50 protein-coding genes and 2 pseudogenes are annotated in these 49,884 nt (G+C 71.9%); 25 read left to right on the plus strand and 27 right to left on the minus strand.

The window, feature by feature from the left end:
- Positions 1–213 precede the first annotated feature (213 nt).
- A complete protein-coding gene (locus MKK70_RS30230) occupies positions 214–456 on the plus strand; it encodes a hypothetical protein (RefSeq protein ID WP_147729926.1) in 243 nt (80 codons plus the stop codon).
- A 10-nt stretch (positions 457–466) separates the two neighbouring features.
- Here MKK70_RS30230 and MKK70_RS30235 read toward each other — a convergent pair whose 3' ends face one another.
- Together MKK70_RS30235 and MKK70_RS30240 are read right to left on the minus strand one after the other, a co-directional pair.
- Positions 467–1,957 carry an amidase gene (locus tag MKK70_RS30235; RefSeq protein ID WP_243951659.1) on the minus strand — a complete coding sequence of 497 codons (1,491 nt, stop codon included), beginning with the start codon at positions 1,955–1,957 and terminating at the stop codon, positions 467–469.
- A gap of 75 nt (positions 1,958–2,032) precedes the next feature.
- Positions 2,033–2,554 (minus strand): DUF2244 domain-containing protein, encoded by a 522-nt coding sequence (locus tag MKK70_RS30240; RefSeq protein ID WP_147728907.1) that lies wholly within the window; start codon positions 2,552–2,554, stop codon positions 2,033–2,035.
- Positions 2,555–2,574: 20 nt separating this feature from the next.
- Here MKK70_RS30240 and nth point away from each other — a divergent pair, with 20 nt between their 5' ends.
- Together nth and purC are read left to right on the plus strand one after the other, a co-directional pair.
- A complete protein-coding gene (nth, locus tag MKK70_RS30245) occupies positions 2,575–3,303 on the plus strand; it encodes an endonuclease III (RefSeq protein WP_243951660.1) in 729 nt (242 codons plus the stop codon).
- 317 nt (positions 3,304–3,620) lie between these two features.
- Positions 3,621–4,415, plus strand: coding sequence for a phosphoribosylaminoimidazolesuccinocarboxamide synthase (gene purC, locus MKK70_RS30250; RefSeq protein ID WP_147728905.1), 795 nt, complete (start codon positions 3,621–3,623; stop codon positions 4,413–4,415).
- Here purC and MKK70_RS30255 read toward each other — a convergent pair.
- The 4 genes from MKK70_RS30255 to MKK70_RS30270 form a co-directional block, all read right to left on the minus strand.
- Positions 4,363–6,111, minus strand: a complete 1,749-nt coding sequence (locus MKK70_RS30255; protein WP_243951661.1) for a glycosyltransferase family 2 protein — start codon at positions 6,109–6,111, stop codon at positions 4,363–4,365. The genes purC and MKK70_RS30255 overlap by 53 nt on opposite strands.
- A gap of 2 nt (positions 6,112–6,113) precedes the next feature.
- Positions 6,114–7,943: a glycosyltransferase family 2 protein gene (locus MKK70_RS30260; protein WP_243951675.1), complete on the minus strand. Its 1,830-nt coding sequence runs from the start codon at positions 7,941–7,943 to the stop codon at positions 6,114–6,116.
- Between the two features lie 190 nt (positions 7,944–8,133).
- Positions 8,134–8,787, minus strand: coding sequence for a hypothetical protein (locus MKK70_RS30265; protein ID WP_147859469.1), 654 nt, complete (start codon positions 8,785–8,787; stop codon positions 8,134–8,136).
- 17 nt (positions 8,788–8,804) lie between these two features.
- Positions 8,805–9,341 carry an invasion associated locus B family protein gene (locus tag MKK70_RS30270; protein ID WP_243938115.1) on the minus strand — a complete coding sequence of 179 codons (537 nt, stop codon included), beginning with the start codon at positions 9,339–9,341 and terminating at the stop codon, positions 8,805–8,807.
- Between the two features lie 276 nt (positions 9,342–9,617).
- Between MKK70_RS30270 and MKK70_RS30275 the strand changes: the two genes are divergently transcribed.
- On the plus strand, positions 9,618–9,992 hold the full coding sequence (locus tag MKK70_RS30275; protein WP_147727962.1) for a hypothetical protein: 375 nt from the start codon (positions 9,618–9,620) through the stop codon (positions 9,990–9,992).
- A gap of 207 nt (positions 9,993–10,199) precedes the next feature.
- Here the strand turns inward: MKK70_RS30275 and MKK70_RS30280 are convergent, their stop codons facing one another.
- The 4 genes from MKK70_RS30280 to MKK70_RS30295 all read right to left on the minus strand — a co-directional run bounded on the left by MKK70_RS30280 (position 10,200) and on the right by MKK70_RS30295 (position 14,924).
- Positions 10,200–10,934, minus strand: a complete 735-nt coding sequence (locus tag MKK70_RS30280) for a M48 family metallopeptidase (RefSeq protein WP_243951662.1) — start codon at positions 10,932–10,934, stop codon at positions 10,200–10,202.
- 85 nt (positions 10,935–11,019) lie between these two features.
- Entirely contained in the window at positions 11,020–12,297 is a 1,278-nt protein-coding gene (locus tag MKK70_RS30285; RefSeq protein WP_243951676.1) for a polyhydroxyalkanoate depolymerase, read from the minus strand.
- A 209-nt stretch (positions 12,298–12,506) separates the two neighbouring features.
- Positions 12,507–13,583 (minus strand): tartrate dehydrogenase, encoded by a 1,077-nt coding sequence (locus tag MKK70_RS30290; RefSeq protein WP_147727964.1) that lies wholly within the window; start codon positions 13,581–13,583, stop codon positions 12,507–12,509.
- Positions 13,584–13,625: 42 nt separating this feature from the next.
- Complete coding sequence (locus tag MKK70_RS30295) at positions 13,626–14,924, minus strand: MFS transporter (RefSeq protein WP_243951663.1); 1,299 nt, start codon at positions 14,922–14,924, stop codon at positions 13,626–13,628.
- Between the two features lie 156 nt (positions 14,925–15,080).
- Here MKK70_RS30295 and MKK70_RS30300 point away from each other — a divergent pair, with 156 nt between their 5' ends.
- From MKK70_RS30300 to MKK70_RS30315, 4 genes are all read left to right on the plus strand, one after another.
- Complete coding sequence (locus MKK70_RS30300) at positions 15,081–15,785, plus strand: GntR family transcriptional regulator (RefSeq protein ID WP_147859472.1); 705 nt, start codon at positions 15,081–15,083, stop codon at positions 15,783–15,785.
- Between the two features lie 308 nt (positions 15,786–16,093).
- Entirely contained in the window at positions 16,094–17,185 is a 1,092-nt protein-coding gene (locus MKK70_RS30305; protein WP_147729039.1) for a pilus assembly protein TadG-related protein, read from the plus strand.
- Positions 17,186–17,241: 56 nt separating this feature from the next.
- Positions 17,242–17,865, plus strand: coding sequence for a TadE/TadG family type IV pilus assembly protein (locus MKK70_RS30310; protein WP_147843510.1), 624 nt, complete (start codon positions 17,242–17,244; stop codon positions 17,863–17,865).
- A 16-nt stretch (positions 17,866–17,881) separates the two neighbouring features.
- Positions 17,882–18,514, plus strand: coding sequence for a TadE/TadG family type IV pilus assembly protein (locus tag MKK70_RS30315; protein ID WP_147843509.1), 633 nt, complete (start codon positions 17,882–17,884; stop codon positions 18,512–18,514).
- Between the two features lie 79 nt (positions 18,515–18,593).
- Here the strand turns inward: MKK70_RS30315 and MKK70_RS30320 are convergent, their stop codons facing one another.
- Entirely contained in the window at positions 18,594–19,211 is a 618-nt protein-coding gene (locus MKK70_RS30320) for a YqgE/AlgH family protein (RefSeq protein WP_187274848.1), read from the minus strand.
- A 64-nt stretch (positions 19,212–19,275) separates the two neighbouring features.
- Positions 19,276–19,560 carry a hypothetical protein gene (locus MKK70_RS30325; RefSeq protein ID WP_243951664.1) on the minus strand — a complete coding sequence of 95 codons (285 nt, stop codon included), beginning with the start codon at positions 19,558–19,560 and terminating at the stop codon, positions 19,276–19,278.
- 479 nt (positions 19,561–20,039) lie between these two features.
- On the opposite strand from MKK70_RS30325, the gene MKK70_RS30330 reads away from it, so the two are divergent.
- Positions 20,040–20,522, plus strand: a complete 483-nt coding sequence (locus tag MKK70_RS30330; RefSeq protein WP_147728447.1) for a peroxiredoxin — start codon at positions 20,040–20,042, stop codon at positions 20,520–20,522.
- Positions 20,523–20,630: 108 nt separating this feature from the next.
- A complete protein-coding gene (locus MKK70_RS30335; RefSeq protein WP_147728441.1) occupies positions 20,631–21,272 on the plus strand; it encodes a DedA family protein in 642 nt (213 codons plus the stop codon).
- 21 nt (positions 21,273–21,293) lie between these two features.
- Here the strand turns inward: MKK70_RS30335 and rnhA are convergent, their stop codons facing one another.
- From rnhA to MKK70_RS30365, 6 genes are all read right to left on the minus strand, one after another.
- On the minus strand, positions 21,294–21,764 hold the full coding sequence (gene rnhA, locus MKK70_RS30340; RefSeq protein ID WP_147728442.1) for a ribonuclease HI: 471 nt from the start codon (positions 21,762–21,764) through the stop codon (positions 21,294–21,296).
- Positions 21,761–22,726, minus strand: a complete 966-nt coding sequence (locus MKK70_RS30345; RefSeq protein WP_147728443.1) for a homoserine kinase — start codon at positions 22,724–22,726, stop codon at positions 21,761–21,763. Before MKK70_RS30345 ends, rnhA begins: the two co-directional genes overlap by 4 nt.
- 114 nt (positions 22,727–22,840) lie before the next feature.
- A complete protein-coding gene (gene ispH / locus MKK70_RS30350; RefSeq protein ID WP_243951665.1) occupies positions 22,841–23,851 on the minus strand; it encodes a 4-hydroxy-3-methylbut-2-enyl diphosphate reductase in 1,011 nt (336 codons plus the stop codon).
- A gap of 165 nt (positions 23,852–24,016) precedes the next feature.
- Complete coding sequence (locus MKK70_RS30355) at positions 24,017–24,424, minus strand: type II toxin-antitoxin system HicB family antitoxin (RefSeq protein WP_243951666.1); 408 nt, start codon at positions 24,422–24,424, stop codon at positions 24,017–24,019.
- Positions 24,425–24,479: 55 nt separating this feature from the next.
- Positions 24,480–24,689, minus strand: a complete 210-nt coding sequence (locus MKK70_RS30360) for a type II toxin-antitoxin system HicA family toxin (RefSeq protein ID WP_243951667.1) — start codon at positions 24,687–24,689, stop codon at positions 24,480–24,482.
- Positions 24,690–24,900: 211 nt separating this feature from the next.
- Positions 24,901–26,589 (minus strand): methyl-accepting chemotaxis protein, encoded by a 1,689-nt coding sequence (locus MKK70_RS30365; protein WP_243951668.1) that lies wholly within the window; start codon positions 26,587–26,589, stop codon positions 24,901–24,903.
- Between the two features lie 257 nt (positions 26,590–26,846).
- On the opposite strand from MKK70_RS30365, the gene MKK70_RS30370 reads away from it, so the two are divergent.
- The 3 genes from MKK70_RS30370 (at position 26,847) to MKK70_RS30380 (ending at position 31,416) form a co-directional block, all read left to right on the plus strand.
- A complete protein-coding gene (locus MKK70_RS30370) occupies positions 26,847–28,859 on the plus strand; it encodes a monovalent cation:proton antiporter-2 (CPA2) family protein (RefSeq protein WP_147859476.1) in 2,013 nt (670 codons plus the stop codon).
- Between the two features lie 214 nt (positions 28,860–29,073).
- Positions 29,074–30,420 carry an MATE family efflux transporter gene (locus tag MKK70_RS30375; protein ID WP_243951677.1) on the plus strand — a complete coding sequence of 449 codons (1,347 nt, stop codon included), beginning with the start codon at positions 29,074–29,076 and terminating at the stop codon, positions 30,418–30,420.
- 201 nt (positions 30,421–30,621) lie between these two features.
- On the plus strand, positions 30,622–31,416 hold the full coding sequence (locus MKK70_RS30380) for a DUF937 domain-containing protein (RefSeq protein WP_243951678.1): 795 nt from the start codon (positions 30,622–30,624) through the stop codon (positions 31,414–31,416).
- Positions 31,417–31,422: 6 nt separating this feature from the next.
- Here MKK70_RS30380 and MKK70_RS30385 read toward each other — a convergent pair whose 3' ends face one another.
- The 3 genes from MKK70_RS30385 to MKK70_RS30395 form a co-directional block, all read right to left on the minus strand.
- Positions 31,423–31,632, minus strand: coding sequence for a Flp family type IVb pilin (locus MKK70_RS30385; protein ID WP_243938141.1), 210 nt, complete (start codon positions 31,630–31,632; stop codon positions 31,423–31,425).
- A 222-nt stretch (positions 31,633–31,854) separates the two neighbouring features.
- On the minus strand, positions 31,855–32,151 hold the full coding sequence (locus tag MKK70_RS30390) for a DUF3072 domain-containing protein (protein WP_147728601.1): 297 nt from the start codon (positions 32,149–32,151) through the stop codon (positions 31,855–31,857).
- A gap of 110 nt (positions 32,152–32,261) precedes the next feature.
- Positions 32,262–33,149, minus strand: a complete 888-nt coding sequence (locus tag MKK70_RS30395) for a branched-chain amino acid aminotransferase (RefSeq protein WP_147728600.1) — start codon at positions 33,147–33,149, stop codon at positions 32,262–32,264.
- Between the two features lie 250 nt (positions 33,150–33,399).
- Here MKK70_RS30395 and MKK70_RS30400 point away from each other — a divergent pair, with 250 nt between their 5' ends.
- Both MKK70_RS30400 and MKK70_RS30405 read left to right on the plus strand, forming a co-directional pair.
- Positions 33,400–33,912 carry a MarR family winged helix-turn-helix transcriptional regulator gene (locus MKK70_RS30400; protein WP_243951669.1) on the plus strand — a complete coding sequence of 171 codons (513 nt, stop codon included), beginning with the start codon at positions 33,400–33,402 and terminating at the stop codon, positions 33,910–33,912.
- On the plus strand, positions 33,912–34,625 hold the full coding sequence (locus MKK70_RS30405) for a response regulator (RefSeq protein WP_147729183.1): 714 nt from the start codon (positions 33,912–33,914) through the stop codon (positions 34,623–34,625). Before MKK70_RS30400 ends, MKK70_RS30405 begins: the two co-directional genes overlap by 1 nt.
- Before the next feature lie 16 nt (positions 34,626–34,641).
- On the opposite strand, the gene MKK70_RS30410 is transcribed toward MKK70_RS30405, so the two are convergent.
- The 3 genes from MKK70_RS30410 to MKK70_RS30420 form a co-directional block, all read right to left on the minus strand.
- Complete coding sequence (locus MKK70_RS30410) at positions 34,642–36,573, minus strand: potassium transporter Kup (protein ID WP_147843773.1); 1,932 nt, start codon at positions 36,571–36,573, stop codon at positions 34,642–34,644.
- A 310-nt stretch (positions 36,574–36,883) separates the two neighbouring features.
- The gene (locus MKK70_RS30415; protein WP_243951670.1) at positions 36,884–38,122 is read right to left on the minus strand and encodes a type II toxin-antitoxin system HipA family toxin; all 1,239 of its coding nucleotides are present in this window, start codon (positions 38,120–38,122) and stop codon (positions 36,884–36,886) included.
- Complete coding sequence (locus MKK70_RS30420) at positions 38,106–38,426, minus strand: helix-turn-helix transcriptional regulator (RefSeq protein WP_147729654.1); 321 nt, start codon at positions 38,424–38,426, stop codon at positions 38,106–38,108. Before MKK70_RS30420 ends, MKK70_RS30415 begins: the two co-directional genes overlap by 17 nt.
- A gap of 292 nt (positions 38,427–38,718) precedes the next feature.
- On the opposite strand from MKK70_RS30420, the gene msrA reads away from it, so the two are divergent.
- The 5 genes from msrA to MKK70_RS30445 all read left to right on the plus strand — a co-directional run bounded on the left by msrA (position 38,719) and on the right by MKK70_RS30445 (position 42,689).
- The gene (msrA, locus tag MKK70_RS30425; RefSeq protein WP_243951679.1) at positions 38,719–39,459 is read left to right on the plus strand and encodes a peptide-methionine (S)-S-oxide reductase MsrA; all 741 of its coding nucleotides are present in this window, start codon (positions 38,719–38,721) and stop codon (positions 39,457–39,459) included.
- An 89-nt stretch (positions 39,460–39,548) separates the two neighbouring features.
- Complete coding sequence (locus tag MKK70_RS30430; RefSeq protein WP_243951671.1) at positions 39,549–39,830, plus strand: DUF6516 family protein; 282 nt, start codon at positions 39,549–39,551, stop codon at positions 39,828–39,830.
- Complete coding sequence (locus MKK70_RS30435; RefSeq protein WP_243951672.1) at positions 39,827–40,186, plus strand: helix-turn-helix domain-containing protein; 360 nt, start codon at positions 39,827–39,829, stop codon at positions 40,184–40,186. The genes MKK70_RS30430 and MKK70_RS30435 overlap by 4 nt, the downstream gene beginning before the upstream one ends.
- 145 nt (positions 40,187–40,331) lie before the next feature.
- The gene (locus MKK70_RS30440) at positions 40,332–41,639 is read left to right on the plus strand and encodes an MFS transporter (protein WP_147843768.1); all 1,308 of its coding nucleotides are present in this window, start codon (positions 40,332–40,334) and stop codon (positions 41,637–41,639) included.
- A 180-nt stretch (positions 41,640–41,819) separates the two neighbouring features.
- Complete coding sequence (locus tag MKK70_RS30445; protein WP_243951673.1) at positions 41,820–42,689, plus strand: amidohydrolase family protein; 870 nt, start codon at positions 41,820–41,822, stop codon at positions 42,687–42,689.
- Between the two features lie 13 nt (positions 42,690–42,702).
- Here the strand turns inward: MKK70_RS30445 and MKK70_RS30450 are convergent, their stop codons facing one another.
- Positions 42,703–43,011 carry a YciI family protein gene (locus MKK70_RS30450; protein WP_243951674.1) on the minus strand — a complete coding sequence of 103 codons (309 nt, stop codon included), beginning with the start codon at positions 43,009–43,011 and terminating at the stop codon, positions 42,703–42,705.
- A gap of 298 nt (positions 43,012–43,309) precedes the next feature.
- Between MKK70_RS30450 and MKK70_RS30455 the strand changes: the two genes are divergently transcribed.
- Positions 43,310–44,539 carry an ABC transporter substrate-binding protein gene (locus tag MKK70_RS30455; RefSeq protein ID WP_409568343.1) on the plus strand — a complete coding sequence of 410 codons (1,230 nt, stop codon included), beginning with the start codon at positions 43,310–43,312 and terminating at the stop codon, positions 44,537–44,539.
- A gap of 47 nt (positions 44,540–44,586) precedes the next feature.
- Here MKK70_RS30455 and catC read toward each other — a convergent pair whose 3' ends face one another.
- Entirely contained in the window at positions 44,587–44,862 is a 276-nt protein-coding gene (catC, locus tag MKK70_RS30460; protein ID WP_147728655.1) for a muconolactone Delta-isomerase, read from the minus strand.
- 307 nt (positions 44,863–45,169) lie between these two features.
- Between catC and MKK70_RS30465 the strand changes: the two genes are divergently transcribed.
- From MKK70_RS30465 to MKK70_RS30480, 4 genes and pseudogenes are all read left to right on the plus strand, one after another.
- Positions 45,170–45,682: a hypothetical protein gene (locus MKK70_RS30465; protein ID WP_243938155.1), complete on the plus strand. Its 513-nt coding sequence runs from the start codon at positions 45,170–45,172 to the stop codon at positions 45,680–45,682.
- A gap of 181 nt (positions 45,683–45,863) precedes the next feature.
- The gene (locus tag MKK70_RS30470; protein WP_409568344.1) at positions 45,864–47,201 is read left to right on the plus strand and encodes an aspartate aminotransferase family protein; all 1,338 of its coding nucleotides are present in this window, start codon (positions 45,864–45,866) and stop codon (positions 47,199–47,201) included.
- 154 nt (positions 47,202–47,355) lie between these two features.
- On the plus strand, positions 47,356–48,417 hold the full coding sequence (locus tag MKK70_RS30475) for an SDR family oxidoreductase (RefSeq protein ID WP_243938157.1): 1,062 nt from the start codon (positions 47,356–47,358) through the stop codon (positions 48,415–48,417).
- Positions 48,418–48,600: 183 nt separating this feature from the next.
- Positions 48,601–49,311, plus strand: a pseudogene (locus MKK70_RS30480) (MCP four helix bundle domain-containing protein); the annotation flags it as partial.
- A 439-nt stretch (positions 49,312–49,750) separates the two neighbouring features.
- On the opposite strand, the pseudogene MKK70_RS30485 reads toward MKK70_RS30480, so the two are convergent.
- Positions 49,751–49,884, minus strand: a pseudogene (locus MKK70_RS30485) (chemotaxis sensory transducer); the annotation flags it as partial.

A 49,884-nucleotide genomic window follows, 5' to 3' on the forward strand; every position in this document is an offset into this window, starting at 1 on the left:
CCGCCGCCCCGTCTCGATGAACAGGGGTATACGGACCACCCAGCAGCCCGTCAACAGCCAAAACGGAACTTTCTTCGATTTCGACGACAGAACCACGACAGGCCGCCCGGACGGCCCTCCAGCGATCCTGAGACGGGTGCGCCCTCTCCGGGAACGATCGGCCCCTCCATCCGTAGAACCGCGTCGCCGCGGGGGCGGCACGGAGCATGCGCGATGGCGATCCAGGCCCTGAACGACCGCAAGAAGCTGTCGAGCGATTTCAACGAGGCCAACGACGCCTTCATCGATGCGGTGCTCAACGCGCTGAAGGCCGGCGAGATGCCGCTGGAGCTGGCCCGCGCCTACCTCGCCCACCCGGTGGCGATGATGCATGCGGACGGGGCGCAGGCGGTGGCCAACTACTTCGACCGCATCCTGGCGCAGCGCCCGACGATCGACTGGGCGCCGGGCGCGTAGGGACGACCGGTCAGATCGCGGGCGGGGCGAAGCCTCCGAAGCTCGCCTCGAGATGACGGCCGAGGGCGAGGGCCACGTCCTCGCGCCACGGGTGGGCCGCCACCTGCACCCCGATCGGCATCCCCTCGGGCGAGGTGCCGACGCGGACCGCCACCGCCGGCCAGCCGGTGAGGTTGTGGTTCTGGGCGTAGCCGACCCCGCGCTGCAGCGCCGGATCGAAGCTGGTGCCGTGCGCCGGCGCGACGTAGGGCGCCACCGGCGACAGCACCGCGTCGTAGCCCTGCAGGAAGGCGAGCTGCGCGTTGCGGAACGCGTCCCAGCGGGCGAACGCCGCCAGCGCCTCGGTGATGCCAGCCATGGCCGGCGCCGCGCGCGTGCCGAGCGACTGCTCGAACAGCGGCGAGATCCGCTCGGTCCCGATCGAGCGCAGGAAGGCGCGGGTGCCGGCGCCCCCGTCGCCGCGGGTCATGTCGTAGTAGACCGCCGCCGCCGTCTCGGCCTCCGGCAGACGGCGCTCCTCGACCGTCAGGCCGGCCTCCGCGAACGCCCTCGCCGCCGCGCGCACGGCCGCCGCGATCTCCGGCGTCGGGGCCGAGGCGCCGTCGTCGTCGAAGAAGGCGAGCTTCAGCCCGCGCAGGCCGACGGCGTCCGGATCGCGCAACGGCATGTCGACGATGGTGTAGTCGCGAAAATCCGGCCCGGCGACGATGGGCAGCGCGAGGGCGAGGTCGTCGACGCGGCGGGCGATCAGGCTGACATGGAACACGCTGTTGCGGGCACCCATCGGCCGGGGAAACTGCCCGGTGCGCGGGATGCGGCCCGAGGTCGGCTTCAGCGCGGCCAGCCCGCAATAATGCGCCGGGACGCGGATGCTGCCGCCGGCATCGGTGCCGAGGCCGAGGGGCGAGCCGCCGGCCGCGACGATCGCCGCCTCGCCGCCGCTGCTGCCGCCCGGCGTGCGGGCGAGGTCGTAGGGGTTGTTGGTGCGGCCGTAGACGAGGTTGTCGGTCTCCAGCGCGCCGGCGAGCTCCGGCACGTTGGTCTTGCCGAGCACGATCGCGCCGGCCGCGCGAAGGCGGGCCACCGCAGTCGCGTCGGCCTTCGGCACGTAGGCGGCCCGGCCCAGCGTGCCGCCGGTGCAGACCACGCCCGCGGTCTCCAGCGTGTCCTTGATCGTCACCGGGACGCCGTGCAGCGGTTTCGGCGCCTCGCCCCGCGCCAGGGCGGCGTCGGCGGCCGCCGCCTCGCGCCGCGCGGAGTCGGCGGTGAGCTGCACGACGGCGTTGAGCTGCGGGTTGACCGCGGCGATGCGGGCCAGATGCGCCTCGACCACCTCCGCGGCGGTGACGCGCCGGGTGCGGATCGCCTCGGCCAGCGCGCTCGCGGAGGCGGCGGTGAGCGCGTTCGTGCCGCCCGCCCGGGCGGGCGATGCCGCGAGGGCCGCAGCCGTCGCGATCCCGCCGAGCAGGGCGCGTCGGTCGATGGTGGTGGTGTCGTGCACGGGCGTCATCCGCTGGGGTGTGGGGGACGAGGCATCTTCCGTGCCGGCGCGGCCGGGAGACACGCGGCGCCCCGGTCAGTACCCCTTCTTCACCTGCGCCAGCGCGCCGGTGAGGCCGCGGGCGATGCGGGCGCGCTCGTCGGGCGAGGCGTCGCGGGCGACGACGACGTATTCCCGGCGCGAGACCAGGGTCAGGCGCTGCAACCCGAACTCCTCGTCCTCGACCTGGGTGAGCTTGGTCCAGAGCGGGTTGAAGCGCCATTGGTGGCGCTCGCCGCGGTGGCTGACGCGGGTGAGCAGGATCTCGAGCTGGGAGATCATCACCTCCTCGAAGGAGCGGCCGCGGCGGAAGCTGACCTTGAGCGCGGCGTAGATCGCCAGCATGTCGAGGCCGAAGAAGCCGGCGACCGGCCAGAAGCCCATGCGCCAGCACCACACCGAGATCACCAGCGAGACCAGGCAGCAGCCCGTCATCACCACCTTGAAGCCGGCGCGGCTCAGGGACTGGGCCGGCCGGATGGTGGCCGAGAACACCGGCCGGTCGATGGTATCGGGATCGAGGCCGTCCGGGTGGACGTGGAGGTTGCCGCTCGCCATAGGGCCAATATAACCCGACGATGCCAGCCAAGAAGCCGCCCGCCGTGAAGAAAGCCGCGATCGGGGGCACGCTCGCCCGACCGATCGTCGCACGCGCCACCCGCGCGCCCGATCCGGTCGGCCCCGAGGCCGTCGTCGCGATCTTCTCGCGCCTGCGGGCGGCCAATCCCGAGCCGCGGGCCGAGCTCACGTTCCTCAACCCCTACACGCTGCTCGTCGCGGTGGTGCTGTCGGCCCAGGCGACCGACGTCGGCGTGAACCGGGCGACCGGGCCGCTCTTCGCGATCGCCGACACCCCGGAGGCGATGCTGGCGCTCGGCGAGGACCGGGTGCGCGACTTCATCCGCACGATCGGGCTGTTCAACACCAAGGCGAAGAACGTGATCGCGCTCTCGCGCATCCTGGTCGAGCAGCACGGCGGGGTGGTTCCGCGCAGCCAGGCGGAGCTGCAGGTGCTGCCCGGCGTCGGCGCCAAGACCGCGAGCGTGGTGCTCAACGTCGCCTTCGGCGAGGCCCGCATCGCGGTCGACACCCACATCTTCCGCGTCGCCAACCGCATCCCGCTGGTGGTCGCCGCCACCACCGACAAGGTCCAGGCCGGGCTGGAGGCGCTGGTGCCCGAGCCCTTCCGCCTCAATGCCCACCACTGGCTGATCCTGTTCGGCCGCTACGTCTGCAAGGCGCGCAAGCCCGACTGCCCGAACTGCCCGATCGCCGACCTGTGCCGCTACCCGGACAAGACGGCGTGAGGGGGCGCCCCGGTGCGAGGCCTGCAAGGGGGAAGGCATCCCGCCATCCCGGGGCGCCGAAGGCGAGCCCGGGATGACGGGGCGGGGGCGGGAAGCGTGCGCGCGACGGACGAACGCCGGCGTCGACCAAGGCCGAGGAAGGCGCGCCGCGCGTATCCCCCACCCGGCTAACGCGTTGTGCTGCCAGCGCGCTTCGGGTAGTTTGCGGCACGGTCGCCGGGGTTCCCAGCCATGACATGTGCCCGCGGCCCGACCTCTCCCGAGGTCTGAACGCCGCGGAATCCGCGCACGTCTCGTCGCCAAGGAGCCACGGCCCGATGGACTTCCTCAAACCACGGTACACGCCTATGAACCGCCGCCGTCGCATCTACGAGGGCAAGGCGAAGGTCCTCTACGAGGGTCCGGAGCCGGGAACGCTCATCCAGCACTTCAAGGACGACGCGACCGCCTTCAACGCGAAGAAGCACGAGATCATCGACGGCAAGGGCGTGCTGAACAACCGGATCTCGGAGTTCGTCTTCCAGCACCTCAACGACATCGGCGTGCCGACCCATTTCATTCGCCGGCTCAACATGCGCGAGCAGCTGATCCGCGAAGTCGAGATCATCCCGCTCGAGGTGGTGGTGCGCAACGTCGCCGCCGGCTCGCTGGCGACGCGGCTCGGGCTCGAGGAGGGCACCCAGCTGCCGCGCTCGATCATCGAGTTCTACTACAAGAACGACGCGCTCAACGACCCGATGGTGTCGGAGGAGCACATCACCGCGTTCGGCTGGGCGACGCCCCAGGAGATCGACGACATCATGGCGCTGGCGATCCGCGTCAACGACTTCCTGTCGGGCCTGTTCCTCGGCGTCGGCATCCGCCTGGTGGACTTCAAGATCGAGACCGGCCGCCTGTGGGAAGGCGACATGATGCGCATCGTCGTCGCCGACGAGATCTCCCCGGATTCGTGCCGGCTGTGGGACATCAAGTCCGCCGACAAGCTCGACAAGGACCGCTTCCGCAAGGATCTCGGCGGCCTGATCGAGGCCTATACCGAGGTCGCCAAGCGGCTCGGGATCATGTCGGAGAACGAGAAGGTCCAGACCGGCGGACCGCGCCTGGTCCAGTAGGGCCGTCGACGGCGCCCGCGCGCAGCCGCGCGTGGGTCGAGAGATCGGGATCGAAGCCCGGATGATAATGGGGGTCCTGCACCAGCAGCGGCCCCCATCGCATTTTAAATGCCGCGACCTCGCGGGCGTGGCGGCTTTCGGCCTCCGGCGAGCGCCTTCGGCTCGCGCCCTCGCGGTGATGCAGCACCGCGCTTGGCACCATCAGCGTGCGGTGGCCGGCCGCGTTCAGGCGCAGGCACAGGTCGACGTCGTTGAAGTCGACCGCGAAATGCGCGGCGTCGAAGCCGCCGACCGCGCGGAACTTGGCCGCCTCGACCACGAGGCAGGCGGCGGTGACGGCCGAGACCGCATGCGTCGCCCGCAGGCGCATGCCGTCGCCGGGGGCGTCCCCGGGGAAGTGCCGATGCGCATGGGTGGCGAGGCCTCCGGTGCCGAGCACGATGCCGCCGTGCTGGATCCGGCCCTCCCCGTCGAGCAGCTTGGCGCCGACCGCGCCGATCTCGGGCCGCAGCGCCTCGCGCACCATCCGCCCGAGCCAGTCCGGCCTGAAGGCCTCGACGTCGTTGTTGACGAAGGCGAGCAGCGCGCCTCGCGCCAGCGCGGCGGCGGTGTTGTTCATGCCGGCGAAGTCGAACGGCCCCGGGCAGGCGACGACGCGCACCCCCTCGCCTTCGAGGGCGCGGAAGTAGGCCAGGGTCTCGGGCGCGCGGCTGTCGTTGTCGGCGATCAGGATCTCGAGGGTCGGCCAGTCGGTGCGGGTGCGCAGGCCGTCGAGGCACGCGCGCAGCAGATCGACCCGGTCGCGGGTCGGGACGATGACGCTGACCAGGGGAAGCGGATCGGGCAGCGGATGCAGGGCCGAGACGACGCCGTCGGGTTCGCACGCGAGCCGGGTCGCGGCCCGACCGGTGCGGTCGAGGTGGCGGCGTAGGCTGGCGAGCCGGGTTTCGAGATGTGCGTCTCGCGGCCCCCGCCTTCCCTCGCCCTGAAGCGGGAGAGGGTGGGCCTCGCGCGCGCGAGGGTCGGGAGCGGGGAGCGCCGTGACCGGATCGGTCGCTCCCTTCTCCCGCCCGCCTTCGGAGGGTCCCCTCCCCCGCAGAGGGGGGAGGGAAGGCGCGCGGTCGGAAGCGAGGTCCGGCCCGATCCGAACCGACACGATCCCCGGCAGGTGCCCGATCGCGTCCGGGCCGAAGCGCTCGACGATGCGCAAGGCGGCGTCGAGCGCCGAGATCTCCGCGTCCCCGCCGGCGATCGCGCAAAGGCTCGCCCGGCGCACGGCGAGCACCGGGCCGAGCCAGTCGACGGCCATCAGGTAGTCTGGATCGAAGGCCGGGCGCAGCAGCGGGAACACCGGGCCGCCGGGCGAAGCCTGGACCAGCGCGTCGCCGTAGAGCGCGTGCAGGCTCGGATCGGCGGCGAAGGCGGCAGCGAAGGCTCGGCGGGCACCCGCGACGAGCACGTGACCCGGTGCCGTGAGCAGGCGGAGGTCGGGATCGTCCGACGGGACGGGCTCGGTCGGAAACCGGTCCAGGATCCCGGGCGGCAGCGCCAGGCGGTGATCGATGCCGACGAGGGCCGCGCATTGCTGGCGCGCGCGCAGGCGCCGGCCGGTGAGGCGGGCCCAGAGGATCGCGAAGGTCCGCCGCGGATGACGCGCCAGGGTGGCGGCGACGGCGCGCGTGCCCGAGCCAGCCATGGCTATTCCAGGTCCTCGCCGAAGGTCGTGAGCGACAGGGCGGGATGATAGAACGGATCGTGCCGGATCACGTCGCGCCAGCGCTCGGTGAAGCGGGCGGCCTCCGCCTCGAACCGGATGCGCTTGGCGCCCACCGACGGGCCGCGGCTCACCGATTCGAGGTGAGCCAGGGTGGCGGCCGGCGTCCACACCGTCTTGCAACCGGCCGCCCCGAGGCGGAGGCAGAAATCCACGTCGTTGAAATCGACCGGGAACGCCTCCGCGTCGAAGCCGCCGAACGCCCGATAGTTTTCCCGTGAAACAGCGAGGCACGCGGCGGTGACGGCCGAGACCTCGTGCGCGACCCGCATCTGCCCGAGACGGCCGGGGCTGCCCGCGGGGCGCTTGCGCAGGATGTGCCCGGCCCGCCCGCCGAGCCCGACGACGACGCCGGCATGCTGCAACGTGCCGTTCGCGTAGAGCAGCTTGGCGCCGACCGCGCCGACCTCCGGCCGCAGCGCCTGCCGGACCATCGCGTCGAGCCAATCCGGGTGCAGCACCGCCACGTCGTTGTTGAGCAGCACGACGACGGCGCCGGTCGCGGCCGCCACCCCGGCATTGACCATCGCCGAGAAGTTGAAGGGCGCATCGAACGCGACGATCCGCACCCGCCGATCGCGCCGGAGCGCGTCGTAGTGAGCGAGCACCGCCGGATCGGTCGAGCCGTTGTCGACGATCACGCACTCGATGGCAGGGTAGGCGGTCTCGTGCAGGACGCCGCGGCAGACCCGCTCGATCAAGTCGAGCCGGTCGCGCGACGGGATCACGATGCTGACGCGCGGCGCCGGCTCGGGCAGCGGCCAGAGCAGGTCGACGACGCCGTCGCGGATCACCGGCTCGGCGGCGTCGGTGCGATGCCGGGCGAGCGCGGCGGCGCGCGGCGCGGCATCCGGCGCGGCCCCGGTGGTCTCGGCGAGGATGCGCGGGAGGTGCGCCACACGGGTCGCGCGCGCGCCGAGCCACAGGTCGAGGACGAGCGGAAACGCCGCGATCGCCCCGGCCGGGTCTTCGGGAAGGCGCGCGAGCAGGGCCGGCGCGGCGAGCCACGGCCGGCCCTGGTAGCCGGTGGTGCGGGCGAGATCCGGGCTCCAATCCGGTTTCAGCCGGGGCGCGCCGTCGCGCAGCTCGTCGGCGTAGATCAGGTCGGCCGTGCCGATCTCTGCGGCGAGCCGAGCGAGCGCGTCGGGCCTCAGCCGGTCGCCGGCGCGGAGCAGGCAGAGGGGCGCGATTCCGAGGACATCCCCGAGGCCGCGATCGTCGCGCCAGGCCTCGTGCGCGATGCGAGGGTCGTCGGGCGTGGCCTGCAAGGTGGCGTGCAGGACGATCGCGCGCCAGTCGGGATGGGTCTGCGCGCGCAGGCTCGCGAGCGTCGCGGCGAGGCTTTCGGCATCCGCGTCGGCCAGGACGAGCACGCGGATCATGCCGAACGCCCCCTTCCCTCCCCCGCCTTCGGGGGAGGGCGGAAGGAGGGCGCGGTCCGCCGCCCAATCCGAGAACCGCGCGCGCGGCGTCACCGCGCAGGTCCCGCGGAGGGTGTCGCGATAGCGGCGCTCGTCGCCGCGCAGGCGTTCGTAGAGGGCGGAGACGGCGCGGAGCGGCCGGGTCGCGAGCGCTTGCAGGAACAGGCTCGCCTCGGTGCGGCGGCCGACGCGCTCCAGCACGAAGCCGGGTCCGGCGGCGAGGCGGATCTCGCGAAGGTCGTCCGGGAGCAGGCCGAGCCAGTGGGCGCAGGGCTGCGCGACGCCGGGCAGCACCACGTCCTGCGCGCCCTCGGCGCGGATCAGGCGCAGCATCGGCCGGCGCGGCCGGGCGGTCGGCGGCTCGCGATAGGTCAGGACGACCCAGCCGCCGCGGCCGATCTCCGGCAGCACGAGGCGGCGGTCGAAGACCGGGTCGGCCGCCGGCACGCAGTGGAACGCGGTCGCGCGCCCGAGGTCGAGCCGGGCGGTCAGGCGCGGAACGGGCCGTCTCCCGGCTTGGGCTTCACTGCGCGGCGCCCGCCTCGGCCGGAGCTTCGGAGGGCGCCTCGGACGGGGCCTGGGCCACCGGCGCGCGGCGGCGGGGTTTCGGCTTCGCCGCCGCCGCCTTCGGGGCGCCGCCCAGGCCGACGACGATCTCGTAGTCGGCGCTCACGGCGGCCGGCACGGGGATGTCGTCCTCCACCACCGTGGCGAAGCCCTGGGCCTCGCCCGACCCGACCGAGACCGCGACGCGGCGGGTGCGGGTGCTGACGGTCTTGTCGTCGTGCTTGATCGCGATGGTGAAGGGCACGTCGAACCGGCCGGGCGCGCCGGAGGGGCCGAGCAGGACGCGGGCCTCGATGCCGACCTTGACCGTGATCGACCCGTCCGCGCGCCGGGTGCACTCGCGGGCGATGCGCCCGAGGGAGACCTGGCTGCGGATGCCGGCGCCGGTGGCGCCGGCCGGGTTGGTGAGCGCGGCGCCGCCGTCCGGCACGTCGACGGTCGGGCAGTTGGGCGCCTCGAGCTCCTTGGGCTGCGACGGCGGCACGGTGGTGCCGCCGTACTTGAGCAGGTTGGAGAAGATGTTGCCCTCCTCGGCACCCGCGGGCGCCGCGCCGAGCGCGAGGGCGAGCCCGCAGAGGGCCGTTCGCCCGATCCCCAAAGCCCCGATCATGCCGCGCCTCCCGATGCTCACTTCAGGCTGTCGAACCCGGCCGCGAAGCCCTTCATCGACAGCGGGATGCCGACGCCCTCTTCCGGCGTCTGGAACACGATGAAGGTCGCCTGCGTGCCAGCCTTGAACTGGCGCACGAGGCCCTCGTCCATCACCACCTCGGCGACGCAGCCGGTGGTGAGGCAGCGCACGAAGCCGGCGCGGCCGACGTCGGTCTGGTCGATCTTCAGACCGAGGCCCGACGGCAGCAGCACGCCGAGCGGCGCGACCACGCGCAGGAGGTAGCCGCGGTTGTCGGCGGTCTTCAGGACGATGACCACCAGGGTGAGGTTCGGGCGGTCCTCGGCGGCGAGATACTGCACCATGGCGCATTGCTCGGCCTTGGCGCCGGCCGGGGTCTCGCAGCGCAGCTGCCAGTCCTCGAAGGTCTTGCGCACCATGCCCTGCGCCTGCGCCGCGCCGCCGAGGCCGCCCAGCAGGCCGCCGGCGAGGGCCACGGTTGCCAGCGCCGACGACAGGCGCCTGACACGGTCGAAACTCCTGTGCAGCCGCACCGACGATCCCTTCACGAGCGCGCCCCCGAGCCCGTTGCGGGCGGGAGGCCTTGCCGAAAACCCGGGTGTTCCGACCATGCGGGGCCCGGCGCTGTCAAGCGAGCCGCGCCGGCGCGCGCGGCAAACGCGCGGGCCTCAGCGCCGCCTCGTCCCGCCCGGGCCCGAAACGCGGCGGCCGGACACCGTGCGGACCGAATGTTGCCACAATGCGCTATCGCTGGGACGCGCCGCGACCTAGATATCGCAGCGATGCATCATCACACGAGAGCCGGCGCCATGCGTGTCCTCGCCCTGACGGTCCTGCTGCTCGGCGCCACCGGCGTCGCGGCGACGGCCGAGCCGCTTCCGATCGGCGAGACGACCTACGTCGAGCGCTCGCTCAACCGCAGCGGCCTGCTCACGGTCGAGCATCCGCCGGTGGAGGTGAACCCCTACGGCCGCCGCAACGGCAACGCCGCCATCGCCGGCTTCTGCCGCGAGGGTGGGCTGATCCGTCGCCGCGACGAATTCGGCAACCCGATCGTCGTGCGCCAGCGCGAGCTCTGCGACAGCGTCGCCCCGCGCACCCTCGATCCCGGCGAGGTCGACCCCCGCCCGGCCTGGCCGGCGGAACGGGTCTCGCGCGAGCGGGTGCTGCGCGCGAAGGGGTGAGATTCGCGAAGCCGCACCGTTCGCCCACGCGGTTTCACGCTCCTTCCCGTCATTCCGGGGCGCCGAAGGCGAGCCCGGGATCCAGAACCGCAGGTCGTGTTCCCGTATGCGCCGTCGCGGCTCTGGATTCCGGGCTCCGCTGCGCGGCCCCGGGATGACGGGGAGGGACCGGTGGAATGGCGCGTCCTCGGTCCGCGATCCGCACCCTCACCCGTAGCGATGCAGCGCCGTGCCGTTGCGCTTGAGCCAGGCCTCGGCCGCGTCGACCTCGGGGCAGAGCTGGCCGAGCAGCGTCCAGAACCGGGCCGAATGGTTCATCTCGCGCAGGTGCGCCATCTCGTGGGCGACGAGGTAGTCGAGCACGACGGGCGGCGCGAGGATCAGGCGCCAGGAGAAGTTCAAGGCGCCGCCGGCGGTGCACGAGCCCCAGCGGCTGCGCGTGTCGCGCACCGTGATCCGCACCGGGCCCTGGCCGAGCTTGGCCGTGTAGTGCGCCACCGCACGCGCGAGGTCGCGGCGCACCTCCCCGTCGAGGAAGGCCTGCACCCGGCGGGCGACGTGCTCGGGCCCGCAGGAGACCGACAGCACCGGCTCGGCCGCGTCGGCCTCGATCCGGGTGATGCCGCTGCGCGAGCCCCGCCGCACGATCCGGTGCGGCACCCCGCGCAGGGGCACCATCGCGCCCTCCGCGAACGGCACCCGCTCGGGCACGCGGGCGAGGCGCGCGGCGATCCAGTCGCCGTGGCTCACGGCGAAGCGCTGGGCGGTGCTGATCGCGCTGCGGGCCGGCAGGGTGATCACCACCTCGCCGGTGGCGGCCGAGACCCGCAGCGTCAGGCGCCGCGCGGTCGGGCGCCGACGCACCGCGACGCGGTAGGTCTCGCCGTCGTGCACGATATCGAGATGGTCGGGATCGGGGCGTCGCAGCAGCGCGAAGGGCATGGTGCCAGTCTAGCTGCGTGGCCGCCGCCCCTCCAGGGCGGCGACGCCAGATTCCGGCGCGTTTTCGCCCCGTCGGAAGCGCCGCTCAGCTCGCGAGCTGAATCGGCGCCGCGGCGTCGGCCGGAAGCCCCTGCATCGCGCGCACGAAGGCGGCGATCCGCGGGGCGATGATCGTTCGGTAGCGCGAGCCGTTGAACACGCCGTAATGCCCGACGCCCGGCTGCAGGTGGTAGGCCTTGCGCTCCTGGGGCAGGTTCGGCGTCAGGTCGAGGGCGGCGAGCGTCTGGCCGACGCCGGAGATGTCGTCGTTCTCGCCCTCGACCGCGAGGATCGCGCAGCGGCGGATCGCCGTCAGGTCGACCGGCACGCCGCGGTGGCGCATCGTGCCCTTGGGCAGGTCGTGGTTCACGAACACCGTCTCGACGGTCTGGAGGTAGAACTCGGCCGTCAGGTCCATCACCGCCAGGTACTCGTCGTAGAACTCGCGGTGCTTCTCCGCCGAATCGCCGTCGCCCTTCACGAGATGGTCGAACATGTCGGAATGGGCCGTCACGTGCCGGTCGAGGTTCATCGCCATGAATCCCGAGAGCTGCAGGAAGCCCGGATAGACCGCCCGCCACGCGCCCGGATGGATCGGCGGCACGTAGGAGATCGTGTTGGTCTCGAACCAGGCCTGCCCGCGCTCCTGCGCCATGCAGTTCACGGCGGTGGGCGAGCGGCGGGTGTCGATCGGCCCGCCCATCAGGGTCATCGAGACCGGCACGCCGGGATCGCCCGCGGCCTCCATCACCGCGATCGCCGCCAGCACCGGCACCGCCGGCTGGCACACGGCCATCACGTGCAGGTCCGGCCCGAGCGCGGCGAAGATCGCCTTGCAATAGTCGATGTAGCTGTCGAGATCGAACCGGCCGGCGAGCAGCGGCACCATGCGCGCATCCGACCAGTCGGTGACGAAGACGTCGTGGTTCGGCAGCATCGCCTCGACGGTGCCGCGCAGCAGCGTCGCGTAGTGGCCCGACATCGGCGCGACCACGAGGAGCTTCGGCTGCGGGCTGGCCGGCGGGGTCGCGAAGGCGCGCTCGAACGCGATCACCCGGCAGAACGGCCGCTCCCACACGATCCGCTCGGTCACCCGCACGGCGACGCCGTCGACGACGGTCTCGGACAGCCCGAAGGCCGGCTTGCCGTAGCGGCGGGTGGCCCGCTCGAACATCTCGCAGCCGGCGGCCATCGAGCGGGCGTAGGGCGAGTAGGCGAGCGGGTTGGCCGGGTTCTGCAGGCCGAACCGCGCCATGTCGGCGGCCATGCGCGCCGGCGCCATCAGGAACCGCATGCCCTCGAAGGCGGTGTAGGCGAGATCCATCCGGGCCATCGAACGCTCCTTCGCCCGGACGCGGCCGTCGGGCGTTGCAGGCAACCACCTTACCCGGGCGATGGTTCCGGTGAAGGCCCGTCGCGCGGACGTGATGCGATGGTCCTCGGCTCGTTACGCGACACGGCGTGGTCGAGGCGCGGGTCCCCTCTCCCGGACGGGAGAGGGGCGGGGCGGTGCTTCCCGGCCCCCCGAACGACCTACGCGTTGTCGCCGCGGATCGCGGCGATGACCGCGTCGGTGACCTGGCGCGTGGTGGCGGTGCCGCCGAGGTCCGGCGTGTGCAGGCTCGGGTCGGCGGTGACGCGCTCGACCGCGCGCATCAGCCGGTCGGCCGCCGGCGCCTCGCCGAGATGCTCCAGCATCTGGCACGCGGTCCAGAAGGTGGCGATCGGGTTGGCGATGCCCTTGCCCGTGATGTCGAAGGCCGAGCCGTGGATCGGCTCGAACATCGACGGGTAGGTGCGCTCCGGGTTGATGTTGGCGGTCGGCGCGATGCCGAGCGAGCCGGCGAGCGCCGCGGCGAGGTCCGAGAGGATGTCGGCGTGGAGGTTGGTCGCGACGATGGTGTCGAGGGTCTGCGGCTTCATCGTCATGCGCATGGTCATGGCGTCGACCAGCATCTTGTCCCAGGTCACGTCGGGAAAGTCCCGGGCGACCTCCGCCGCGATCTCGTCCCACATCACCATGGCGTGGCGCTGGGCGTTCGACTTCGTCACCACGGTCAGGAGCTTGCGCGGGCGCGACTGCGCGAGCTTGAAGGCGTAGCGGATGATCCGGTCGACCCCGGAGCGGGTCATCATCGAGACGTCGGTGGCGACCTCGTTCGGATGGCCCTGGTGCACGCGCCCGCCGACGCCCGCATACTCGCCTTCCGAGTTCTCGCGCACGATCACCCAGTCGAGCTCCGGCCCCGACACGTGGCGCAGCGGCGAGGTGATGCCGGGCAGGATCCGGGTCGGGCGGACGTTGGCGTACTGGTCGAAGGGCTGGCAGATCGCGAGCCTGAGGCCCCAGAGCGTGATGTGGTCGGGCACGTCGGGCGCGCCGACGGCGCCGAAGAAGATCGCGTCGTGGTGGCGGATCTGGTCGCGCCCGTCGGCGGGCATCATCACGCCGTGGCGCTTGTAGTAGTCCGAGCCCCAGTCGAAGTGGTCGAACCGGAAATCGAAGCTGCCGGCCTTCTCGGCGAGCGCGTCGAGCACCTCGATGCCGGCGGCGATGACTTCGATGCCGATGCCGTCGGCGGGAATGGCGGCGATTCTGTAGGTGGTCATGATGGGTCTCCGTGGGATGCGGTGCGCGGATCGAGCGGGGTTCTAGCGCGCGGTGGCGCCGGCCGGCTCGGCCCGCCGCCCGGAGCGGGCGACGACGAGCGTGAGGACGGCCGAGAGGACGAGGAGCGCCGCCACGAAGACCAGGCCGCCGGTGAAGCTGCCGGTGCGGTCCTTGATCCAGCCGATCGCCCAGGGGCCGACGAAGCCGCCGAGGTTGCCGATCGCGTTGATCGTGGCGATGCCCACCGCCGCGGCCGAGCCGGACAGGAACATCGTCGGCATCGCCCAGAGCGGGGGCTTGGCCGAGCTGATGCCGACGTTGACGAGGCTCAGGGCCGCGACGACCGCCAGCGTCGAGGCTGCGCCGCCGGCCAGCATCAGGCCGGCCGCCGCGACGAGGCAGGCGACGACCACGTGCCAGGTGCGCTCGCCGGTCCGGTCGGAATGGCGCGCCCACAGGATCATCGCGACCACCGCGATCGTCGGCGGCACGGCGTTGAGGAAGCCGACCGCCAGCGTCGACAGGCCGAAGCTCCTGATGATCTGCGGCGCCCAGATGCCGAGCGTGTAGAGGCCGGCGGAGGTGCCGAAGTAGATCAGCGCGAGCGCCAGCACGCGGATGTCGGTGATCCCGGCCATGAGGCCGTGCTTGGCGTGCACCCGCTTGCCGGCGCGCTCGGCGTCCATCTCCGCGACGAGCCAGGCGCGCTGGTCGTCGGCGAGCCACGTCGCCTTCTCGGGCCGGTCGGTGAGGTAGAACAGCACGACGACCCCGAGGATCACGGCCGGCACCGCCTCGACGATGAACATCCACTGCCAGCCGTGCAGGCCGAGGAGGCCCTCCATCTCCAGGAGCGCACTGGAGAGCGGCGAGCCGAGCAGCACCGAGATCGGCGCCGCCGCCATGAACAGCGAGACCACCGCCGCGCGGTAGCGGGCCGGGAACCAGTAGGTCAGGTAGAGGATGATGCCGGGAAAGAACCCGGCTTCCGCCGCGCCGAGCAGGAAGCGCAGCACGTAGAAGCTGGTCTCGCCTTGGATGAAGGCGAAGGCGCCCGACAGCATCCCCCAGGTGATCATCACCCGGGCGATCCACAGGCGCGCGCCGACCTTGTCGAGGATGTAGTTCGAGGGCACCTCGAACAGGAAGTACCCGAAGAAGAACACCCCGGCGCCGAAGCCGAACACCGCCGAGGTGAAGCTGAGGTCCTTGTTCATCGTCAGGGCGGCGAAGCCGATGTTCACCCGGTCGATGAAGGCGACGAAGTACAGCAAGCAGATAAACGGCACCAGGCGCCACGCGACCCGGCGCATGGTCGCCTGCTCGAGCGAGCGGTCCATCGTGTCCTCCTCGGATGGGCTCCAGCGATCGAGTCGGTCTTCAGTGCCAACTTCCATGCAAGATGGCATGTGGTAAGATATTGCAGGCGGCCGCGTCAAGCCTGCATTGCAGCCTCCATGGAAGCTGATAGGCCTGCGCCGTGGTGGGAGGTCGTGATGGTTCGGGTGCGTGCGGAGAAGGCCGAGGAGGGCGACAGGCGTCCCTCCCTCGTCGACGACGCCTATGCGGCGATGAAGGAGGAGATCCGCGAATCGCGGTTTCCGCCCGGGTACCAGGCCTCCGAGCAGGAGATCGCGCTGCGCCTCGGCATGAGCCGGACGCCGGTCCACGAGGCCGCCATCCGCCTGCAGGAGGACGGCCTCGTCCGGATCCTGTCGCGCAAGGGCATCGTCATCTGCGCGCTGGCGCCGGCCGACATGCGCGAGATCTACGACGTGGTGATCGCGGTCGAGGGGCGGGCGGCGGCGCTGATCGCGGGCCTGCCGGAAGCGGAGCGCGAAGCGGCGGCGGCGCGGCTCGCCGCCGCCACCACCGCGATGGCCGAGGCCCGGGCGGCGGGCGACCACGCGGCCTGGGGCCATGCCGACGAGGATTTCCACCGCACCCTGGTCGAGCGCGCCGGCAACGGCCGCATGATCCGGATCAACCAGACGATCAACGACCAGTCGCACCGCGCCCGCATGCTGACGCTCAAGCTGCGCCGGGAGCTCGGAGCCTCGGTCGCCGAGCACGAGCGGATCGTCGCGGCGATCCGGCTCGGCGACGCCGCCGCGGCCCAGGAGCGTGCGCAGAGCCACCGCCTGCGCGCCCGCGACGAGCTGCTTCCGCTGCTCGAGAGCTTCGGGCTGAAGCACCTCTGACCCGAATGCGGCTGTGTCCCGGCGCCGTTCGGTCCCGCCGGGGACGGAGGCGGCGGTGGACGCCCGGTCTCACGCCGTCCTTCGCGCCACCGCCGGCCCCTCGTTTCGGCGCGGAAACGATGAGATCGGGACGCGTTGCTGTGCGTTAAGCGCTTTTTTACGGTCTTCGGAAAATCGAACCGAGCAATGACGCCTCATGGACGGTCGCTCGCGCGGAACAACTTCACGTTAAATATTGCGGTTCTATACATGCACCGTGGATTGCAGGCTCGGTGATCTCGGGCCTGGGTTGCGTGTGGAGATGTCGGATGCGTCGGGCCGTGTCGCGCGCGAGACCAGCGCTGGCTCGAAACCAGAGCGGCAACGTCGTCGTGATCTTCGCCCTGAGCCTGCCGTTGCTGCTCGGCGCCGGCGGGCTCGCGATCGACTACGGCAATGCCGTCCGCATCCGCGCCGTCGCGGCCAGCGTCGCGGACGCGACCGCGCTCCTCGTCGCCAACGCCGATACGGTCGCGGCGGCGGCCGAGGGTTTCCGCCTCGCCAACGCCCAGCTCACATCCCGCCTCGGCACGGCCAATGCGGCGAACGGCTATCAGATCAACGGCACCTGGATCGACGGCGCGAACTATCGCGTGACCATCTCGACGACGCTTCGGACGAGCCTGCTGCACCTGCTGCCCGGCATGCCGCGCCAGATCACCGTCGCGACCGCGACCACGGTCAACCGCGTCGCCCCCGTCTACGAGACGGCTCCGCCGACGGTGAGCCAGCTGTCTCCCGATGCCGCCGACTACAATCGGATCTACATCTACTGCTATTCGTCCGACCCGGCCCGGCAGGCCTCCGCCGACAAGGGCCGCACGATCCCGGTGCCGATCGCCGACAACGCGACGCCGCCGTCGGACTATTCCAAGTACAAGGCCCCGACCTGCGGCGCCAACGAGGCGCCGTCCTACATGCTGCGGAACGTCCGGAACGGGCGCAGCAACAAGTCCGCCTGGGACGACCCCAATCAAGAGGTGTATCAATACTACACCGATACGATGATCGACACCGGACTGCGCGTTCAGACGATGGGCATGAAGGGCTATCGCGTCAATTCCAACGGCAGCATGACCACGGTCAACATGGTCTCGAACCCGATCCTCGAGACGATCGTCTGCGACAACCTGAGCCAATGCCGGAACAAGTCCAACGGCGGCATCCTGCCGAACAACAACACCACCCATACGCCGGCGACCTCCACCGCGAGCTGCAGCGAAGGGAAGTACATGTATTACGGGTGGGAGGATCGGCCGCCGAGCGCGGGAAGCGATCGCGACTACGACGACATCCGCATCGTCGTCTCCTGCCCGACCACGACGAAAGTCTCCGACAAGAAGCTCCGGATCGTGGAATAGGCGTTGTTTTCATGAACGCCCGCCCGACCCGTGAACCCCCTCCCCTGAGCCCGGGAATGGTCGTCGATGCGATCCGCCATCCTCGTCATCGGCAGCGGAAGGCCGGCCCGGCCCTGCGTCGCTTCCCGGCGGCGCGCGACGGAGCCAGCGCCGTCGAGTTCGCGCTGGTCGCGATGCCGTTCATCGCCCTGCTGGCCATGGTCCTGCAAACGGCCCTGCTGATCTGGGCCTCGCGCGATCTCGACGATGCGCTGCAACGCGCCGGGCGGACGATCTACACGGGAGAATTCCAGACCTCGAACGCGGGCCAGAGCGACGCCGGCACCCTGCTCGCCGCCATGAAGACCGCGATCTGCGGCACCACCGCATCGCGCGTCGTCACCGTGTTCGATTGCGACACCCTGAAGCTCGACGTGGCCCTGGGCAGCTCGTTCGCCGGCAGCACGATCCCGACCCCGTTGGACACAAAGACGCGCGACTGGTCCAAGGGCTTCGGCTCGAACTATGCATGCGCGCAGCCCGGATCGATCGTCGTCGTCACCGCGGCCGTCAAGCAACGCGTCGCGTTCGGCTTCCTCTACGCGAGCCTGCCGAGCTTCGGCGACGGCTCGCGCCTGCTTCAATCCACGGCGGTGTTTCGAACCGAACCCTATGACACGTCTTCCAGCAAGAGCTGCTAGGCCGAGGAACCGGGCGATGCTGCGGACGGCCGATCGGCCGGCATCGTCGTCCGGCTTCGGATCCGATGCCCGCGGCGTCTCGGCAATCGAGTTCGCGCTCGTCCTTCCGATCCTGCTGACGATCTCGCTCGGCATCTCGGAATTCGCGCGTGCGATCGACCATTACCGGAAGGTCACGCTCCTGGCGCGGACGGTCGCGGATCTCACCGCGCAGGGCGACGCCGCGACACCGATGGCGACCGCCACGATGACCGACATCCTGGCCTCGGCCAAGCTCGTCCTCACGCCCTATGCCAGCGGCTCGGCCAGCATCGTGGTCAGCGCGCTCGGCGTGTACGCCGACGGCGGCGGCCAACGTCCCAAGGTCTGCTCCAGCTACGCCACGAGCAACGGCACGGCCCGCGGGCTCGGGACGGCGGCCGACCTCACCGTTCCCGACGGCTTCCAGATCGGCGGCATGCGCTACGTGCTGGCCGAGGTGAGCGTTCCCTACGCGCCGCTGCTCGGCAGCAACCTGATCCGCTTCGTCGGCGGGGCCAACAACCAGTTCACGTTCAAGGCCAACGTGCCCTGGCCGGTCCGCGGCGGCCAGCCCGCCAAGTCGACCTACAACGAGGTCGTCATGCCCGGCGGCAAAGCCTGCACCTGACGAGGCTTGCACCTGGGCGCGCCTCGCCGATCTGCAAGGCGCGCGACAGCCGGCCCTTCGCGCGGGCGGGACCGCGCCGTCAGGCCCGGCCCATGCTGACCGAGAGCATCGCCGGGTCGATGCCGTTGCCGCGCAGCGCCCGGTCGTACTTTCCGGCGAGGTCGGCGTGGAAGATCAGGTCCGGGTCGGCCGGGCAGTTGAGCCAGCCGTTGGCCATGATCTCGCTCTCGAGCTGGCCCGCCTGCCAGCCGGCATAGCCGAGAGCCAGCACGGCGCTGGCCGGCCCGTCCCCCGCCGCGATCGCGCGCAGGATCTCGACGGTGGCGGTGAGGCAGATGCCGTCATCGATGATCAGCGTCGACTGGTCGATGTGGAAGTCGTCGGTGTGGAGCACGAAGCCGCGCTTGCCCTCGACCGGGCCGCCCATCAGCACCGGCATGTGGCCGACGCGCTCGCGCAGGCGGATCGCGTCGGCCTCGCCCGCCACGTCGAGCTGCACCAGGAGGTCGGGCATCGACAGGTCGGTCACCGGCTTGTTGACGATGATGCCCATCGCGCCGTCGGCGGAGTGCGCGCAGACGTAGATGACGGAGCGGGCGAAGCGCGCATCCGTCATCCCCGGCATCGCCACGAGGAACTGGCCGTCGAGGTAGGCGGGATCGCCGGAATCGGGCATCGGTATCGAAGGCCTGGGCATCCGCGCATGCTACGCTCCGCCCCCCCGATGTCCAGCGGACAAAACGCCGTGCGGGTGTCGCCGGTCACGCGGGCGGGTCGCGCTCCGGCGTCGCCCGGTCCGGCCGCGCTCCCCGCCCTTCGGCGGTCGCCGGCGCCGAAGCGAGCACATCAGCGAGCACGCGCGCGCGCAGCAGCGGGTCGTCGATCCCCTGCCACAGGCGAAGCAGCTCCGCCGTGTCGCCGAGCGGGCCGCCGAGCGGGCAGGCGCGCGGGTCGTCGAAGGCGGAGACCGGGATCGCGAGGGACCGGGCGATCTCCGCCAGCCTGGCGGCCGCTCGGCCGGAACCTGCGACGGATTCGGAACCCATGCGCATCACCGATTGAATGATCAGAAATCAGTTTTACAGTCGGCCTTGCGGTTAGCGTAACCGATCTACGTCCGACAAAAACTATCGGATGATGGCACGACAGTTCGATGGTTCCGGGTCGCGCGTCAAACCCGTATCGAGGACGGATGAATTCGCATCGCGATGTCGCGACGACGGTCGATGCCTGCATCGCGGCGCAGGCGGCGATCGGGGCGGCGGGGACGCGGACCCTCGTCCGCATCCTCCTGTTCCGGCCCGGCCGGGAGCTGGCGCGCCTGGAGCGCGCGCGGGCGAAGGCGGTGCGCCGAGGCGCGCGGCCCGAACCGGCGACCGCATCCCGACCCCGCGGCGCCATCCCTGCGATCACCCTGGCGATCGCCCTTGCGCGCGCCGCCTCGCTCGACAGCCCCCGCGGGCCGCGCTACGTCACCGCCGATCCGAAGCGGCGCGATGCCGCGATGCGCGAGGAACGGTCCAACATGACGATTCAGGTCGGCGATCACCTGCCCCAGGCCACCTTCCGCATCACCGGCCCCGAGGGCCCCCTCGCCAAGACCACGGACGACGTGTTCAAGGGCCGCCGCGTCGTGCTGATCGGCGTGCCGGGCGCCTTCACCCCGAGCTGCCACCGCAACCACCTGCCGGGCTTCGTCAACAACAAGGACGCGATCCTCGCGCGCGGCGTCGACGCCATCGCGGTCACCTCGGTCAACGACGTGTTCGTGCTCGACGCGTGGTCGAAGGCCAGCGGCGCGGAAGGGCTCGAGTTCCTCGCCGACGGCAACGGCGACTTCGCCAAGGGCCTCGGCCTGGAGATGGACGGCAGCGGCTTCGGCCTCGGCATCCGCTCCAAGCGCTACGCGATGCTGGTCGAGGACGGCGTGGTGCGCGTCCTCAACGTCGAGGAATCGCCCTCGAAGGCCGAGACCTCGAGCGCCGAGGCGCTGCTCAAGGTGATCTGAGCCCGGCGGGGACGCCCCTGGGAGGGCGCGCCGGCCGAGGCCGGATATGCGCCCTCGAATGGCCACCTTCCCGTTGCGAATTGCGGCCCGATCAACCCCAGGGGCCGCATGTCCTTCCTGCACGAACTGCCGATCGCCGACCTGATCGCGTCCTACGGCTACGTCGCGATCTTCGTCATCATCACCCTGGAGAGCGCCGGCGTGCCGATGCCGGGCGAGACCGTGCTGATCTCCTCGGCCGTCTATGCCGGCAGCACCGGCAACCTCAACATCGCGCTGATCATCGCCGCCGCGGCCGCCGCCGCGATCATCGGCGACAACCTCGGCTACTGGGTCGGCCGGCGCTGGGGCATGCCGCTGCTGCTGCGCTACGGCCGCATGATCGCCCTCGACCACGGCCGGCTCAAGCTCGGGCAGTACCTGTTCCGCGAGCACGGCGGGAAGATCGTGTTCTTCGGCCGCTTCACCGCGATGCTGCGCGCCTACGCGGCGCTGCTCGCCGGGGTGAACCGGCTCGATGCCCGCCGCTTCATGCTGTTCAACGGGCTCGGCGGCCTCGCCTGGGCGACGAGCATGGGGCTGGGCTCCTACTATTGCGGCCGCTCGATCGAGCAGATCGCCGGCCCCGTCGGGCTGGCGCTGCTGGCCCTGGTGATCTTCGGCGGCCTGGCCCTGTGGCTGTTCGTGCGCCGCCACGAGACGCGGCTGCTCGCCGAAGCCGAGCGCGCGATCCCCGGCCCACTCGCCTGAGCGGCGCGGGTCCTCCCCCCCTCAGCGGCGCGTCTTGAACGGCGCCATCGCGGCCACCGCCAGCGCGTCGACGCGGTTGTTCAGCGGGTCGCTGGCGTGGCCCTTGACCCAGTGCCACTCGACCGTGTGGCGGGTGCGCGCCGCGTCGATGCGGCGCCACAGGTCCTCGTTCTTCACCGGCTTCTTGTCGGCGGTGCGCCAGCCCCGCGCCTTCCAGCCGTGGATCCAGCTGGTGACGCCCTGGCGCAGGTACTGCGAGTCGGTGAATACGTCGACGCGGCAGGGGCGCTTGAGCGTCTCCAGCGCCTCGATCGCGGCGAGCAGCTCCATGCGGTTGTTGGTGGTGTGCGCCTCGCCCCCCGAGATCTCGCGGCGCGTGTCGCCGTAGATCAGGATCGCGCCCCAGCCGCCGGGGCCGGGATTCCCCGAGCAGGCCCCGTCCGTGTAGATCTTGACCCGGGTGGGGGCCGCGTCGGTCGCCGCCTCGCTCATCGCGACCATCCGTAGGCCGAGGCGTCCGCGGCCTGCCGGTGGAAGCTCAGGCGGCGGTCGTACTCGCGCGGGTCCTTCGGCTGCACCAGGGCGCCGGGCGGCACGTTCAGCCAGTCGACCAGCCGCGTCAGCATGAACCGCAGCGCCGCGCCGCGGCACAGGATCGGCAGGGCCTCGATCTCGGCGGCCTCCAGCGGGCGCACCGCCTCGTAGCCGGCGATCAGCGCCGCGCCCATGTCGCGGTGGTAGGTGCCCTCAGGAGAGAAGCACCAGGCGTTGAGGCAGATCGCGAGGTCGTAGGCGAAGGCGTCGGTGCAGGCGAAGTAGAAGTCGATCAGCCCCGACAACCCATCGCCGATGAAGAACACGTTGTCGGTGAAGAGATCCGCGTGGATCACCCCGCCGGGCAGGTTCGCCGGCCAGCGCGCCTCGAGCAGGGCGAGGTCGTCGCGGGTGCGCGCGGCGAGCCCGGGCGCGACGCCGTCGGCCTGGCGCTCGGCCTGGTCGAACAGCCCCCGCCAGGCGCCGACCGAGAGGCTGTTGTCGCGGCGCATGCCGAAATCGGCGCCCGCCGCATGGAGCCGGGCCAGGGCGCGTCCGAGCTCGGCACAGTGATGCGCGGTCGGCGCCTTCACCGAGACCCCGTCGAGGAAGCTGACGATCGCCGCCGGGCGGTCGCACAGGGTGCCGAGCGCCGTGCCGTCGCGGTTGCGGATCGGCTGCGGGCAGGCCAGCCCGCGACTCGCCAGGTGCTCCATCAGGCCGATGAAGAACGGCAGGTCGCCGGCCCGCACCCGCTTCTCGTACAGGGTGAGGATGTAGGCGCCCCCGGTGGTGTGCAGGAAGAAGTTGGTGTTCTCGACCCCTTCCGCGATGCCCTTGTAGGAGAGCAGCCCGCCGATCTCGTAATCGGCGAGGAAGTCGGTCAGCGCCGCGTCGGATACCTCGGTGTAGACGGCCACGGCGCTTCTTTTCTACGGATCTTCAGATCAATCGGCACGCGACGATGTTCCCCGCCGGCCCGAGCCGGCGAGACGGGCGGGCGATGGCACCCGCCGCCCAAAGTCGCAGAGAACCTACTCGGCGGCTTCGCTGCGCAGCTCGCGCGGCAGCGGGAAGACCATGTCCTCGACCACGGTCTGCACCGTGTCGACCGTCACCGTGTAGCGGGCGGCGCAGGCGTCGATGATCTCCTCGACCAGCACCTCGGGGGCCGAGGCGCCGGCGGTGAGGCCGAGCTTGGTGATGCCCTCGAAGGCGGGCCAGTCGATCTCCTCGGCGCGGAGCACGAGGCGGGTGATCGGGCAGCCGACGCGCTCGGCGACCTCGCGCAGGCGCTGCGAGTTCGAGGAGTTCGAGGAGCCGACGACGATCAGCGCGTCGACCAGCGGCGCGATCTGCTTCACCGCCTCCTGGCGGTTGGTGGTGGCGTAGCAGATGTCGTCCTTGTGCGGCCCGGTGATGGTCGGGAACTTCGCCTTCAGGGCGGCGACGATGTGCAGGGTGTCGTCGACCGACAGCGTCGTCTGGGTGACCCAGGCGAGGTTGTTCGGGTTCTCGGGCTCGAGCGCGGCGATCTGCTCGAGGTCCTCGACCAGGGTGATCGAGCCCTTGGGCAGCTGGCCCATGGTGCCGACGACCTCCGGGTGGCCGGAATGGCCGACGAGGAGCACGTGGCGGCCGCGCTTGTGGTGGATCTCGGCCTCGCGGTGGACCTTGGTCACCAGCGGGCAGGTGGCGTCGATGGTGATCAGGCCGCGGGTGTCGGCGTTGGCCGGCACGGTCTTGGCCACGCCGTGGGCGGAGAAGATCACCGGCGCCTCGCCGTCGGGGACCTCGTCGAGCTCGCGCACGAACACCGCGCCTTTGCGCTTCAGGCTCTCGACCACGTACTTGTTGTGCACGATCTCGTGGCGGACGTAGACCGGCGGCCCGTAGATCGCGAGCGCGCGCTCGACCACGTCGATCGCCCGCACCACGCCGGCGCAGAAGCCGCGGGGGGCCGCGAGCAGGATCTCCAGCGGCGGCTTTGCTGCGGTTGCGGACGCCCCGTCCGAGGCGGTGTCGAGATTCGTGATGGCGCTCATGATCCGGGATGTGGCGAGGAGGGGCCCGCCCTGTCAACCGGGCGGCCGCGGCAAACCCGCCGCGTGGGCACGCGCTATAGCACGTTTGCCGGCGCGGGTGACCCCCGGAGCCGGCGTTCGTCGAAGGGTGGGGATTCGGGGGCGCTGCGCGGGTCGCGTCGGGCTTCAGGTCCCGGCGCCGACGAGCCGCGCCTTGGCGGCCGAGGCGAGAAAGCCGGACCGGGTCTCGCCGGCCGAGGCGGCCGCGCGATCGATCCGCTTCAGCAGATTCTCCTCGACCGAGATGTTCACCCGCACGGCGCGCCCGGGGAGGTCGACGTCGATGAGGGCGACGATCGCATCGGCGCTGTCCTCGCGGAACACGGGATCGCAGCGTAGAACGTCGAGCGAGCGGATGCCGGGGATCGGCTCGCCATCCTCGGCCAGGCCGCCGACATGGAAGGCCAGCATCTCGGCCGCCTTCACGTAGAGCGTGTCGAGGTCGTCCGCGCCGGTGGTGGCGCCGGGGAAATCGGGGAACGAGGCGCCGTAGTTTCCGGCCTCGCCGTGGATCAGCATGACGACACGGGCCATGGGCGGTGCTTCCCGTCGGGCCGACGATCCGGCCTCGTCCTCGAAGGGGGAGGCGTCACCACACCCACCCGGCTTGCCGATACACGCTTCGCAGCGGGCCGATCGCCTGCTCGCGCCGACCGGCATCCACCGTCACCCGTCCCGGCCTGGTCGGATGCTTGAGCTGGACATGGTCGCCCGGGCCCTTCCGCGCGATCCCCCATCCGTCGGCTTCGAGGGCGGCCAGCAGGTCGCGGGTCTTCGAGAGGCGGACGCGAGGCGGCATGGCGATCCCGTCCGGGTCGCTCGCTGCGGCCGCAGCGCGGTCGATCCGCGGGCCTGCAAGCCGGATTATAAGCGTCGCCCGTCGTTGTGCAAGCTTGTGTATGGCAAGCGCGCGTGCGGACGGCGCGATCGGCAGCGCGCGCCTGCCGTCCGACCTTCGTGACCGCGCGTCCCGCAACCGGGACGCGACCGCCGCCCCCTCCGGCCCCGCCTCAGGCGGCGCGGAGCGAAGCCAGCATGCGGCTCATCTCGGCGTTGAGGTGCTCGGACTGGCGCGACAGCTCGGTGGCGGAGGTCAGCACCTGCGAGGCCGCGGCGCCGGTCTCGTCGGCCGCCGCCGCGAGCCCGCCGATGTTGGCCGTCACCGCCCCCGTCCCGTAGGCCGCCTCGCCGACGTTGCGCACGATCTCCTGGGTCGCCGCGCCCTGCTCCTCCACCGCCGCCGCGATCGAGGCCGACACCCCGGAGATCTCCCGGATCCGTCCCGCGATCGCGTCGATCGCCGCGACCGCCTGGCGGGTCGAGTCCTGGATCCGCCCGATCTGGCTGCCGATCTCGCCGGTGGCCCGCGCCGTCTGCGCGGCGAGCTCCTTCACCTCGGCCGCCACCACCGCGAAGCCGCGGCCGGCCTCGCCGGCGCGCGCCGCCTCGATCGTGGCGTTCAGGGCGAGCAGGTTGGTCTGCCCGGCGATCGACGAGATCATCGCCACCACGTCGCCGATCCGGGCCGCCGCCTCGCTCAGGTCCTGCACCACGGCCGCCGTCTGCGCCGCCTCGGCCACCGCCCCCTGCGCCAGCGCCGAGGAGCCGCCGACCTGCCGCCCGATCTCCAGCACCGACGAGCCGAGCTCCTCGGCCGCCGCCGCCACCGTGTTGACGTTCGAGGCCGCCTCCTCGGCGGCCATCGCCACCGTCGTCGACTGCGATGCCGTCTGCGTCGCGGTCGCCGTCATGCTCTGCGCCGTCGCCTGCAGCTCGGTCGCCGCCGCGGTCACCGTCGCGACGATGCCGCCGACCGAGCGCTCGAAGGTGTCGGCCATCTGCCGCATCGCGGCCTTGCGCTGCGCCTCCGCGCCGGCCCGCGCCAGGGCGGTCTCGCTCTCCAGCGCCCGCATGCGCAGCAGCGCAGCCTTGAACACCTGCACCGCGTCGGCGATGCGGCCCATCTCGGTGCGCGTGCCCTGGAGCGGGATCGCGGTCTCGAGGTCGCCCTCGGCCAGAGCCTGCATCGGCCGGACGACGTGGTCGATCCCGCGGCCGATGCCGGCGATCAGCAGCACGGCCATCGCGACCGCCAGGGCCAGGGCCGTCCCGAGGGCCGCGACCATCCAGAACCGGGTGCGCGCGACGGATGCCGCGGCGGACGCTTCCGCGCGCGCGGCGCCCTCCGTGTTGAGGGCGATGATCCTCTCCAGGGCGATCGAGGCGTTGCGGCGCGCGCCGATCCCCTTGCTTTGGTAGGCGAGCAGCGCCTCGGCCTTCTCGCCGGCGCGGGAATGGGCGAGGATCGGCGCCTCGGTGGCGGTGAAGGCGCCCCACTCGCGCAGGAAGGTCTCGTACAGCGCCCGCTCCTCGGGCTGCGCGATGCCGCGCGCGTAGGCGGCCATCCCGGTCTCGATCGCCTGGCCGCGCTGGGCGATGTCGCCCTCGATGGCGGCCAGCGCCTTCGGCTCGGTGGTGAGCATGTGCCGCAGCAGGCTGGTGGTGTACCGCCCGGTCAGCGCGTCGAGGGCGCCGGCGTCGCGGACGTTCGGCAGCCACCGCGTCTGCACGTCGACCAGCCGTTCCTCGACCGTCGCGATGCCGGACAGGCCGGCGAGCCCGAGCCCGAGCACGAACAGGGTCAGCGTCGCGAAGGCGGCGACGAGCCGCGTGCGGATCGAAACATTTCTCAGGGACACGCGCGACTCCGGGAATAAAGTCTTCATGGGCTTCGGCGCCCGAACATTTGCTCGCAATAAAGTATAGGTGGCCCGCGTTAAGGAATACAAAAGCCCAACCCCGATCCGTGCCCGACGCCCGGGGGACGGCGTTCCGCGCCGGCCGTTCCGGCGGGCCCGCGCGCCGGCCGGGTGACGAACGGCACCCGCAAGGCCCTCGCGCCTCCGCGCCGTCCGCGGTAAGGGCAGGACGTCCCGTCCTCGCGATCAGGCGCTTCATGGCGAGCCCGGCCGAACATGCGAGCTTCCTGCCGCCGGTGCTGACGTTCCTGTCGGCGGCGGTGATCGGCGTGCCGATCTTCCGGCTGCTCGGGCAGAGCGCGGTGCTGGGCTACCTCGTCGCCGGGGTGCTGATCGGCCCGTCCGGCCTGTCGCTGATCGCCGAGCCCGAGACGGCGGCGAGCGTCGCCGAGATCGGCGTGGTGCTGCTGCTGTTCATCGTCGGGCTCGAATTGCACCTGTCGCAGCTCGTCTCGATGCGCCGCGACATCTTCGGGCTCGGCACGGCGCAGCTCGTCGTCTGCGCGATCGTGCTCGGGGGCCTCGGCGTGCTGCTCGGCGCGGCGCCCAGCGCCAGCGGCATCATCGGCATCACGCTGGCGCTCTCGGCCACCGCGGTGGCGCTGCAGCTCCTGGAGGAGCGCGGCGACCTCGGCACCGCCTACGGCAGCCGCGCCTTCGCGGTGCTGCTGTTCCAGGACATCGCCGTCGTCGGCATCCTGGCGCTGATGCCGCTCCTGGCATCGGCCGGCGGCGGCAGCGGCGCGCCCTGGCTCGGGGACGCGGCGCTCTCCACCGGCAAGGCGCTGGCGGCGATCGTCGCCGTGGTGCTCGTCGGCCGCTACGGCCTGAACCGCTTCTTCCGCCTGCTCGCCGCGAGCGGCGCCCGCGAGGTGATGACGGCGGCGGCCCTCCTGGTGGTGCTCGGCACCGCGCTGCTGATGGCCGAGGTCGGCCTGTCGATGGCGATGGGCGCGTTCCTGGCCGGCATCCTGCTGTCGGAATCGAACTTCCGCCACCAGCTCGAGGCCGACATCGAGCCGTTCCGCGGCATGCTGCTCGGCCTGTTCTTCATGAGCGTCGGCATGTCGATCGACGGCGGGCTGGTGCGCGCGGTCTGGCCGCTGCTGTTCGGGGCGACCTTCGCGGCGATCCTGGTCAAGGTCGCGCTGGTGGCCGGGCTGTTCCGCCTGTTCGGCTCGACCTGGCTCGACGCGGTGCGCGGCGCCGCGATCCTGGCGCCGGCCGGCGAGTTCGCCTTCGTGCTGCTGCCGCTCGCCGGCTCGCTGGGCTTGACCGACGCCACCGCCACGCGCTTCGCGGTGGCGCTCGCCGCCCTCACCATGCTGATCGGCCCGGTGGCGGCCAAGGGCCTCGACAAGGCGCTCGACCTCGCCCGCGCCCGCCGCGGCGGCGAGGCGCTGCCGGCCACCGACGTGGTCGAGAGCGCCGAGGCCCGCGTCCTGGTGATCGGCTTCGGCCGGTTCGGGCAGATCCTGACGCAGGTGCTGCTCGCCGAGGGCATCGGCGTCACGGTGATCGACAAGGACGTCGAGCAGATCCGCTCGGCCTCGCGCTTCGGCTTCCGGATCTACTACGGCGACGGCACCCGCCTCGACGTGCTGCGCGCCGCCGGCATCGGCCGGGTCGACCTGGTGTGCCTGTGCATCGACGACGCCGAGGCGGCGTTGAAGATCGTCGACATCGTCCACGAGGAGTTCGAGTCGGTCCGCACCTACGTCCGCGCCTACGACCGGATGCACGCCGTCGAGCTGATGAACCGCGACGTCGACTTCCACATCCGCGAGACCGCCGAATCCGCTCTGGTGTTCGGCCGCGCGACGCTGGAGGGCCTCGGGCTGTCCGCCGACGCCGCCGCCGCGCGGGTCGAGGACGTGCGCAAGCGCGACGTCGCCCGCCTCGTGCTGCAGCAGGCCGGGGCGCTCCCCGAGGGCGGCGGCTGGCTGCGCGGCATCGGCGTGCCCGAGATGAAGCCGGAGCCGCTCACCGCCCCGCAGCGCCCGGCCCGCGCGCTCTCGGCCGAGACCCGCGACATCATCGGCAACGACCGCCGCGAGGCCGCCGGCCGCATGCTCGACCGGCCGCCGGTCGACACCGCCGAGCGCGAGGCCGAGCGCGAGGCCGAGGCCGCGGCGCAGGCGGAGGCGGACGCCCAGGCCGCGCGCGCGATCCGCACGCCGGCGATGGAGGTCCAGAGCGGTGAGCGGTGAGGCGGACGCCGCCCTTCCCCCTCCCCCTGAAGCGGGGAAGGGTCCCCCCCGCAGCAGGGGGAGAGAGCGGAGCGCGTCGTCCGGAGACGGCGCTCCCCTCTCACGGCCCTCGCCGACGCGAGACCCTCCCTCCCCCGCTTCGGGGGGAGGGAAGACCGTGCCACCCGATGCCGGCCGCTTCGTCACCGGCTCGATCCTGCGCCACGTGGTGGTGATGAGCGCCACCGGCTCGATCGGCCTGATGGCGGTGTTCGTCGTCGACCTGCTGTCGCTGCTCTACGTGTCGAAGCTCGGCGACACCGACCTCACCGCCGCGGTCGGCTTCGCCGCGATCGTCCAGTTCTTCGCCATCGCCATCAACATCGGCCTGATGATCGCCGCCGGCGCCCTGGTCAGCCGCGCGATCGGCGCCGGCGACCGGGACGGCGCGCGGCGGATCGCGACCTCGTCGACGCTGCTCGGGCTCGCCGCCTCCGCCCTCCTCGTGGCGCTGCTGCTGCCGCTGTCCGACCCGCTGCTGCGGGCGATCGGCGCGGAGGGCGAGACGCTGACCGTGGCCGAGCGCTTCCTCTGGATCGCCCTGCCCTCGAACGTGCTGATGGGCCCGGGGATGATGTTCTCCGGGCTGCTGCGCGCGGTCGGCGCCGCGCGCCAGGCGATGTTCGTGACGCTCGGCGGCGCGCTGGTGACGGTGGGGCTCGATCCGCTGCTGATCTTCGGGGCCGGGCTCGGGGTCGACGGGGCGGCGATCACCACCTGCGTGGCGCGCGCCACCTTCGCGCTGATCGGCTGGCACGGGGTGCGCCGGCACCGGATGCTGGCGCCCGCGAGCCTCGCGGCGACGGTCGCCGACGCGCCGCTGGTGTTCCGGATCGCGCTGCCGGCGGTGCTCACCAACCTCGCGCCGTCTGTGGCGAGCGCCTTCCTCGCCCACGTGCTGGCCCGCTACGGCGCGGTGGCGGTGGCGGCCAACGTGGTGATCGACCGGCTCACCCCGGTGGCCTTCGGCGGGCTGTTCGCCCTGTCGGGCTCGATCGGCCCGATCCTCGGCCAGAACTGGGGCGCCCGCCGCTTCGACCGGATGCGCGGCGTGCTCCGCGACGGCGCGCTCGTGACCTTCCTCTACGTGGCGGTGGTGTGGGCCGCCCTGGTGCTCGCCCGCGGCCCGCTGATGCGGCTGTTCGCGCTCGACGGGGTCGCCGCCGACCTGTTCGGCTTCTTCTGCCTCGTCAGCGGCGGGGTGTGGTTCTTCAACGGCCTGCTGTTCCTGGCCAACGCCGCGTTCAACAACCTCGGCTTCCCGTTCCGCTCGACCCTGCTCAACTGGGGCCGGGCGACGCTGGGCACGATGCCGCCGGCGCTCGCGGGCGCCGCCCTGTACGGGCCGCGCGGGGTTCTCGCCGGCGTCGGCATCGGCTCGCTCGCCTTCGGGCTGGCCGGCATCCTGATGGCCGCCCGCACGGTCACGCTGCTCGAGCGCGACGTCGTGGTGCCGGCGCGCGCGCCCGATCCCGAGGCGAGCGTCGCCGCCGGCCCGGCCCATGGCGGCGCGCTGGTGTAGCGCGCCGCGTCGCGTCGGCAGGCGCGACGTCCCCGGCATCCCGGCCGGGACGCGATCCCCGGTGGATGCGCGGCACCGATCGCGCCGGGACGCGCCCGAACGTTGGCCGGCAACTGGCCAGCGGCGTCGATAAGGGTCTAGACTTGGAACGCGCGGCCCGCGATGCGGTTTTCCGCGCGGCGAACAGACCAAGGCCGCGTGATGTTCAACCCGCTCGACATGCTTCAGGCCCAGAACGGCGCCGGGATGCAGAGTGTGGCGCAGCAGTTCGGCCTCACCCCCGAGCAGACGCGCCGGGCGATGGAGGCCCTGATGCCGGCCTTCGCGCTCGGGCTGCAGCGCAGCGCCGTCCCCGACCCGACCGGCCTGTCGCAGATGTTCGGGCTGGCCGGCGCCCGCCCCGCCGCGAGCCCGGCACCCAGCCCGGCCGAGACCATGCTCGGGCAGATGTTCGGCTCGCCGGCCCTCACCCAGGCGATCCTGCAGCAGGCCTCCTCGGCCAGCGGCGTCGGCTCGCAGGTGCTGCGCCAGATGCTGCCGATGATGGCCGGCGCGGTGGTCGCGAGCATCGTCCACATGCTGCTGAACCAGCAGGCTCCGGAGGCCAAGGCGGCGCCCGCCCCGGCGCCCTCGCCGTTCGCGGTCGCGCCGGGCTGGGCCGAGATGATGAAGGCGTTCGTCCCGGCGCAGGCCGCGCCGGAGGCGCAGAAGCAGGCCGCCAGGCCCCCGGTCTCGAAGCCCCAGGTCTCGAAGCCCGCACCGAAGCCGGAACCCGATGCCGCCGGCGGCATGTTCCAGCAGATGCTGAAGACCGGCGCCGAGGTTCAGGAACAGAACGTCAAGGCGATGCAGGGCCTGTTCGAGGCGTTCTGGGCCGAGGCCGACCCCGCCAAGGCGGCCGCGGCCAAGCCCTCGGGCACGACGCCGAACGCCGACCCCGCCTCGGAGCCGGACGCGTCGCACCGGTCGCGCAAGGGTCGGCCGGGGACGCGCTGAGGTTGGTCAGTTCTGGCTGACCGCGTTTCCGATGGTCTGGTAGACGGTGCTGACCTTGGACGCGTAGAGGCGCAGGCTGCCGACGATGGCCAGGAAGACCAGCCCCGAGATCAGGGCATACTCGATGCTCGTCGCGCCGCGCGCGTCGGCGGCGAAGCGGCGCTTCGGCGGCACGGCTCCGGCCCCTTTCGACAGTTCGACGACCGTCCTCGACATCGATGATCGCCTTCCTCGGCCGAACCGGCACACGGCGACCCTACCCGCGCGACCTTGAGGATGTTTTAACTCGATCGGCGACGGGCGACGGTCGCGGCATCCGCCGAAGCAGGATCCGTGCGACCGGCCGTTTTGCGGGTCCCCTCCCCCGCTTGCGGCGAGAGGGGATGGGCGCTCGGGCGACCCGTCGGGAGCGGGCCCGCGCGGGCGCCTTCGCCCCGCTCAGCCGTGGCCGGCTTCCTTGCGCAGGGCGTCGATGCGCTTGGAGGCCTCGGCCTTGTCGATGTCGGGATCGAACGCCTCGGGCTCCTTGGTCTCCTCCGACAGGGTCTTGAGATAGGAGGCCTGCGCACCGGTCATCGGCTCGCCGCCGGTGGTCCACTGGTCGGGATCCTTGATCTGGTTCGACACGTCCTTCGGGTCGGTCTTCGGGTTCTCGTTCGAAGCGGACTTCGTGTCGGACTTGGCGTCGGACTTCGAATCGGACTTCGCCGTGGTCTTGGCAGCGGCCTTGGTCATCGGGCACTCACGCGTTCATGGAATGTTCCGTCAGAACGCGGCGCGCATCCCCGAGGTTCCCCGCCGGCCGGAACCGGCGGGGGATAAGACGCCTCAGGCCGCGCGAACCTTCAGGCTGCGCGCGCCTGCGGCTGCACCTCGGCGAGGTAGTCGTCCATCAGCGTGCGGGTGATCGCGCCCGGCGCGAACCGGTAGGGCCCGATCTCGGAGACCGGGGTGACCTCGGCGGCCGAGCCGGTGATGAAGCATTCCGAGAAGTCGGCCATCTCCTCGGGGCGGATGCGGCGCTCGGTGACCGCGAGGCCGCGGCGGCGGGCCAGCTCGATCACCGTCTGCCGGGTGATGCCGTTGAGGAAGCGGTCGGCGGTGGGGGTGTGGATCGCCCCGTCGCGGATGAAGAACACGTTGGCGCCGGTGCACTCGGCGACGTTGTCCTCGAAGTCGAGCATCAGCGCGTCGGCATAGCCCTTGTTCTCCGCCCGGTGCTTGGAGATCGTGCAGATCATGTACAGGCCCGCCGCCTTCGAGGCGCAGGGGGCGGTGCGGGGATCGGGCCGGCGATACTCGGCGATGTCGAGGCGGATGCCCTTCATCTTGGTGGCGGCGTCGAAGTAGCTCGGCCATTCCCAGGCGGCGATCGCCAGGTGGATGGTGTTGCCCTGGGCCGAGACGCCCATCATCTCCGAGCCGCGCCAGGCGACCGGGCGGAGATACGCGTCCTGCAGGCCGCTGACCTTGAGCACGGCCTCCTTGGCCGCGACGATCTCGGCGGCCGAATACGGCACCGCGAAGTCGAGCAGCTCGGCGGAGCGGCGCAGGCGCTCGGCATGGGCGAGGCTCTTGAAGATCACCCCGCCATAGGCGCGCTCGCCCTCGAACACCGACGAGCCGTAATGCAGCCCGTGGCTCAGCACGTGGATCTTGGCGTCCCGCCACGGCACCATGGCGCCGTCGAACCAGATGGTGCCCTCGCGCTCGTCGAACGGGATCACGGACATGGGAACGTCTTCCTGGAAATCGTCGCGGCCCGCGCAACCTGCGGGCCCTTCGGCGGGGACGATGTCGATGGGCGCGCATGCGGGCGGCGCCGGCGGGGTTGACGGGTACCAACCGGCCTGGAATATGTCAACGACACTGACGTATATCGCGCGCACGCTCCTCCTTCCCATCCTCTCCGCTCCGACGTCCTTCGCGCCGACGTTCGTCTCCTCTCCCGCCCTTCGCGCCGCAACCGGACCCGGGCCGCACGTGACATCTCCCGCCCTCCGCGAACGCAAGGACGCCGCCGAGCCGGCCGCCGCCTGCAGCAGCGACGACCTGATCGAGCTCCTGTTCTTCGCCTATCGCGACTTCGTCGGCGATCCGGACCGGATCCTGGCCGAGTACGGCTTCGGCCGGGCGCACCACCGGGTGCTGCACTTCGTCGACCGCTATCCCGGCCTGACCATCGCCGAATTGCTCGACATCCTGCGCATCACCAAGCAGAGCCTCAACCGGGTGCTGAAGGACCTGATCGGCCAGGGCTACATCGCCCAGCGGCCCGGCATCCAGGACCGGCGCCAGCGCCTGCTCACCTGCACGCCGAGCGGCGCGGCGCTGGCCGCCGACCTCACCCGCGTGCAGGCGCGGCGGCTGGCCCGCGCGCTGGCCTCGCCGGAGGATGCGGCCGCCCCCGAGAGCTTCCTGATGGCGATGATCGAGCCCGACGAGCGCGCGGTGGTGCGCCGCCTGATGGCCCGCCGCGGGGGCGGGGCCGCCTGATGGCCGCCCATGCCCGCACCGAGCTTTCCGACGGGGCGCCGCACGTCCTCGTGGTCGACGACGACCGGCGCCTGCGCGAGCTGCTCGCCCGCTACCTCGCCGAGCAGGGGTTCCGCGTCACCGCCGCCGCGAGCGCGGCCGAGGCGCGGGCCAAGGCGCAGAGCCTGGTCTTCGACGCGATGGTGCTCGACGTGATGATGCCGGGCGAGGACGGCTTCGCCTATGCGCGCAGCGTGCGCGAGACCTCGCGCGTGCCGATCCTGATGCTCACCGCCCGCTCCAACCCGAACGACCGGGTGATGGGCCTCGAGATCGGCGCCGACGACTACCTGCCGAAGCCGTTCGAGCCGCGCGAGCTGACGCTCCGGCTCACCAACATCATCAACCGGGCGTCGGGCCCGCGCCGCGACACCGGCACCGGCGACGTGGTGACCTTCGGGCCGTTCTCCTACCGGATCGAGCGCGGGGAGCTGCGCCGCGAGGACGAGATGATCCGCATCACCGAGCGCGAGCGCGAGATCCTGACGATCCTGGCCGGCGCCCACGGCGCCAACGTCGAGCGCGAGGTGCTGGCCGGAGGCGGAGGGCTCGCCGCCGAGCGCACCATCGACGTGCAGATCAACCGCCTGCGCCGCAAGACCGAGGTCGACCCGGCCAACCCGACCTTTCTGCAGACCGTGCGCGGGGTCGGGTATCGGCTCGCGGTGGATTGAGGGGCGATGGCGCCCCTCAGATCTCGATCTCGGTCCCCACCTCCACCACCTGCCGCGTCGGCAGCCCGAAATGGGCGCCGGTGCGCTCGGCGTTGCGCTTCATGAAGGCGTAGAGGCCCTCGCGCCAGCTGTGCATGCCGGGGTTGGTCGGCGACGGGATGATGGCCTCGTGGCCGACGAAGTAGGTGATATCCTCCACGAACTCCGCCGGCAGCAGGCCGCTCGCCACCGCGCATTGCAGTCCTTCGGGAATCGAGGCCGTCTGCATGAAGCCGTAATGCAGCACCACGCGCTCCATCCCGGGCGTGTATTTCGAGATCGCCTTGCGGATGCCCGAAGCCACGAGCGTCACCTCCGCGCGCTGCGACGCCGGCACGATCGGCTCCTCCTCGTAGATCACGGTGATCAGGAGGATGCGCTCGTGCAGGCAGCGGCTGCGCTCGACCAGGCGCCCGAGCGCCATCGGGATGCCCTCGCTCGCCGCCGAGAGGAAGGCGGCGGTGCCGGGCAGCGTCACCGGCGGGTGCGAGGCGAGGCGGGCGAGGAAGGCGTCCTCCTTCTGCCGCAGCGGCTCGCGCACCGCCTCCAGCACCCGGTTGCCCTTCATCCAGGTCAGCATCAGGAAGGCGACCGAGAAGGCCAGCACCAGCGGGAACCAGCCGCCCTCGAGGAGCTTCGCGCTGTTGGCCGCCAGGAACACCAGGTCGATGGCGAGGAAGAAGCCGTTGACCGCGAGCACCGCGGCGAGGCCGTAGCCCCAGCGCAGCGCGATCAGCGCGGCGAGCAGCGTGGTGATGCCCATCAGCGCCGAGACGGCGATGCCGTAGGCGCCGGCCAGCGCATCGGAGGAGCCGAACAGCACCACCGCGACGAGGGTGGCGAGCGCCAAGAGCCAGTTCACCGCCGGCACGTAGATCTGCCCGCGCTCGTGCTTGTCGGTGTGGACCACCCGCATCGCCGGCATGAAGCCGAGCTGGATCGCCTGCTGCGTCAGGGAATACACCCCCGAGATCACCGCCTGCGAGGCGATGACGGTGGCCATGGTGGCGAGCGCCACGAGGGGATAGTGCGCCCAGTCCGGCGCGAGCCGGTAGAACGGGTTCTCGATCGCGTCCGGCTCGGCGATGAGCAGCGCGCCCTGCCCGCAATAGTGGATCAGCAGCGCCGGCAGCACGAGGCCGAACCACGCGGTGCGGATCGCCGGCGCCCCGAAATGCCCGAGATCGGCATACATCGCCTCGCCGCCGGTGACCGCGAGGAAGGCCGCGCCGAGCATCAGGAACGAGACGTGCCAGCCGGCATGGACCAGGAAGTCGACCGCCCGCCACGGGTTGACCGCCGCCAGGATCTGCGGCGCGTGCCAGATGCTCGGGATCGCCAGCAGCACCAGGACGGAGAACCACACCAGCATCACCGGGCCGAACACCCGGCCGATCACCGCCACGCCCTGCCGCTGGACCAGGAACAGCCCGATCAGGATCAAAATCGTCAGCGGGACGACGAAGGGGCTCAGCACCGGCGCGTCGACCTTCAGGCCCTCGATCGCCGACAGCACCGAGATCGCCGGGGTGATCGCGCCGTCGCCGTAGAGAAGCGCCGCGCCGACGAGCCCGACCACCAGCAGCAGCGCCTGCCAGGTGCCAGCCTTGGCGTGGCGGGCACCGAGCAGCGCCAGCATCGCGACGATGCCGCCCTCGCCGCGGTTGTCGGCGCGCAGGATCAGCACCGCGTATTTCAGCGAGACGATCAGAATCAGCGCCCACAGGATCAGCGAGACCGCGCCGGTGGCCGCCGCCGCGACCGGCGCCCCGCCGGAGATGCCGGCCTTCACCGCCTCCTTGAAGGCGTAGAGCGGGCTGGTGCCGATGTCGCCGTAGACGACCCCGAGCGCCCCGAGCGTCAGCGCCGGCCCGGCCGCGTGCCGCACCGCCCCGGGCTTTCGCGCCACCGGGGCGACCGGAAGCGCACGCTCCTGCGAAGGGCTGACGGCTCGGCTCACGGACACGCCCCTCGGATCGAAGATCGGCGCGAGGCTGCCTGCATCCGCGCGGCCGTTCAAGATGCCGGTGCGGGCGAATGCTGTGGGAACACGGCGATGTGTCCGGGTTGCACAAGTCGGGACGGCACGGAATCGCGGAGAGACGGGATCCGATCCGTCGACCGCCCCGACGTGGCCTGCCTCGACGTGACCTGCACCGACGGGATCTGCACCCAGCCGGTCCGGCGGCGCCCCGCGTGCGGCCGGGGCCGGCACGATTTCAGAACGCGCGTGCGGCCGGGGCGAAACTCGCGGAGAGCATCGTCCGGTCCCCGGCCGGCATCCCACGCGCCGCCATGAACTCCGGCACGCGCCGCATCGCCGCCTGGACCGCCTCGCGAATGCTGTCGGCCGCGATGCGGGACAGCTTGAACCGCGGATGGGACGCGAACGCCCGTTCGGCATCCCATTCGGGACCGAGGCCCGGCGCCGGCGCGCAGACATGCCGCATCACGCCCGGATGCGGTGCGATGTCGAAGACCGGCGACAGCCGCCACCCGTCGCCCGCACCGAGGAACGCGTGGTTGCGCAGGTGGTCGTCGGTGTTGTGGAGGCACGCGTTCACCAGGAGCCGCCGGAACATCTCCGGAAACGCGTTCGCGACGCCGATCGACTCCGCGACCGCCGCGATGTCGACGTAGGTCTTCCGGGTGCCGTAGCCGAAGCTCGGCTCCTTGAGCAGCGTGGCCGCACTCAGATAGGCGATCGGCTCGCCTTCCGAGGTGCGGTCGAACCGTTCGACGAGAAGCACGCTTCGACCGCCGATATCGAGAAGCTCGCGAGCCGGGACCGACAGGCCGGCCGCCTCGGCGACGTCGAGGCAGACCGCCTCCGCGCGCGGATCGTCGAACCTGTCGCCCCAGGCGGGAAACTTCGCGATCCACTGGCGCCCGCGGTGCCGCAGCCGCGCCTTGGGGCGGGCGCCCCCGACGTCGGCGCTGTTGCGGAGGAGCACCTGCAGGTGATGCGAGGCGCTGCGGCCGTCCTCGATCGCCTCGGCCGCCGCCAGCAGCGCCGCGACGTCGTCCTCCGCGGCGGGCAGGTGCAGGAGCGGGGCTTCGTCCGGAACCCAGGTTCGGGGACCGTCCGGGGTCGGGCCGAAGGCGAGGTCCCCCGTTCGCGTGGTTCCGCCCAGGGCAAGATACTCGGCCATCCCGAGGCGTCGATGCGGGAAGGCCCGATCGAGGATGCCCTTGCCCCAGCCGTCGGGCCCGGCATCGTGAAAGGCGAGGTGGACCTCGTCGGGATGAGCCGACCTCGACCGGCCGCTGATCGGAAGCCCGATCGGATCGATCGGCCTCGGGGTCCCGGAGCGAAGGACGGACTTGGCGTAGACGAAGCGGCCGATCCGCCTGTCGCCCCCTTCGAAGCGGAGCGAGCCGACGGGGACGTAGCGCGCCGCATCCCATCGGAAGACGACGAGCTCGTCGAGGCGGCCGGATTCAGAAATCCGCCACATGGGCAGACCTCCTCGATCGCCGGCGGCCGAGCACGGCGTCCATGTCGTCGCCGATCGGATCGGCGGCGACGATCTCCCCGAGGCGTTCGGTATAGCCGAGGACGGTCAGCGCCTTGAGCAGGATGCCGACCGCCACGCCCGGACGCCCGTTCTCGATCGCGACCACGGATGGGCGGCCGACCCCCATGCGCTCGGCGAACGCGGCCTGGGTGAGGTTTCGGCGCAGCCGTGCGAGCCGGATGGTCTGGCCGAGCCTCGCGAGGCTCGCCAGTTCGTCGCTCGACAGGACCGTGGTCGTGCGCATGGCTAGAACTCCATACGTTATCTCGGTTTGTGATATATCTTCTGATCGCCCGAAGGACCAGCACGGACTGCCGGGCGGGAACCCTCCGCCGAACCGACCGGACACGGGCTCGCGTCGCCTCCGTGGGCGCGCCGACGCGCCGGCCGCCTGAGCTGGGCGCCGCGACGCACCCGGCGCGCTCCGGTGCCCACGATGCCGCGTAACCGATGGCCTCGGCTGCGCGTACATCAGGATCGGCCCCCGCCCCGCGCGCGCCGCGCCCCCTCGCTCGGAGACCGCCATGTCCACGAACATGTCCCTGACACCCAAAGCGTCCGGCCTGCGCGGGGTCGCGCTCGCGACGGTCGCGGGCCTCGCCCTGATGGCCGGTGCGGTCTCGCTGCGCGGCCTCGCCCACGCGGAGGAGCCCGGCCGGCGCCTGCCGGAGGCCGCCGTGACCGCCCGGGAGACCGCGAAGGAGACCGGCCTGCGCACCGCGACGCTCGCCGGCGGCTGCTTCTGGGGCGTGCAGGGGGTGTTCCAGCACGTGCGCGGCGTCCGCCGGGCCGTGTCGGGCTATGCCGGCGGCGACGCGTCGGATGCACGCTACAGCGCGGTCAGCACCGGTGGCACCGGCCATGCCGAGGCGGTGCGCATCACCTACGATCCCAAGGTGATCCGCTACGACGAGCTGCTGCGGATCTTCTTCTCGGTGGCGCTCGACCCGACGCAGGTGAACCGCCAGGGCCCGGATTCCGGCCCGCAATACCGCTCGGCGATCTTCCCCGCCGACGCGGAGCAGGCGCGGGTCGCCGAGGCCTACATCGCCCAGCTCGACGCCGCGCACGCCTACGCGAAGCCGATCGCCACGCGGATCGAGCTGGGCGCGACCTTCTACCCGGCGGAAGGCTACCACCAGGACTTCATGGCGAGCCACCCGAACCACCCCTACATCGCCGCCAACGACGCGCCGAAGCTGCGCGACCTGCAGGCGCTGTTCCCCGAGCGCACCGCGCCGGAGCCGGTGCTGGTCGGCGGCCGCCCGCCGGCCTGAGGACGTCTCACGGGCCGAATCGGCCACCGGCCCGGCACGGGTGTTGTCATCATTGACAACACCCGTGCCGGGCCGCTGGGGATGGCACCATGACGGCGGTGCTGACCGAGAAATCCCGCACCGTCCTCAGCAACACCGCCTTCTTCGAGGTGACGCTCTGGCATGTCCCGGCCCCGGTCCCGGGCAGCCTGCATGCCTTCAAGTACCGGCTCGCCCTCGTCGTGAACGGCGCGTGCGTGCTTCGCTACGACAACGAGCGCGGCAAGGGCGATCACCGCCCTATCGGATCGCGGGAGGACCGGTTCGCCTTCACGAGCCTGGAAGCCCTCTTCGACGCCTTCGAGGCCGACATGAGAAGGATCCTGGGATGAGCATTCTGACGGTCGGCATCGGATCCGTGGCGGATGCGAGGACCCGCTTCCTCGAGGCGGCCGCCGATGCCATGGCCGGGCACGCCGCTGCCGCTGCGCCGACGATCTACTTTGCCAGCTACGATGCGTTGCATCGCGTCCTCGCGCCGTCGCGCCTGGCGATCGTCAAGGCGATGGCGGGCCAGGGACCGCTCGCCATCCGCGAAGTCGCCCGGCGGGTCGGTCGCGACGTCCAGGCGGTGCATCGGGACGTGGTGACGCTGGCGGAGGCCGGCGTCGTCGACCGGTCGGACGCGGGCGTGACCTTCCCCTACGACCGGATCCATTTCGAGTTCGACATCGGCGCCGCCGCCTGAGCGCGGGCGAGCCGGTCCCTGAGGGCCGCCGCCCCCGCGCACCGCGACAATCCTGCGCCCTTCCCCCCTCCCGTGCCGCCGGCGCCCTTGTCCTGCCGCTCCGATCCGCGCCAGGATCGCCGGGTCGGCGAAAGGGGACCGGATCATGGCTGTGGCGTCGGGACCCGGAGCCCCAAACCCCCTCGACCTCGTGCCGATCGAGGATGCCAGCCTCGGGGCGTTCTACCGGAGCATGACCACGCCCGAGCGGCGCACCTTCTGGGCCTGCGCCGCCGGCTGGGCGCTCGACGGCATGGACTTCATGATCTACCCGCTGGTGATCGGCACGATCATCAGCCTGTGGAGGGTCGATCCGGGCACGGCCGGCCTCGCCGCCACCGTCACGCTGCTGGCCTCCGCGCTCGGCGGGTGGCTCGCCGGCTTCGTCGCCGACCGCATCGGCCGCGTGCTGACGCTGCAGATCACCATCCTCTGGTTCTCGGTCTTCTCGCTGGTCTGCGCCTTCGTGCAGAACTTCGAGCAGCTGCTCGTCGCCCGCGCGCTGCTCGGCCTCGGCTTCGGCGGCGAGTGGGCGGCCGGCGCGGTGCTGATGGGCGAGACCATCCGGGCGCAGTATCGCGGCCGGGCCGTCGGCTCGGTGCAGTCCGGCTGGGCGATCGGCTGGGGGATGGCGGTGCTGTCGCAGGCGGTGCTGTTCTCCTATCTCCCGCCCGAGAGCGCGTGGCGCTGGATGTTCGCGATCGGCGCGCTGCCGGCGCTGCTGGTGTTCTACCTCCGCCGCTACGTCGCGGAGCCGAAGGTCGCCGCCGAGACCCGCGCCAGGGCGCGCGCGGCCGGCGAGGAGCCTAAGCTCTGGGAGATCTTCGCCGGCCCGCTGCTGCGCACCACGATCCTGGCCTCGCTCGCCGCCGCCGGCTGCCAGGGCGGCTACTACGCCATCACCACCTGGCTGCCGCGCTACCTCACCACCGAGCGCGGCCTGTCGATCGTCTCCTCCACCGGCTACCTCTCGGCGCTGATCGTGGGCTCGTTTGCCGGCTACCTCGTCGGCGCCTGGCTCGCCGACCGGCTCGGGCGGCGCCCGCTGTTCCTGATCTTCTCGATCGGCGCGATCCTGGTCATCGTCGCCTACACCCAGCTGCCGCTCTCGAACGCGGTGCTGTGGGTGCTGGGCTTCCCGCTCGGCTTCTTCGCCTCGGGCTACTTCTCGGGGATGGGCGCCTTCCTCACCGAGCTCTACCCGACGCGGCTGCGCGGCTCGGGCCAGGGCTTCTGCTACAATTTCGGGCGGGGCCTCGGCGCGCTGTTCCCGTTCCTGGTGGGCGAGCTCTCGAAATCGATCGGCCTCGCCTCGGCGATCGCGGTCTTCGCCGCGGGCGCCTACGGCGTGTTCTTTCTCGCCGCCTTCGCCCTGCCGGAGACGCGGGGGAAGGTGCTGCACGCCGACGGGTAGGGGGACGGGTTTGTCCCTCCCCCCTCTGCGGGGGAGGGTGGGCCTCGCGTCAGCGAGGGTCGGGAGAGGGGAGCGACCTCTCCGGACAACGCGCTCCCCTCTCCCGACCCGCTGCGCGGGCCACCCTCCCCCGCTCAGGGGGGAGGGAAAGACTGCGTCGAGTTCGGAGGAGAGGACGCCATGATCCCGATCCGCGATTGCCCCGCCCCCGATCCGCATCCCGCCGGCCCGACGCGCTACGCGGTGCCGGCGGGGGCGGTCGACAGCCATGCCCACGTGATCGGCCGGCCGCCGGCCCATCCGTTCGTGGAGAATCGCAGCTACACCCCGCCGGCGGCGCCGGCGCAGGCCTACCTAGCGATGCTCGACGCCACCGGCATGGCCCACGGCGTGCTGGTCCAGGTCAGCGTCCACGGCACCGACAACCGGCTGCTGCTGGAGACGCTGGCCGCGAACGCCGAGCGCCTGCGCGGCATCGCCGTGATCTCCCTCGGGCTGCCCGAGCGCGACCTCCGCGCGATGAAGGACGCCGGCATCGTCGGCCTGCGCCTCAACGTGCTCTACGGCGGCGGCATCGATTTCGCGGCGGTCGAGGCCTACGGCGCGCTCGCCCGCGAGATGGGCTGGCACCTGCAATTCCTGATCGACGCCCGCAGCCTGCCGCCGCTGGCCCAGCGCCTCTCGCGGCTGCCGGTGCCCTTCGTCGTCGACCACATGGGCCACATGCCGACCGCGGCGGGCCTTTCGGACCCGGGCTTTTCCACCCTCGTGGCGCTGGTGCGCGACGGCGCCTGGGTGAAGCTCTCGGGCGCGTTCCGCACCTCGGTGGCGGGCGCGCCCTACGCCGACACCATCCCCTTTGCTCGGGCGCTGAACGACGCCGCACCCGAGCGCTGCCTGTGGGGCTCCGACTGGCCGCACGTCGCCGCCTGGGACGGGCCGCCGAAGCTCGCGACGCTCCTCGACCTGATCGCCGACTGGGTGCCGGACGAGGCCAGGCGCCGAAGGCTCTTCGTCGAGAACCCGCGCGCGCTCTACGGCTTCGGCTAGGCCTGGGCTTCGGCTAGGCCTGGGGCTTCAGGTAGCTCCGACCGTCGAGATAGGCCTTGCGCCAGCGCTGGATCGCGACCCGCTCGAACAGGCCGGCCTTCGCGAACGGGTCCTCGGCGATGAAGCGCTCGGCCTCCGCCCGCGTCTCCACGTCGACGAGGTAGACGCCGCCGCCCGCATCCGACCCGTCGTCGGACAGTTTCGCGCCGCAGGCGAGCAGCCGCGCGGCCTGGGCCTCCAGGAAGGCGAGGTGCTCGGCCCTCGCCGCGCGGCGCAGGTGCTCGTGGCCGGGCTTGTCGAAGGTCTCGATGATGAACGGCATGGCGGCTCCGGGGGCGGGCTGCGGATGGCGGCGATCGTTTGTGTAGCGCGGCGCAGGCGATGGCGCCCCCGGGCTTCCTGACACCCGCGGGCGGTTCTCACCGGTTCGCCCCGGCCGGGCGCGATCGCGCACCGGGACGCCGCTATAGGTGAAGCCGGCCGCGCGCGAGGCCTCGCGCACGGCGCCGGCCTGCCTCCGGACGCGGGGAAAAACCGCCAACCGGGCGAGGCCGGATCACCGAATCCGCGGGCGGGCACGCGGATCGGGTTCGCGACCACAAGCCCCCGGGAGGACGATCGTGGCAAGGACCATTCCCGCATCCGCGCTCGCTGCAGCGCTGTCCACGGCCGTGCTGCTCGCGGCGACGCCGGCCTCCGCCCAGTACGCCGACGGCGGCATCAGGATCGGCGTGCTGACCGACATGTCCGGCGGCTACTCGGACCTCGCCGGCAAGGGCTCGGTGACGGCGGCGCAGCTCGCGATCGAGGATTTCGGCAGGGCGATCGGCGGCCGCAAGGTCGAGCTGATCTTCGCCGACCACCAGAACAAGGCCGACATCGCCTCGACCATCGCCCGCCGCTGGTTCGACACGGAGGGGGTGGACGCGATCTTCGACACGAACTCGTCGGTGGCGGGGCTCGCCGTGCGCGAGGTCGCCCGCGCCAAGGGCAAGGTCGACATCAATTCCGGCGCCGGCTCGATGGCGCTGACCAACGCCGCCTGCTCGGCCACCGGCGCGCACTGGTCCTGGGACACCCACGCGCTCGCCGCCGGCACCGCCGCGGCGCTGGCCGACGACCCGAAGAACACCTGGTTCTTCATCACCGCCGACTACACCTTCGGGCACGACCTCGAGGCCCAGGTCACCCGCGTGGTGCGGGCCAAGGGCGGCACGGTGCTCGGCTCGGTCAAGCACCCGTTCCCGAACGCCGACTTCTCGTCCTACCTGATCCAGGCGCAGGCCTCGGGCGCCCGGATCATCGGCATGGCCAATGCCGGCGCCGACACGATCAACACCATCAAGCAGGCCGCCGAGTTCGGCATCGCCGAGGGCGGCCAGTCGCTCGGCGGCCTCAACATCTTCCTCACCGACGTCAACTCGGTCGGCCTGAAGGCGGCACAGGGCATGATCCTGACGACGGGCTTCTACTGGGACCTCGACGACCGCACCCGCGCCTTCGCGAAGCGCTTCGGCGAACGCATGGGCGGGCGGATGCCGACCATGGTCCAGGCCGGCGACTACTCGGCGGTGCTGCACTACCTCAAGGCGGCCGAGGCGGCGGGCACCGACGACGGCCTCGCGGTGATGGCCAAGATGCGTGCGCTGCCGATCGAGGACGCCTTCGCGCGCAACGCCAAGCTGCGCCCCGACGGCCGCATGGTCCACGACATGTACCTGGCGCGGGTGAAGACCCCGGCCGAGTCGAAGGGCCCGTGGGACTTCTACACGATCCTCAAGACCATCTCCGGCGACGAGGCCTTCCAGCCGCTGGCGCAGAGCACCTGCAGGCTGGTGACGAACCCGTGACCCCAGCCTTCCCTCTTCCGCAGAGGGGGGAGGGAAGGGCCCCCCGCTCACAAGGCCGACGGGTGCCGGGCCAGCGGCGTTACCGTCACGCTCATGAACGGGAACAGCGGCAGGCCGGAGAGGATCGCGTGCAGCTCGTCGTGGTCGGCCACGTCGAACACGCTGATGTTGGCGTACTGCCCGGCGATGCGCCAGAGGTGCACCCACCGGCCCGATTCCTGGAGCGCCCGCGCCTGCGCCTTCTCCTCGGCCTTCAACCGGTCGAACTCGGCCGGCGGCAGCTGCGTGGGCGGATGGACGTCCATCCTGACGTGATACAGCATCGCTTCCTCCTCGATGTCCTGTTCGGGAACGCGGCCTTCCGCCGCGAGCGCCGAATGCAGTGCCGGCCAGGATCGCTGCGAGTCTCGCCACCGTCGAATTCTCATCCGTGGAGCCGGCGTCCCTCGCATCGGAGCCTGCGTCGGGTTTCCTTCGCACAAGTCCCGGCGATGGCCGCGCCCCGTGCCGTGCCGGAGCTGTCGCCAGCGTCCGGCGCGGCTTTGCGGCGCCGCGAATCGATGGAATGAAGACCGCGGACATGGGCGCCATCGAGACGCCCAGCCACCATCACCCGCGAGGAAGACGCCCATGACTGCTCCCACCTCGAACCGGCGCGACGTGCTGACGGCCTCGCTGCTCGGTGCTCTGCCCCTCGCGTTCGGCCAGGCCGCCGCCTCACCGCTCGACCCGGAACAGACCATCATCCGCTTGCCGAACCAGCTGGTCTGGACCCCGACGCCGACCTATCCCGACCATTGCTCGGACCGCTGCGCCCTCACCGGCGACAGCAACGGAACCGGCTTCTACTACACGCTCGTGCGGTGGTGGCCCGGCTACATGAGCGCTCCGCACACCTACACGACCGACCGGTTCTGCATGGTGGTGTCCGGCATCTGGTGGTGCAACAGCGGCCCCGACTTCGATCCCGCCTCCTGCGTTCCCGTTCCGGCCGGTAGCTTCGTGCGTCGGGTCGCGGGCACGCCGCACTACGACGGCGTGATCCGCCCCGGGACGGAACCGGCGGTGATCGCGATCTGCGGCCAAGCTCCGGTCAACTATCGCCTCGTCGATCCGAGCCAGCCGGGATGGCGCCGCGTCTGACGCAGACCACGCCCACCCGAAGGCGCGGAAGCCGGTGCGATCACGGCGCCCTCGACCGCCGCCCCCGCCGGGCGGCCGTTGCCGGGCACATGCCGGAGGCGCCCGGCTTGCGCGAAAGGGGGTTGTTGCGGCGCGCGAAACCGGGTCCCCTGCCGGCACGATCGCGAGCCGAGGAGCCCTCATGTCCGACCTGAACGCACGGAAGAACGCGCCCTCGCTGGAGGCGTTCTGGATGCCGTTCACGGCCAACCGCCAGTTCAAGGCGGCGCCGCGGATGTTCGTGGCCGCCGACGGGATGCACTACACCACCGACGACGGCCGCCAGGTGCTCGACGGGACGGCGGGCCTGTGGTGCTGCAACGCCGGGCACGGCCGCCGCGGGATCGCGAGCGCGGTCGAGCGCCAGCTCGCGACGATGGACTTCGCCCCGACCTTCCAGATGGGCCACCCGATCGCGTTCGAATTCGCCGAGCGCCTGGCCGAGATCGCGCCTGGGCCGGCCGGCGCCGCGCTCGACCGGGTGTTCTTCACCGGCTCGGGCTCGGAATCGGTCGACACCGCGCTCAAGATTGCGCTGGCCTACCAGCGGGCGGTCGGCCAGGGCACCCGCACCCGGCTGATCGGGCGCGAGCGCGGCTACCACGGCGTCGGCTTCGGCGGCATCTCGGTCGGCGGCATCGTCTCGAACCGCCGGGCCTTCCCGACGCTGCCGGGCACCGACCACCTGCGCCACACCCACGACCCGGCCCGCAACGCCTTCACCAAGGGCCAGCCCGAGCACGGGGCCGAGCTCGCCGACGACCTCGAGCGCCTCGTGGCGCTGCACGGCGCCGAGACCATCGCCGCCTGCATCGTCGAGCCGGTGGCGGGCTCGACCGGCGTGCTGGTGCCGCCGAAGGGCTACCTCGAGCGCCTGCGCGCGATCTGCGACGCGCACGGCATCCTGCTGATCTTCGACGAGGTGATCTCCGGCTTCGGGCGGCTGGGCGCGCCCTTCGCCGCCGACTTCTTCGGGGTGACGCCCGACCTCGTCTGCACCGCCAAGGGGCTGACCAACGGCACCATCCCGATGGGCGCGGTCTTCGCCGGCCGCCACGTCCACGACGCGCTGATGAACGGCCCGGACGGCATCGAGCTGTTCCACGGCTACACCTATTCCGGACACCCGGTCGCCTGCGCGGCGGGGCTAGCGACCCTCGACATCTACCGCGACGAGGGCCTGCTCACCCGGGCGGCGGACCTCGCCGACGACTGGGCCGCGGCGATGCACGACCTGCGCGGGCGCGCCCGCGTCACCGACATCCGCACCATCGGCCTGATCGCCGGGATCGAGCTGGAACCGCGCCCCGGCGCGCCGGGCAAGCGGGCCTACGACGTGTTCGTCGACTGCTTCGCGCGCGGCCTGCTGATCCGCGTCACCGGCGACATCGTCGCGCTCTCGCCGCCGCTGATCCTGGAGCACGGCCAGATCGGCGAGATCGCGCAGGTGCTGGGCGACGCGATCGACCGGGTGGCGTGAGGCCGGGGGCCCGGTTCCGCAATCCGGGCGATGCGGGCACCTCCCCTCCCCCGCAGAGGGGGAAGGGAAGAGGCGTCTTCGCTGCAACGCAACGCACGCCCGCTGGTTGAACCCGCATACGAAGGCCGCGCGCCTTCGGCAGCGAGGGTCATGCATGACGGGTTCGGTTCTGATCGTGGGCGCCAGCGGCATCGTCGGGAGCGCGGCCGCCGAGCGGTTCTCCGCCGAGGGCTGGGCGGTGGCGGGGCTGGCGCGCAAGCCCGTGGCGCAGGACGGCGTCGTGCCCGTCGCCGCCGACCTGCAGGATCCGGCCTCCCTCCGGCGGGCGCTTGCGGGCCTCAAGCCGAGCCACGTGGTGCTCGCGACCTGGATGCGCCGCGACACCGAGGCCGAGATGATCCGCGTCAACGGCGCGATGGTGGAGAACCTGCTCGACGCGCTGCGGCCGGCTGCCTCGCTCCGGCACGTCGCCCTGGTCACCGGCCTGAAGCACTATCTCGGCCCGTTCGAGGCCTACGGGAAGGGCTCGGTGCCGCAGACCCCGTTCCGCGAGGACCAGGGCCGGCTCGACGTCGAGAACTTCTACTACGCCCAGGAGGATGCGGTGTTCTCGGCCGCCGCCCGCGACGGCTTCCGTTGGAGCGTCCACCGCCCGCACACGATCATCGGCAAGGCGGTCGGCAACGCCATGAACATGGGCACGACGCTGGCCGCCTACGCCACCCTGTGCCGCGAGACCGGCCGGCCGTTCCGCTTCCCAGGCTCCGGCATGCAGTGGAGCGGGCTGACCGACATGACCGACGCGCGGCTGCTCGCCCGCCACCTGCTCTGGGCCTCGACCAGCGCCGACGCGGCCAACCAGGACTTCAACGTCGTCGACGGCGACGTCTTCCGCTGGAGCTGGATGTGGGGCCGGATCGCGGCCTGGTTCGGGCTGACGCCCGAGCCGTTCGACGGCACGGTGCGGCCGCTCGAGGCGCAGATGGCCGAGGACGGCCCGGTCTGGGCGGAGATCGCTTCGCGCCACGGCCTCGCCGAGCCCGACCTCGCCAAGCTCGCCTCGCCCTGGCACACCGACGCCGACCTCGGCCGGCCGATCGAGGTGGTCACCGACATGAGCAAGAGCCGTCGGCTCGGGTTCCTCGCCTACCAGCCGACCGACGACGCATTCTTCGACCTGTTCGCCCGCCTGCGGGCCGACCGGCTGATCCCGTGAGCCGCGCCTGACGGGACGGCCGGCGCGATCCCGCATCGAGCCGGCCGATGCCTCGCCCCGGCGGCGTAGACCGGCAAGGTCGCGCCAAGGGGAAATCTTGCGCATCCGAGGACCGTCCGGTCCTTATAGGGTGATCTTAACCGGGATCGACAATCACGGAGCCTTGCGACGAAGGATTCCGCGATGCTGGCCCATTTCTCGATCCGTGCGCGCCTGGTCGGCGCGGTGCTGGTGCTGTTCCTGCTGACGGCCGGGCTCGGCGGCTTCTGCTACGCGCGCCTGCACGCCCTCAGCACCGTGACCGACGCGCTCGCGGGCAATGCGCTGCCGTCCACCCGCATCCTCGGGCGGCTCGCCACCAACTTCGAGGCGCTGCGCAGCCGGCAGCTCGCCTACCTCGTCTCCAGCGACGAGCGGCGGCCGCAATCGCTGCCGCGGCTGCGCGCCAGCATGGCCGAGCTGGACGCGGACCTGAAGGACTATGCCGGCTTCGTCAGCCCCGGCGAGGAGGCGCTGTGGGAGGCGGTGAAGGCAACCGTGCCGGCCTACTCGGCGATGGGCGAGGAATTCCTGCGGCGGCTGCAGGCGGGCGACGCGAAGGGCGCGAGCGCGCACCTCCTCGACGGCATGCTCCCCGCGCTCAACGCCGCGCGCGCCGCGCTGAAGGCCGACCTCGCCTTCAACGACGCCGCCGGCCGGGCGAGCGCCGAGAGCGCCACGGCGCTCGGCGAGCAGGCGCGCTTCGCCATCGCCGTCGGCCTCGGCCTCGTCGCGGCGACGGCGATGGCGGTCGGGTGGATGTCGGTGTTCACGATCTCCGTGCCGGTGCAGCGGATGGCCCGGGTGATGGACACGGTGGCGGCGGGCGACACCGCGATCGCCGTGCCGCATACCGGCGAGCGCAGCGAGATCGGCGCCATGGCGGCGGCGGTGCAGGTGTTCAAGGACAACCTGATCCGCACCCGCAAGCTCGAGGCCGACACGGCGCAGGCGCGGCTGGCGGCCGAGGCGCAGCGCAAGGCCGGCATGCGCCAGATGGCCGACGACTTCGAGGCGGCGGTCGGCGGGATCATCGGCATGGTGTCGTCCTCGGCGACCGAGCTGCAGGCCACCGCCCAGACCCTGACCGCGACGGCGACCGAGACGGCCGGCCAGTCCACCACGGTCGCGGCCGCGGCCGAGGAGGCCGGCACCAACGTCAACACGGTTGCGGCGGCCCCCGAGCAGCCCTGCGCCTCGGTGTCCGACATGGGCCTTCAGGGCGGCGGCCAGTGCGAGCTCTCGCCGCTGCGCTTCTTCGTGGCCAACCAGCCCGCGCGCCGTTCTAGGCGCCCTCCCGCACGGCCGGATGCGCGAGCTCGGCCGAGCCCCCGACCTGCCGGCCGCTCTCGGCCACCGAGGAGCCGAGCTCCTCGGCTGCCGCCGCCACCGTGGTGACGTTGGTGCCGGCCTCCTCGGCGGCCGTCG

This window comes from Methylobacterium sp. E-041 (assembly GCF_022829665.1).
Taxonomy (GTDB): Bacteria; Pseudomonadota; Alphaproteobacteria; order Rhizobiales; family Beijerinckiaceae; genus Methylobacterium.

Bases quoted from the DNA above. Each gene is read 5' to 3' on its own strand.
- MKK70_RS30295 (WP_243951663.1), bottom strand. From the start codon at position 14,924: ATGGACCGCTCGCTCGAGCAGGCGACCATGCGCCGGGTCGCGTGGCGC.
- MKK70_RS30390 (WP_147728601.1), bottom strand. From the start codon at position 32,151: ATGACCAAGGCCGCTGCCAAGACCACGGCGAAGTCCGATTCGAAGTCC.
- MKK70_RS30435 (WP_243951672.1), top strand. From the start codon at position 39,827: ATGAGCATTCTGACGGTCGGCATCGGATCCGTGGCGGATGCGAGGACC.
- MKK70_RS30395 (WP_147728600.1), bottom strand. From the start codon at position 33,149: ATGTCCGTGATCCCGTTCGACGAGCGCGAGGGCACCATCTGGTTCGAC.
- MKK70_RS30230 (WP_147729926.1), top strand. From the start codon at position 214: ATGGCGATCCAGGCCCTGAACGACCGCAAGAAGCTGTCGAGCGATTTC.
- MKK70_RS30275 (WP_147727962.1), top strand. From the start codon at position 9,618: ATGCGTGTCCTCGCCCTGACGGTCCTGCTGCTCGGCGCCACCGGCGTC.
- MKK70_RS30380 (WP_243951678.1), top strand. From the start codon at position 30,622: ATGTTCAACCCGCTCGACATGCTTCAGGCCCAGAACGGCGCCGGGATG.
- MKK70_RS30290 (WP_147727964.1), bottom strand. From the start codon at position 13,583: ATGACCACCTACAGAATCGCCGCCATTCCCGCCGACGGCATCGGCATC.
- MKK70_RS30285 (WP_243951676.1), bottom strand. From the start codon at position 12,297: ATGGATCTCGCCTACACCGCCTTCGAGGGCATGCGGTTCCTGATGGCG.
- MKK70_RS30335 (WP_147728441.1), top strand. From the start codon at position 20,631: ATGTCCTTCCTGCACGAACTGCCGATCGCCGACCTGATCGCGTCCTAC.
- MKK70_RS30465 (WP_243938155.1), top strand. From the start codon at position 45,170: ATGACTGCTCCCACCTCGAACCGGCGCGACGTGCTGACGGCCTCGCTG.
- ispH (WP_243951665.1), bottom strand. From the start codon at position 23,851: ATGAGCGCCATCACGAATCTCGACACCGCCTCGGACGGGGCGTCCGCA.
- nth (WP_243951660.1), top strand. From the start codon at position 2,575: ATGCCAGCCAAGAAGCCGCCCGCCGTGAAGAAAGCCGCGATCGGGGGC.
- MKK70_RS30240 (WP_147728907.1), bottom strand. From the start codon at position 2,554: ATGGCGAGCGGCAACCTCCACGTCCACCCGGACGGCCTCGATCCCGAT.
- MKK70_RS30260 (WP_243951675.1), bottom strand. From the start codon at position 7,943: ATGCTGCGCCTGATCCGCGCCGAGGGCGCGCAGGACGTGGTGCTGCCC.
- catC (WP_147728655.1), bottom strand. From the start codon at position 44,862: ATGCTGTATCACGTCAGGATGGACGTCCATCCGCCCACGCAGCTGCCG.
- MKK70_RS30420 (WP_147729654.1), bottom strand. From the start codon at position 38,426: ATGCGCACGACCACGGTCCTGTCGAGCGACGAACTGGCGAGCCTCGCG.
- MKK70_RS30375 (WP_243951677.1), top strand. From the start codon at position 29,074: ATGAGCGCCACCGGCTCGATCGGCCTGATGGCGGTGTTCGTCGTCGAC.
- rnhA (WP_147728442.1), bottom strand. From the start codon at position 21,764: ATGAGCGAGGCGGCGACCGACGCGGCCCCCACCCGGGTCAAGATCTAC.
- MKK70_RS30330 (WP_147728447.1), top strand. From the start codon at position 20,040: ATGACGATTCAGGTCGGCGATCACCTGCCCCAGGCCACCTTCCGCATC.
- MKK70_RS30325 (WP_243951664.1), bottom strand. From the start codon at position 19,560: ATGGGTTCCGAATCCGTCGCAGGTTCCGGCCGAGCGGCCGCCAGGCTG.
- MKK70_RS30310 (WP_147843510.1), top strand. From the start codon at position 17,242: ATGGTCGTCGATGCGATCCGCCATCCTCGTCATCGGCAGCGGAAGGCC.
- MKK70_RS30305 (WP_147729039.1), top strand. From the start codon at position 16,094: ATGCGTCGGGCCGTGTCGCGCGCGAGACCAGCGCTGGCTCGAAACCAG.
- MKK70_RS30445 (WP_243951673.1), top strand. From the start codon at position 41,820: ATGATCCCGATCCGCGATTGCCCCGCCCCCGATCCGCATCCCGCCGGC.
- MKK70_RS30405 (WP_147729183.1), top strand. From the start codon at position 33,912: ATGGCCGCCCATGCCCGCACCGAGCTTTCCGACGGGGCGCCGCACGTC.
- msrA (WP_243951679.1), top strand. From the start codon at position 38,719: ATGTCCCTGACACCCAAAGCGTCCGGCCTGCGCGGGGTCGCGCTCGCG.
- purC (WP_147728905.1), top strand. From the start codon at position 3,621: ATGGACTTCCTCAAACCACGGTACACGCCTATGAACCGCCGCCGTCGC.
- MKK70_RS30360 (WP_243951667.1), bottom strand. From the start codon at position 24,689: ATGCCGCCTCGCGTCCGCCTCTCGAAGACCCGCGACCTGCTGGCCGCC.
- MKK70_RS30320 (WP_187274848.1), bottom strand. From the start codon at position 19,211: ATGCCCAGGCCTTCGATACCGATGCCCGATTCCGGCGATCCCGCCTAC.
- MKK70_RS30385 (WP_243938141.1), bottom strand. From the start codon at position 31,632: ATGTCGAGGACGGTCGTCGAACTGTCGAAAGGGGCCGGAGCCGTGCCG.
- MKK70_RS30415 (WP_243951670.1), bottom strand. From the start codon at position 38,122: ATGTGGCGGATTTCTGAATCCGGCCGCCTCGACGAGCTCGTCGTCTTC.
- MKK70_RS30470 (WP_409568344.1), top strand. From the start codon at position 45,864: ATGTCCGACCTGAACGCACGGAAGAACGCGCCCTCGCTGGAGGCGTTC.
- MKK70_RS30315 (WP_147843509.1), top strand. From the start codon at position 17,882: ATGCTGCGGACGGCCGATCGGCCGGCATCGTCGTCCGGCTTCGGATCC.
- MKK70_RS30255 (WP_243951661.1), bottom strand. From the start codon at position 6,111: ATGGCTGGCTCGGGCACGCGCGCCGTCGCCGCCACCCTGGCGCGTCAT.
- MKK70_RS30300 (WP_147859472.1), top strand. From the start codon at position 15,081: ATGGTTCGGGTGCGTGCGGAGAAGGCCGAGGAGGGCGACAGGCGTCCC.
- MKK70_RS30440 (WP_147843768.1), top strand. From the start codon at position 40,332: ATGGCTGTGGCGTCGGGACCCGGAGCCCCAAACCCCCTCGACCTCGTG.
- MKK70_RS30430 (WP_243951671.1), top strand. From the start codon at position 39,549: ATGACGGCGGTGCTGACCGAGAAATCCCGCACCGTCCTCAGCAACACC.
- MKK70_RS30355 (WP_243951666.1), bottom strand. From the start codon at position 24,424: ATGGCCCGTGTCGTCATGCTGATCCACGGCGAGGCCGGAAACTACGGC.
- MKK70_RS30265 (WP_147859469.1), bottom strand. From the start codon at position 8,787: ATGATCGGGGCTTTGGGGATCGGGCGAACGGCCCTCTGCGGGCTCGCC.
- MKK70_RS30475 (WP_243938157.1), top strand. From the start codon at position 47,356: ATGACGGGTTCGGTTCTGATCGTGGGCGCCAGCGGCATCGTCGGGAGC.
- MKK70_RS30280 (WP_243951662.1), bottom strand. From the start codon at position 10,934: ATGCCCTTCGCGCTGCTGCGACGCCCCGATCCCGACCATCTCGATATC.
- MKK70_RS30450 (WP_243951674.1), bottom strand. From the start codon at position 43,011: ATGCCGTTCATCATCGAGACCTTCGACAAGCCCGGCCACGAGCACCTG.
- MKK70_RS30370 (WP_147859476.1), top strand. From the start codon at position 26,847: ATGGCGAGCCCGGCCGAACATGCGAGCTTCCTGCCGCCGGTGCTGACG.